The organism is Actinoplanes sp. NPDC049548, from assembly GCF_040676695.1.
Classification (GTDB): domain Bacteria; phylum Actinomycetota; class Actinomycetes; order Mycobacteriales; family Micromonosporaceae; genus Actinoplanes.
In genome coordinates this window covers 57672-114401 of sequence record NZ_JBFAPM010000022.1, presented here as the reverse complement: position 1 = coordinate 114401, position 56730 = coordinate 57672, and the positions used below count along the sequence as shown (strand labels likewise).

General features: G+C 70.6%; 53 protein-coding genes (1 of these 53 cut by a window edge). 22 read left to right on the top strand and 31 right to left on the bottom strand.

Features of this window, described 5'->3' with window-relative positions; translation table 11 throughout:
• Positions 1-230 precede the first annotated feature (230 nt).
• From AB0J80_RS32300 to AB0J80_RS32290, 3 genes are all read left to right on the top strand, one after another.
• Complete coding sequence (locus tag AB0J80_RS32300) at positions 231-884, top strand: response regulator transcription factor (protein ID WP_364712630.1); 654 nt, start codon at positions 231-233, stop codon at positions 882-884.
• A 10-nt stretch (positions 885-894) separates the two neighbouring features.
• The gene (locus AB0J80_RS32295; protein WP_364712627.1) at positions 895-2220 is read left to right on the top strand and encodes a HAMP domain-containing sensor histidine kinase; all 1326 of its coding nucleotides are present in this window, start codon (positions 895-897) and stop codon (positions 2218-2220) included.
• Between the two features lie 291 nt (positions 2221-2511).
• Complete coding sequence (locus AB0J80_RS32290) at positions 2512-3153, top strand: pyridoxamine 5'-phosphate oxidase family protein (RefSeq protein WP_364712625.1); 642 nt, start codon at positions 2512-2514, stop codon at positions 3151-3153.
• Positions 3154-3196: 43 nt separating this feature from the next.
• Here AB0J80_RS32290 and AB0J80_RS32285 read toward each other — a convergent pair whose 3' ends face one another.
• Positions 3197-3394: a hypothetical protein gene (locus AB0J80_RS32285; protein WP_364712622.1), complete on the bottom strand. Its 198-nt coding sequence runs from the start codon at positions 3392-3394 to the stop codon at positions 3197-3199.
• A gap of 599 nt (positions 3395-3993) precedes the next feature.
• Between AB0J80_RS32285 and AB0J80_RS32280 the strand changes: the two genes are divergently transcribed.
• The gene (locus AB0J80_RS32280; protein WP_364712619.1) at positions 3994-6186 is read left to right on the top strand and encodes a fibronectin type III domain-containing protein; all 2193 of its coding nucleotides are present in this window, start codon (positions 3994-3996) and stop codon (positions 6184-6186) included.
• Here AB0J80_RS32280 and AB0J80_RS32275 read toward each other — a convergent pair.
• The 3 genes from AB0J80_RS32275 to AB0J80_RS32265 form a co-directional block, all read right to left on the bottom strand.
• The gene (locus AB0J80_RS32275) at positions 6173-7630 is read right to left on the bottom strand and encodes a HAMP domain-containing sensor histidine kinase (protein WP_364712616.1); all 1458 of its coding nucleotides are present in this window, start codon (positions 7628-7630) and stop codon (positions 6173-6175) included. The genes AB0J80_RS32280 and AB0J80_RS32275 overlap by 14 nt on opposite strands.
• Positions 7627-8349 carry a response regulator transcription factor gene (locus tag AB0J80_RS32270; protein WP_364712639.1) on the bottom strand — a complete coding sequence of 241 codons (723 nt, stop codon included), beginning with the start codon at positions 8347-8349 and terminating at the stop codon, positions 7627-7629. Before AB0J80_RS32270 ends, AB0J80_RS32275 begins: the two co-directional genes overlap by 4 nt.
• Positions 8350-8440: 91 nt before the next feature.
• A complete protein-coding gene (locus AB0J80_RS32265) occupies positions 8441-8812 on the bottom strand; it encodes a hypothetical protein (protein WP_364712613.1) in 372 nt (123 codons plus the stop codon).
• A gap of 820 nt (positions 8813-9632) precedes the next feature.
• Here AB0J80_RS32265 and AB0J80_RS32260 point away from each other — a divergent pair.
• Positions 9633-11873: a discoidin domain-containing protein gene (locus AB0J80_RS32260; protein WP_364712610.1), complete on the top strand. Its 2241-nt coding sequence runs from the start codon at positions 9633-9635 to the stop codon at positions 11871-11873.
• Between the two features lie 86 nt (positions 11874-11959).
• On the opposite strand, the gene AB0J80_RS32255 is transcribed toward AB0J80_RS32260, so the two are convergent.
• The 4 genes from AB0J80_RS32255 to AB0J80_RS32240 all read right to left on the bottom strand — a co-directional run bounded on the left by AB0J80_RS32255 (position 11960) and on the right by AB0J80_RS32240 (position 15311).
• The gene (locus AB0J80_RS32255; RefSeq protein ID WP_364712608.1) at positions 11960-12217 is read right to left on the bottom strand and encodes a hypothetical protein; all 258 of its coding nucleotides are present in this window, start codon (positions 12215-12217) and stop codon (positions 11960-11962) included.
• Positions 12214-12927: a glycerophosphodiester phosphodiesterase gene (locus AB0J80_RS32250; RefSeq protein WP_364712605.1), complete on the bottom strand. Its 714-nt coding sequence runs from the start codon at positions 12925-12927 to the stop codon at positions 12214-12216. Before AB0J80_RS32250 ends, AB0J80_RS32255 begins: the two co-directional genes overlap by 4 nt.
• A 216-nt stretch (positions 12928-13143) precedes the next feature.
• A complete protein-coding gene (locus AB0J80_RS32245) occupies positions 13144-14319 on the bottom strand; it encodes a zinc-dependent alcohol dehydrogenase (protein ID WP_364712602.1) in 1176 nt (391 codons plus the stop codon).
• Positions 14316-15311 (bottom strand): SRPBCC family protein, encoded by a 996-nt coding sequence (locus AB0J80_RS32240; RefSeq protein WP_364712599.1) that lies wholly within the window; start codon positions 15309-15311, stop codon positions 14316-14318. Before AB0J80_RS32240 ends, AB0J80_RS32245 begins: the two co-directional genes overlap by 4 nt.
• A 116-nt stretch (positions 15312-15427) precedes the next feature.
• Here AB0J80_RS32240 and AB0J80_RS32235 point away from each other — a divergent pair, with 116 nt between their 5' ends.
• The 3 genes from AB0J80_RS32235 (at position 15428) to AB0J80_RS32225 (ending at position 17435) form a co-directional block, all read left to right on the top strand.
• Positions 15428-15691 carry a hypothetical protein gene (locus AB0J80_RS32235; RefSeq protein WP_364712596.1) on the top strand — a complete coding sequence of 88 codons (264 nt, stop codon included), beginning with the start codon at positions 15428-15430 and terminating at the stop codon, positions 15689-15691.
• 231 nt (positions 15692-15922) lie between these two features.
• Positions 15923-16417, top strand: a complete 495-nt coding sequence (locus AB0J80_RS32230; protein WP_364712593.1) for a hypothetical protein — start codon at positions 15923-15925, stop codon at positions 16415-16417.
• A 7-nt stretch (positions 16418-16424) separates the two neighbouring features.
• The gene (locus tag AB0J80_RS32225; RefSeq protein ID WP_364712590.1) at positions 16425-17435 is read left to right on the top strand and encodes a hypothetical protein; all 1011 of its coding nucleotides are present in this window, start codon (positions 16425-16427) and stop codon (positions 17433-17435) included.
• Here AB0J80_RS32225 and AB0J80_RS32220 read toward each other — a convergent pair.
• Genes AB0J80_RS32220 through AB0J80_RS32185 form a run of 8 tightly spaced genes read right to left on the bottom strand, consistent with a single transcriptional unit; the run spans position 17371 to position 27098 of the window.
• On the bottom strand, positions 17371-17901 hold the full coding sequence (locus tag AB0J80_RS32220; protein ID WP_364712587.1) for a sigma-70 family RNA polymerase sigma factor: 531 nt from the start codon (positions 17899-17901) through the stop codon (positions 17371-17373). The genes AB0J80_RS32225 and AB0J80_RS32220 overlap by 65 nt on opposite strands.
• Positions 17898-19331 (bottom strand): dynamin family protein, encoded by a 1434-nt coding sequence (locus AB0J80_RS32215; RefSeq protein WP_364712585.1) that lies wholly within the window; start codon positions 19329-19331, stop codon positions 17898-17900. The genes AB0J80_RS32220 and AB0J80_RS32215 overlap by 4 nt, the downstream gene beginning before the upstream one ends.
• Positions 19328-21604 carry an Hsp70 family protein gene (locus tag AB0J80_RS32210; RefSeq protein WP_364712583.1) on the bottom strand — a complete coding sequence of 759 codons (2277 nt, stop codon included), beginning with the start codon at positions 21602-21604 and terminating at the stop codon, positions 19328-19330. Before AB0J80_RS32210 ends, AB0J80_RS32215 begins: the two co-directional genes overlap by 4 nt.
• Positions 21604-21909, bottom strand: a complete 306-nt coding sequence (locus AB0J80_RS32205; protein ID WP_364712580.1) for a hypothetical protein — start codon at positions 21907-21909, stop codon at positions 21604-21606. The genes AB0J80_RS32210 and AB0J80_RS32205 overlap by 1 nt, the downstream gene beginning before the upstream one ends.
• Before the next feature lie 8 nt (positions 21910-21917).
• Positions 21918-22841: a hypothetical protein gene (locus AB0J80_RS32200; protein ID WP_364712577.1), complete on the bottom strand. Its 924-nt coding sequence runs from the start codon at positions 22839-22841 to the stop codon at positions 21918-21920.
• A 29-nt stretch (positions 22842-22870) separates the two neighbouring features.
• The gene (locus AB0J80_RS32195) at positions 22871-24715 is read right to left on the bottom strand and encodes a dynamin family protein (protein ID WP_364712574.1); all 1845 of its coding nucleotides are present in this window, start codon (positions 24713-24715) and stop codon (positions 22871-22873) included.
• 14 nt (positions 24716-24729) lie between these two features.
• Positions 24730-25302, bottom strand: coding sequence for an NADAR family protein (locus AB0J80_RS32190; RefSeq protein ID WP_364712571.1), 573 nt, complete (start codon positions 25300-25302; stop codon positions 24730-24732).
• A gap of 41 nt (positions 25303-25343) precedes the next feature.
• Positions 25344-27098, bottom strand: coding sequence for a hypothetical protein (locus tag AB0J80_RS32185; RefSeq protein WP_364712569.1), 1755 nt, complete (start codon positions 27096-27098; stop codon positions 25344-25346).
• Between the two features lie 22 nt (positions 27099-27120).
• On the opposite strand from AB0J80_RS32185, the gene AB0J80_RS32180 reads away from it, so the two are divergent.
• Positions 27121-27822, top strand: coding sequence for a carbon-nitrogen hydrolase family protein (locus AB0J80_RS32180; protein WP_364712637.1), 702 nt, complete (start codon positions 27121-27123; stop codon positions 27820-27822).
• Positions 27823-27869: 47 nt separating this feature from the next.
• Here AB0J80_RS32180 and AB0J80_RS32175 read toward each other — a convergent pair whose 3' ends face one another.
• The 4 genes from AB0J80_RS32175 to AB0J80_RS32160 form a co-directional block, all read right to left on the bottom strand.
• Positions 27870-29375, bottom strand: a complete 1506-nt coding sequence (locus AB0J80_RS32175) for a sensor domain-containing diguanylate cyclase (protein WP_364712566.1) — start codon at positions 29373-29375, stop codon at positions 27870-27872.
• Between the two features lie 49 nt (positions 29376-29424).
• Positions 29425-30615 carry a cytochrome P450 gene (locus tag AB0J80_RS32170; RefSeq protein WP_364712563.1) on the bottom strand — a complete coding sequence of 397 codons (1191 nt, stop codon included), beginning with the start codon at positions 30613-30615 and terminating at the stop codon, positions 29425-29427.
• A gap of 46 nt (positions 30616-30661) precedes the next feature.
• Positions 30662-31480: a DUF1963 domain-containing protein gene (locus tag AB0J80_RS32165; RefSeq protein WP_364712561.1), complete on the bottom strand. Its 819-nt coding sequence runs from the start codon at positions 31478-31480 to the stop codon at positions 30662-30664.
• A 77-nt stretch (positions 31481-31557) separates the two neighbouring features.
• Positions 31558-32397, bottom strand: coding sequence for an SDR family NAD(P)-dependent oxidoreductase (locus AB0J80_RS32160; protein ID WP_364712558.1), 840 nt, complete (start codon positions 32395-32397; stop codon positions 31558-31560).
• Between the two features lie 168 nt (positions 32398-32565).
• On the opposite strand from AB0J80_RS32160, the gene AB0J80_RS32155 reads away from it, so the two are divergent.
• Positions 32566-34041, top strand: a complete 1476-nt coding sequence (locus AB0J80_RS32155; protein WP_364712555.1) for a sodium:proton antiporter — start codon at positions 32566-32568, stop codon at positions 34039-34041.
• Positions 34042-34056: 15 nt separating this feature from the next.
• On the opposite strand, the gene AB0J80_RS32150 is transcribed toward AB0J80_RS32155, so the two are convergent.
• The gene (locus tag AB0J80_RS32150) at positions 34057-34605 is read right to left on the bottom strand and encodes a TetR family transcriptional regulator (RefSeq protein ID WP_364712552.1); all 549 of its coding nucleotides are present in this window, start codon (positions 34603-34605) and stop codon (positions 34057-34059) included.
• A 144-nt stretch (positions 34606-34749) separates the two neighbouring features.
• Here AB0J80_RS32150 and AB0J80_RS32145 point away from each other — a divergent pair, with 144 nt between their 5' ends.
• Genes AB0J80_RS32145 through AB0J80_RS32135 form a run of 3 tightly spaced genes read left to right on the top strand, consistent with a single transcriptional unit; the run spans position 34750 to position 37170 of the window.
• Positions 34750-35544 carry an SDR family oxidoreductase gene (locus tag AB0J80_RS32145; protein WP_364712549.1) on the top strand — a complete coding sequence of 265 codons (795 nt, stop codon included), beginning with the start codon at positions 34750-34752 and terminating at the stop codon, positions 35542-35544.
• Positions 35545-35551: 7 nt separating this feature from the next.
• Entirely contained in the window at positions 35552-36349 is a 798-nt protein-coding gene (locus tag AB0J80_RS32140) for a helix-turn-helix domain-containing protein (protein WP_364712547.1), read from the top strand.
• Positions 36346-37170, top strand: a complete 825-nt coding sequence (locus AB0J80_RS32135; protein WP_364712544.1) for a GNAT family N-acetyltransferase — start codon at positions 36346-36348, stop codon at positions 37168-37170. The genes AB0J80_RS32140 and AB0J80_RS32135 overlap by 4 nt, the downstream gene beginning before the upstream one ends.
• A gap of 273 nt (positions 37171-37443) precedes the next feature.
• Here the strand turns inward: AB0J80_RS32135 and AB0J80_RS32130 are convergent, their stop codons facing one another.
• The 5 genes from AB0J80_RS32130 to AB0J80_RS32110 all read right to left on the bottom strand — a co-directional run bounded on the left by AB0J80_RS32130 (position 37444) and on the right by AB0J80_RS32110 (position 40956).
• The gene (locus AB0J80_RS32130) at positions 37444-37590 is read right to left on the bottom strand and encodes a hypothetical protein (RefSeq protein WP_364712541.1); all 147 of its coding nucleotides are present in this window, start codon (positions 37588-37590) and stop codon (positions 37444-37446) included.
• A gap of 772 nt (positions 37591-38362) precedes the next feature.
• Positions 38363-38521 carry a hypothetical protein gene (locus AB0J80_RS32125; RefSeq protein ID WP_364712538.1) on the bottom strand — a complete coding sequence of 53 codons (159 nt, stop codon included), beginning with the start codon at positions 38519-38521 and terminating at the stop codon, positions 38363-38365.
• A gap of 62 nt (positions 38522-38583) precedes the next feature.
• Positions 38584-39303: a helix-turn-helix domain-containing protein gene (locus AB0J80_RS32120; protein WP_364712536.1), complete on the bottom strand. Its 720-nt coding sequence runs from the start codon at positions 39301-39303 to the stop codon at positions 38584-38586.
• Complete coding sequence (locus AB0J80_RS32115) at positions 39300-40436, bottom strand: hypothetical protein (RefSeq protein ID WP_364712534.1); 1137 nt, start codon at positions 40434-40436, stop codon at positions 39300-39302. The genes AB0J80_RS32120 and AB0J80_RS32115 overlap by 4 nt, the downstream gene beginning before the upstream one ends.
• Complete coding sequence (locus AB0J80_RS32110) at positions 40423-40956, bottom strand: SigE family RNA polymerase sigma factor (RefSeq protein WP_364712532.1); 534 nt, start codon at positions 40954-40956, stop codon at positions 40423-40425. Before AB0J80_RS32110 ends, AB0J80_RS32115 begins: the two co-directional genes overlap by 14 nt.
• A gap of 378 nt (positions 40957-41334) precedes the next feature.
• Here AB0J80_RS32110 and AB0J80_RS32105 point away from each other — a divergent pair, with 378 nt between their 5' ends.
• The 7 genes from AB0J80_RS32105 (at position 41335) to AB0J80_RS32075 (ending at position 47932) form a co-directional block, all read left to right on the top strand.
• Complete coding sequence (locus AB0J80_RS32105; RefSeq protein WP_364712529.1) at positions 41335-41592, top strand: hypothetical protein; 258 nt, start codon at positions 41335-41337, stop codon at positions 41590-41592.
• Positions 41593-41710: 118 nt separating this feature from the next.
• On the top strand, positions 41711-42934 hold the full coding sequence (locus AB0J80_RS32100; protein WP_364712527.1) for an FAD-dependent oxidoreductase: 1224 nt from the start codon (positions 41711-41713) through the stop codon (positions 42932-42934).
• Positions 42931-44193, top strand: coding sequence for a SidA/IucD/PvdA family monooxygenase (locus AB0J80_RS32095; RefSeq protein WP_364712524.1), 1263 nt, complete (start codon positions 42931-42933; stop codon positions 44191-44193). Before AB0J80_RS32100 ends, AB0J80_RS32095 begins: the two co-directional genes overlap by 4 nt.
• Positions 44190-44516, top strand: a complete 327-nt coding sequence (locus tag AB0J80_RS32090; protein ID WP_364712522.1) for a cupin domain-containing protein — start codon at positions 44190-44192, stop codon at positions 44514-44516. The genes AB0J80_RS32095 and AB0J80_RS32090 overlap by 4 nt, the downstream gene beginning before the upstream one ends.
• Positions 44513-46009, top strand: coding sequence for a class I tRNA ligase family protein (locus AB0J80_RS32085; RefSeq protein WP_364712519.1), 1497 nt, complete (start codon positions 44513-44515; stop codon positions 46007-46009). Before AB0J80_RS32090 ends, AB0J80_RS32085 begins: the two co-directional genes overlap by 4 nt.
• A complete protein-coding gene (locus AB0J80_RS32080) occupies positions 45994-46857 on the top strand; it encodes an LLM class flavin-dependent oxidoreductase (protein ID WP_364712516.1) in 864 nt (287 codons plus the stop codon). Before AB0J80_RS32085 ends, AB0J80_RS32080 begins: the two co-directional genes overlap by 16 nt.
• A 4-nt stretch (positions 46858-46861) precedes the next feature.
• Complete coding sequence (locus AB0J80_RS32075; RefSeq protein WP_364712514.1) at positions 46862-47932, top strand: GNAT family protein; 1071 nt, start codon at positions 46862-46864, stop codon at positions 47930-47932.
• A gap of 4 nt (positions 47933-47936) precedes the next feature.
• On the opposite strand, the gene AB0J80_RS32070 is transcribed toward AB0J80_RS32075, so the two are convergent.
• The 5 genes from AB0J80_RS32070 to AB0J80_RS32050 form a co-directional block, all read right to left on the bottom strand.
• A complete protein-coding gene (locus AB0J80_RS32070) occupies positions 47937-48611 on the bottom strand; it encodes a hypothetical protein (RefSeq protein ID WP_364712511.1) in 675 nt (224 codons plus the stop codon).
• Complete coding sequence (locus AB0J80_RS32065) at positions 48608-49507, bottom strand: SDR family oxidoreductase (protein WP_364712508.1); 900 nt, start codon at positions 49505-49507, stop codon at positions 48608-48610. Before AB0J80_RS32065 ends, AB0J80_RS32070 begins: the two co-directional genes overlap by 4 nt.
• A 27-nt stretch (positions 49508-49534) precedes the next feature.
• On the bottom strand, positions 49535-50272 hold the full coding sequence (locus AB0J80_RS32060) for an SDR family oxidoreductase (RefSeq protein ID WP_364712506.1): 738 nt from the start codon (positions 50270-50272) through the stop codon (positions 49535-49537).
• Positions 50273-50359: 87 nt separating this feature from the next.
• Positions 50360-51172, bottom strand: a complete 813-nt coding sequence (locus AB0J80_RS32055) for an SGNH/GDSL hydrolase family protein (RefSeq protein ID WP_364712504.1) — start codon at positions 51170-51172, stop codon at positions 50360-50362.
• Positions 51173-51314: 142 nt separating this feature from the next.
• Positions 51315-54527, bottom strand: a complete 3213-nt coding sequence (locus tag AB0J80_RS32050) for a S8 family serine peptidase (protein ID WP_364712502.1) — start codon at positions 54525-54527, stop codon at positions 51315-51317.
• Positions 54528-55033: 506 nt separating this feature from the next.
• On the opposite strand from AB0J80_RS32050, the gene AB0J80_RS32045 reads away from it, so the two are divergent.
• Together AB0J80_RS32045 and AB0J80_RS32040 are read left to right on the top strand one after the other, a co-directional pair.
• A complete protein-coding gene (locus tag AB0J80_RS32045; protein WP_364712499.1) occupies positions 55034-55894 on the top strand; it encodes an SGNH/GDSL hydrolase family protein in 861 nt (286 codons plus the stop codon).
• A 124-nt stretch (positions 55895-56018) separates the two neighbouring features.
• On the top strand, positions 56019-56730 hold the 5' portion of the coding sequence (locus tag AB0J80_RS32040) for a homogentisate 1,2-dioxygenase (protein ID WP_364712496.1). The gene runs 422 nt beyond the window's last position; 712 of the gene's 1134 nt are visible here — the first part of the coding sequence; the start codon lies at positions 56019-56021; the stop codon falls past the right edge of the window.

Sequence of the window (56730 nt, the reverse complement as noted above, 5' to 3'; positions counted from 1 at the left end):
GCTGCGAGCCGACAAGAAGACCGTCCAAGAGCCCATTCCGGACGGTTGGACAGCACCTATTCATCGGCACCCGCCGAATCGTCTTCACGACATTTCCCCGGTCGGCGGCCCTCCGGCGCGTGCCGTCCGAACCGGCGAAACCTCACTGAAACCGGTGGTGGTGAAGGCTGTCCAGGAGCGCCAAGCTGGGAGGGGCACTGTCCAACCGGGCGCGTCGAGAGGGAGCGAAGGTGCGCGTACTCGTGGTGGAGGACGACAAGGAGATGGCGCAGACCGTCGCGCTGGGCCTGCGCCGCGCGCGGATGGCCGTCGACGTCGCGCTGGACGGCCGGTCCGGCCTGGACCGCGCCCTCTACAACGACTACGACGTGATCGTTCTCGACCGAGACCTTCCCGGCATGCACGGCGACCAGGTGTGCGCCGAGCTGATGGCGGCCCGCTGCCGGAGCCGGGTGCTCATGCTCACCGCGGCCGCATCCACCGAGGACCTGGTGGACGGGCTCAACCTGGGCGCCGACGACTACCTGCCCAAACCGTTCGACTTCCCGGCCCTGGTGGCACGCATCGGCGCGCTGGCCCGCCGTGCCCATCCGGCCGTGCCGCCCGTGCTGCACCACGGCGACCTGGTCGTCGACACCGCCCGCCGCGCGGTCACCCGGGGCGGCCGGTCGCTGGAGCTGGCGCCCAAGGAGTTCGGCGTACTGGAGGTCCTGCTGGCCGCCGGCGGCCGCGCGGTGTCCGCCGAGGAGCTGCTGGAGCGGGTGTGGGACGAGTCCGCCGACCCGTTCACCAACGCCGTGAAGATCGTCGTCAGCCGCCTGCGGACCAAGCTCGGCGACCCGCCGATCATCGAGACCGTGGCCAAGAGTGGCTACCGGATCTGAGGACGCCGCCATGTCCATCGTCCCCCGCGCCGCGCTCCGCCGGCTCGCCGCCCGGCTGCCCGGCCCGCTCGCGCGCGTCCGCACCCATGGGCGAACCGTGCGGCTGCGCATGACGCTGCTCTACAGCGGGCTCTTCCTGCTCTCCGGCGCCGCGCTGCTGGCCGTCACGTACGTGCTGGTGCTGCACGCGGTCACTCCGACCGGCACCGCCCCGGCGACCGGCGAGGGCACGATCCCGGTGCCGGTCGGCGTCGGCGGCCTGCCCCCCGGGGCGCCGCCGGACGGCGGCGAGGGCACGCGGACGTGGCAGCTGCTGACCGACCAGCTCTCCACCGTGATGCGGTCGCTGCTGGTCAACTCCCTGATCGCGCTCGCTCTCATGGGAGTGATCTCCATCGTGCTCGGCTGGATCGTCGCCGGGCGGATGCTGCGCCCGCTGCGCACCATGACCGGCACGGTCCGCGACATCTCGGCGACCAGCCTGCACCGGCGGCTCGCCCTCGACGGCCCCCAGGACGAGCTCAAGCAGCTCGGCGACACGTTCGACGAGCTGCTCGACCGCCTCGAGTCGGCGTTCCGCGCCCAGCGGCAGTTCGTCGCCAACGCCTCACACGAACTGCGCACGCCGTTGAGCCGGCAGCGCACCATCGGCCAGGTCGCGCTCTACGACCCCGAGGCGAGCGCCGAGTCGCTGCGCGCCGCGCACGAACGCATTCTGGTCGCCGGCGAGGAACAGGAACGGCTCATCGAGGCGCTGCTGATCCTGACTCGCGGGCAGACAGGCATCGAGGTACGCGAGCCGTTCGACCTCGCCCGGCTCACCGCCGAGGTGCTCGAGACCCGCCATGCCGAGGCCGGCCTGCGGGGCGTCACGTTCCGGTCCTCGATCGGCCCCGCCACGGCCGCCGGTCATCGCAAGCTTGCCGAGCGCCTCGTCGTCAACCTGGTCGACAACGCGCTGAAGTACAACCACCCCCATGGCTGGATCGAGGTGGCGACCTGGACCGCCGACGACCGCGGGGTGGTGCGCGTCGCCAACTCCGGCACCGTCGTGCCGCCGGACGCGGTCGAGGAGCTGTTCCAGCCGTTCCGGCGGCTCGGGACCGGCCGCACGGCCGGGCTCGAGGGGTACGGGCTGGGACTGTCCATCGTGCGGGCGATCGCCGACGCCCACGACGCCCGGCTGGACGCGCACGCCCGGCCCGACGGCGGCCTGAGCATCACTGTCGCGTTCCCGTGCCCGGCGACCCCCGCGAGCCGGCCGGGGACGGCAAAGACCGCCAAGGGGGACGTCCGGCTCTCTCCCCCGACGGGACCGGCGCGCGCCTCCCGGTGAAGCACCGGGCGGCGGAGACTCGGCAACCTGTTCGGATTCGCGCCGTTCGCGCAGCGGGTGCCAAAGCTCCGCTACCCCGCCGAATGGCGCGATCTGCCAGACAAGTGAGAAGTGGCAGGCCGCCCGCGGGGATGCCGCCCACGGCCGGGCCGGCTCGGGAAACCTCGGGCATCGCTTACCTGCATGTTCGCGCCGCCTGGAGCGGGTGGCACGCCTCCTGGGAGGGCCCCGATAACAGCGATCATGCAATTTGCAACGCGCTGCATCCGAGTGACTACGGTACGACACTGCGTGGCAGGAACCATCCGCCGGCAGGAAGGCCCCCTCATGAACCGCGGCGAGCGCCGACTGCAGGACATCTTCGACACCCGGCAGCAGGCAGACGCCTTCCAGGCGCGACAGGTCCTGCACCACCTCAACGACAGGATGCGGTCCTTCATCGGACGGCAGAGGATGATGTTCCTCGCCACGGCCGACCTCAGCGGCAGCTGCGACAACTCCTTCCGAGCCGGGCCGCCCGGCTTCGTCCGCGTACTCGACGAGGAACACCTCAGCTGGCCCGAATACCGCGGCAACGGCGTCATGGCGAGCCTCGGCAACATCACCGAGAACCCCCACGTCGCCCTGCTGTTCGTCGACTTCGACGAGGTCATCGGCCTGCACGTCAACGGCACGGCGGAGATCATCCAGGACCCCGGGGACCAGGCGGACACCCCGCCCGGACAACGCGCCCGGGTATGGATCGTCGCCAGGGTGCAGGAGGCCTACATCCACTGCGCGAAACACATCCCACGGCTGGTCGAGATCCCCCGCCAGGGCGGGCGCCGACCCCCGGCCGAGCAACCGAAGAAGAGCGACTACTTCGGCACCGCACCGGTGAGCCCGGCCGGTCCCATGCCGCCTGCCCCCGCCTGCCGGGGGCGCAGCGAATGATGCGGAGGCTCGTCGTCCCGGTGCTCCCGTTCGCGTCGCTCGGCTAGGGAGGGCCGGTCCAGAGCTGTCCGACGCCGGCTCGCGCCGCGCTGCTCCGTCCTGCCAGGTCGAGGACGTCGATCAAAGTTTGGTCCTCGTCCACGGCATGGTGCAGGTGTCCGATCCTGCCCGTGCTGCTGTCGGCGTCCGAGGCGCCGACGAGCCGCCAGATGCCGTCGGCGGCGTCGTGACTGACCAGCAATACGGGCGGTGCGTTCCCTCCAGGAGGGCCGCGTCGGAGGTCTGAGCCGCGCAGGGGCCGCCCCCGTGAGGTCGGCCTCCATCAGGCGGGCGCCGGGCACCACCGCGTTGACCAGTCGGCGCCGGCGAGGTTCGCGTGCCGGAGGTCCGTGCCCCTTGAGGTCGTTGCGGCGGTTCAGCGTGACGCCGGGCAGCCAGGCGCGGGCGCCGTGGCGTGCCTGCCTCAGGTTTTCCTCAGGACGCCCACAGGACGCGTTCCTACGGTGCGCCGGTCGTGACCCGCATCGCTGTCCCGGTACGGCCTGGACACGTCGTCGGACGGGATCACGGCTGGAGGTGAGGGGCGGGAGTGGCAACCGCCCGATCGTCGTGGTGCGTGACGGGCCGGCCTCGGCCCGATCGTTCGCAGCGTCAGACGCTGCTGCCCCGGTGCCGGATCGTCCGCCGAGCGGTGGTCGAGGGCACCTCATCCGTGGAAAGGGACCCCCACCCATGCCTCAACCCGTTTCTCGAGAGCCGCGCGCGGCGGCCACCGATTCGTCCACCAGACCGCTCGGACTGACATCCGGACGCGGTGCGCGGCTGACCGTGGCAGCGGTGATGGCTGCCGCAGTCGGTGTAACCGCCATTCCGGCCGGTGCCGTTGCGGCGGGAGCACCCGTACCCGCGTTCCCCGACAACCTGGTCGTCTTCCCGGACCGTGACTTCATCACCGTCGAGGGCTTCCAGGATCACATCGGCGAGACTGCCACCATCGAGATCACCCGGCCCGGCACCGGCGTCATCGGTTCGGCGGCCGGTGTGGTCGCTGAGGGTGATGTGGCCTTCGAGGTGAACCACCCGGGCGGCTACTGCTGGGGCGCCGGTACCGGGCTGAACGTGACCCCGGACATCCAGCCCGGCGACGTGGCGTCGATCCGGTTCGGCGGCAGCCCGGTGGCGCAGACGGTGGTGCAGGACGCGATGGTCACCGCCGACGCCGTGCAGCAGGGCACCACGGTCACCGTCACGGGGCACATCGGCGCGGGCGTGGACCGGGCCAACATAGAGCAGCGCATCGTCGAGCCGGCGCTGACCGACACCGCCGTGGCCCGCCGCGACGTGCGGGCCCTGCCCGGCCCGCTGACCGCGGCACCGCGGGGCGGCTACCAGTCGAGCGTGGATTTCTCCGGTGACACGTTCACCGCGACGTACATCTTCGACGACCCGGCGGTCGCCCGGATCGCCGCCAACGCCGGCCTCGGTGAGCGGCTGCTGTCCTGGGAGCTCACCGACCCGGACGGCAACCGGCAGGGGCTGACCATCGCCGAGTACGGCGAAGCCGGTGGTCCGGGCATGGGTGGCTGCCCCAACGGGCCGCTGCAGTCGGGTCCGCCCGGCCCGACCGATGTCACCGCGGTGAAGGTCACCGGTGGCGTCAAGCTGAGCTGGAAGCCGTCCGTCGCGATCCCCGGCACCCCGGCCATCACGGGCTACCGGGCGACGGCGGTGGCGCACACCTCGACCGGCGGTGAGCAGGTCGAGGTCGGCCGGCGGATCAGTGGTCAGACCGCCAAGGGCACCACGATCACCGGGCTGTCCGACAGCGAGTCGTACGACATCGAGGTCGTGGCTGTGAGCAGCGTGGGACAGACATTCCCGCCGGTCATGGTGCAGCCGCAGACCGACGTCACGGCGCCCACGGTCAGCGCGTCGTTGTCTGCCGGCAGCTACCCGACCGCGCGGCAGGTGACGCTGAGCGCCAACGAGCCCGGCTCGGAGATCTACTACACGACGGACGGCACCGACCCGGTCATCGCCGACGTCCTGGCCGCGAACGCGATCCACTACACCGGGCCGGTCACCATCGCGGCGACGTCGACCCTCAAGTTCGTGGCGTTCGACCTGGCCGGCAACGTCTCGGTCATCGGCGAGCGCGCGTACACGATCACGAATACTCCGACCCCGGACGCGCCCAGCTTCGGCACACCGGCCGTCGGCAACGGACAGGTGAGCCTGTCGTGGTCCGCAGCGGACCCCTCGATCACCGGCTTCGGCGTCCAGGTCATGGACCAGGCCGGCAACCCGGTCGGCGGCCTGCGGGAGACCACCGGTACGACGCTGACCATCACCGGACTGACACCGGACACCCCCTACTTCTTCACGGTGCAAGCCAAGAACATCAACGGGTACGGCCAGCCGTCCGACCGCCTCGGTCCCCTCACGCCGCAGGGCGCGGTGGTGGCCAACGCCGGCGCCGACCGTACCGGTGCAGCGCGCAACAGCACGGTGACGCTGTCCGGCGCCGGCTCCACGGCGAACGCCACCTACGCCTGGACCCAGCTGGCCACCGGCACCACCAACCCGATCGCCCTCAACGATCCGGACCGGGTCAACCTCACCGGCGCCACCACGCTGAGCCCGCGCTTCACCATGCCGCTCTACCGGTACCCCATGACCAACAACGGGCTGACGTTCCGGCTCACGGTCACCACGGCAGCCGGGTCGAAGAGCGACGACGTCCTGGTCACGCCGGCGGTCGACCGGGTGAGCATCGGTACGGCCAAATGGAAGGCCGGCGACTTCCGCGTCACCGGCACCGGCTCGTTCGTCGGGGCAACCGTGTTGTTCCACGCCGGATCGCTGTCCGGACCGGTGCTGGGCAGCATCGGCGTGACGCCGGCAGCTCCGCCGCTCATCGGTGGCGAGTACGACCTGCGGTTGCGCAACGCGGCGGCACCGGCGACCCGCCCGACCGTCATCTACATCGAATCCGACCAGGGCGGGGTCGCCGGACCCTTCACCGTCTCCTGACCGCACCAGCAGCGCCGGGGGGACTCGCCGACACGGCGGGTCTCCCCGGCCGATGACGAGCTGTCCGGGCTGTCAGCCGCGGGTGGGCACCACCGGTGCGAGGGGCTCGTGAGTACGGCCGCAGCCGGATGCCGGCGTCCAGGCCGGTACCCGGCGCCTGTTCCAAGCTGATCTGCCCGCCACTCGCGCGGATGAGGCGCTCGACGATGGCCAGCCCGAGCCCGGAGCCGTCGTCGGCCGAGCCGGGGGCGCGCCAGAACCGGTCGAAGGCGCGGCGCCGGTCCGCGGGGCTCATGCCCGGCCCCTGGTCGATGACGTGCACCGCCGCCATGCCGTCGCCGTCGAGGCGCCGGTCGATGGTCAGGGTGCTGCCGGGCGGAGCGACGCGCAGGGCGTTGGCGAGCAGGTTGTCCAGAACCTGTTCCAGCGCGCCGTCGACGGCCTGCACCGGGCCGACGGCTGTCCCGCGGACGTCGATGGTGACATCCTGCTCGGCGGCGAACGGCGCCCAGCTCGCGGCACGGTCCTCGATGACAGCGTCGGCGTCGACGGGTACGCGGTCGGCCGCGGTGTTGTCGAGGCGAGCGAGGGCCAGCAGGCCTTGCACCATGCGGGCGAGCCGGTCGGTCTCGGCGACGGCCTCGGCGAGGCTGTCGTGCGCTGCCGGGTCGAGGTCCGGTTCGAGGTTCTCCAGGCGCAGCCGCAAGGCGGTCAGCGGGGTCTTGAGCTGGTGCGAGGCGTCGGCGGCGAAGCTGCGCTGGGCGGTGATGAGCTGCTGCAGCCGTTCGGCGGTGGTGGTGAAGGTGGCGGCCAGCCGGCGCAGCTCCGGCGGGCCCTGGTCGAGCGCGGGCGGGTGGGTCAGCGTGCCGCCGGCCAGGCGGGCCGTCGCACGCTCCAGCTCTCGCACGGGACGCGTCATCCACCGGGCCAGGGCCGCACCGACGCCCCCGGCGACGGCCAGCACGGCGAGCCCGGCGCCGGCGAGCACGAGCCACATCTGCAGGGTCTGCGCGCCCACGCTCGAGGCGGGATAGGTCAGCTGCAACGCCCCGCGGATGGTCTCGCCGGAGGCGGCGGGCACGGTCACCGACAGCCGGTCGCCGTCGGTGGTGAGACCCGAGCGGCGCTCGTTGCGCAGGGCGGCGGTGATGTCGGCCTGCTCCCGGGGCGCGGTGCCGGCCACCAGCCGCCCGCCGGAGTCCACGACCACCGCCTGCCCGCCGGTCTCCCGGGCGTACTGGGCGAGCAGGGGCGCGACCTCGCGGCTGTCACCCTCCTCGATGGCCTCCTCGGAGCGTTCGGCCAGGACGACGGCGTCGCGTTCCATCGCCGCGAGGAACCGGTCGGTGGCACCGCGGGAGTACAGCAGCCCGAGCGGGATCTCCAACGCCAACAGGACGAGCAGGACGAGAGAGACGTAGCTGGCCAGAAGGCGGCGGGTCACCCGCACACCAGCCGGAACCCGACCCGGCGGATCGTCTCGATCACTCCCGGGTCGCCGAGCTTGCGCCGCACCGCGGCGACGTGCACGTCCAGGGTCTTGGTGGGACCGAAGTAGTGCGGGTCCCAGACCTGGTCGAGGATCTGCTGCCGCGAGTAGACCGCACCGGGATCCTCGGCGAGCAGGGCCAGCAGGTCGAACTCCTTCGGCGCCAGCGCCACCTGCCGGCCGTGCACCTGCACCTGGCGGGTGCGCCGGTCCACGGTGAGCGACCCGAGCTCCTGCACCGCCGCGCCCGCCGGAGCCGGCGCGGCGGCGGCCGGTACGGGCTGAGCATGCGCGCGGCGCAGCACGGCCCGGATCCGGGCCACCAGCTCGCGCAGGCTGAACGGCTTGGCGAGATAGTCGTCCGCGCCGAGCTCCAGGCCGACGACCCGGTCCGACTCCCCCGCGCGGGCAGTCAGCATGATCACGGGTACGGGCCCGGCAGCCCGCAGCTCCCGGCACACGTCGATGCCGTCCATGTCCGGCAGGCCGAGGTCCAGCAGCACGAGGTCCGCCGGCGCGGCCGCCAGAGCGTCGGCGCCGGTGCCGACACGCTCCACGGCGAAGCCGTACCGGCTCAGACCCTCGGTCAGGGGGCCGGCGATGCGGCTGTCGTCCTCGACCAGCAGGACCCGAGTGGATGTCCCGTTACGCCCGGCCTGTCCGGCATTCAGCATCGTCGTGCTCATCTCTTTCCGTCGTCGAGGAGCGGGTGGCCGCACCTCCCTGGTACGGGCACGGCCACGGATCGGATCAGCTCCGGGCCGCTCAGTCGCCGTCCTCCGTACCGTCTTCCTTCTTGGTCTTGACGACGTTGAACTTCTTGTCGAGGTACACCTCGATCTCGCCGCCGGCGTCCTGCTCGATCTCCACCGCGTAGAGACCGGGGTTCTCGACGTCGTGCTCGCTCTTCTTCACCGTGCCGGGGAACTCGGCGAGGGCGGCCTTCTCCGCCTTCTCCTTGGTCTCGCCGGTCAAGGGCTCTTCCTTCTCCTCACCGGCGTCTTCCGCGGGCCGGGTGGCGGCGGCCTCCTGCTGGTTGCCCGCGGGCTGGGTGGCCGGGGCGGTGGGGTCGGTGGAGCACGCCGCCAGACCGCCGAGAACGAGCAGGCCGGCGGGGATGATGAGCTTGAGCTTCACGAGGGGCTCTCCTTGGTCACGGACACGTCGGTCGTCCGCCGGGGCCGGACCGGCGACCGAAGGTTCCGGGCCGCCCGGCGAACACCCCGAACGCTATTTCGACGCCCACCAAGGCTCGGTCAGCCGACGGTTAGCGAGCGGCCAAGTTTCGGACAAGAAGCACCCGGTTGCTCGATACCACGCTGAGGTCAGGCCTCGCCGAGCCGGTGGGCGAACCGGGTCAGCGGCCGCTGGCCCCACGTGAGCACATTCTTGCCCCCGACGGCTTCGAACTCGATGTCCCGGACGTCCACGGTCATTGGTCCCCCCCACCATCGGCGCGGCGCAGTCGAACAGGAGCGGGCCACACGCTGACCGCCGGTGTTGCAGGAGCATTGCATCGCTATCGGCGGAGCTGGACCGGAATGGCACGTGCCATCCATTCCCGCCGCATCCACCCGGCAGAGCAAATGGCAAAATTCGTGACTTCTGAGACCGGGCCGGAGGCCCTCTCCGACCGGCGATGCGCCGAGCGACCAGCTGGAATGCTCGGTTCGTCCTTGGTGATCACTATTGCGAAACTTGGCGGATTTACATCGCCTCCTTCAGGACGAACCAGACCTAGTGCGCGGCATAACAATTTCTTGAAAGCTTTCTCGAAAACTTCTACCGATAGCGACGGCGGCAAATCTTCTTGAAGTTTGTTGCCGGAATATTGACGCACCGGCAACAGCGAAGTAACAATCTCGCGAGAGCGCTCTCACCCATGTGCCGCACGGTCCCCCGCCCGGCCGTACGTCTTGTTCACCCACGTACGGCAACCCGTCCGACAGGCAGGAACATGACATCCCCCACCCTCACGTCCCGAGCACCGCAGAAACGCCGACGCCGCGGACGGATCGTGCTGAGCGGCGTCCTGGCCGCAGCTCTCGGCATCACCGTCGCCTCGGTCGCCACCAACGCCAGCGCCGCGGACACCCCGGTGTCGCAGGGCAAGACGGCCACCGCCTCGTCCCTCGAGAGCGCCGCCTTCCCCGCGTCCGCGGCGGTGGACGGTAACACCGGCACCCGGTGGTCCAGCACGTTCGCCGACCCGCAGTGGCTGCAGGTCGACCTGGGCAGCACCCAGTCGATCAACCAGGTCGTGCTGAACTGGGAGGCGGCGTACGCCTCGGCCTTCACCATCCAGACCTCGCCGAACGGCACCACCTGGACGAACATCACCCCCGTCACGACCGGCAAGGTCGGCGTCCAGACGCTGAACGTCACGGGCAGCGGCCGGTACGTGCGGATGAGCGGCACCACGCGGGCCACGCCGTACGGTTACTCGCTCTGGGAATTCCAGGTCTTCGCCGCCGGCACCGACCCGAGCCCCAGCACACCGGCCCTTCCGACCTCCGACACCCCTGACCTGGGCCCGAACGTGCGGGTCTTCGACCCGTCGACGCCGGCGTCGACCATCCAGACGGCGGTGGACCAGGCGTTCAACGCGCAGCTGCGCAGCCCGACCGCCCAGTTCGGGACCCAGCGCCACGTGTTCCTCTTCAAGCCCGGCACCTACGGGCGGATCTGGGCCAACGTCGGCTTCTACACCACGGTCGCCGGTCTCGGGCTCAACCCCGACGACGTGACCATCAACGGCGCGGTCAACGTCGACTCCGGATGGAACTTCGGCGACGAGAAGAACGCGACCCAGAACTTCTGGCGCAGCATGGAGAACCTGTCCATCGTGCCCGAGGGCGGCACCAACCGGTGGGCCGTCTCCCAGGCCGCCCCGATGCGCCGGGTGCACATCCGCGGCAACCTGACCCTGGCGCCGTCGAACCAGGACAACGGGCAGGGCTACTCCAGCGGCGGCTACCTGGCCGACGCCGTGGTCGACGGCACCGTCTCCTCCGGGTCGCAGCAGCAGTGGTACACCCGCGACAGCCGCATCGGACGCTGGGAAGGCGGCGTCTGGAACATGGTCTTCTCCGGCGTCCAGGGCGCCCCGGCCAACGCGTTCCCGAACCCGCCCCACACCACCCTGGCGACCACCCCCGTCACCCGGGAGAAGCCCTACCTGTACGTCGACAGCGCCGGCCGCTACCGCGTCTTCGTGCCCGCCCTGCGGCGGAACTCGGCGGGCGCCAACTGGCCGAACACCGCCGGCACGTCGATCCCCATGCGCGAGTTCTACGTCGCCAAGCCCGGTGACAGCGCCGCGCGCATCAACTCCGCCCTCGCCCAGGGCCTGAACCTGTTCTTCACCCCGGGCACGTACTCCCTCAACGAGACGATCAAGGTCACGCGGGCCAACACCGTGGTGACCGGCATCGGCTTCCCCACCCTGATCCCGAACAACGGCGTCGAGGCCCTCAACATCGCCGACGTCGACGGCGTCAAGGTCAGCGGTCTCACCTTCGATGCCGGCACGACGAACAGCCCGACGTTGATGAGCGTCGGACGGTCCGGCGTCCACACCGACCACGCCGCGAACCCCATCAGCCTGCAGGACGTCTTCTTCCGCGTCGGCAGCAGCGTCCAGGGCAAGGCCACCACCACCCTCGCCGTGCACAGCGACGACACGCTCATCGACCACATCTGGGCCTGGCGGGCCGACCACGGCGGCGCAGCCACCGGCTGGACCGTCAACACCGGCGACACCGGCCTCCTCGTGAACGGCGACGACGTGCTCGCCACCGGCCTCTTCGTCGAGCACTACCAGAAGTACGAGGTGAACTGGAACGGCAACCGCGGACGGACCATCTTCTTCCAGAACGAGATGCCGTACGACGTACCGAACCAGGCGGCCTGGATCGGGCCCCGAGGCAACGGCTACGCCGCCTACAAGGTCGCCGACGCCGTCACCGACCACGAGCTCTGGGGCGGCGGCTCGTACGCCTTCTTCAACGCCAACCCCAGCGTCCGATCGGACCGAGCGTTCGAGGTGCCCGACCGGGCCGGCGTCCGGCTCCACAGCGTCCTCACCGTCTCCCTCGGCGACGTCGGCACCATCGCCAACGTCGTCAACAACACCGGAGGCTCGGTTCCCAACCCCGCGGGCAACACCACCCCCCGCAACGTCGTGGCCTATCCCTGACCCCGACACTCACTGTCTGACCTGAACACGGCGGCCACCGGTGCAACGCGCACCGGTGGCCGCCGCCATTCATGACGTCACAGAACTCAGCGGGCCGTCCGGCGGAGGTAGGCGACCTGGCCGCCTTCGAGAACCTGCAGGAACTCCCAGCCACGGGTCTCCAGCAGCTCCACCGCCGTGAAGACGACATCCGCCCTGGCAAGGAGGCCGGCATGGCCGGCACGGAAGCTGGCCGCGTCCCCACTCGTCAGGAAGATGTAGCGAAAGGGAAAGTTGTCCACGTTGACCCGCCCGGACAGAACATCCTCGGCGAGGAACTCTCGGGACGGCCGGGGAAGCGTCATGCCGGCCCCACCTCCGCGTTGCCGGCATCGGCATCGGCCACGGGTGCCAGGCGAGTCCGCTGCGCCAACCGGCTCACCATCACCATGTTCTTACTGATCACTCCGGTCACGCCCAGCCGTTCGGCGTGCGCGAGCTCGGCTTCGGTCTCGACGGACCAGGCCAGGACCAGGTCGGTGGCGTGACGCAGCTCGGCCACCACAGGAGCGGTCAGCAGCCGCAGCCGGATCGAGACGCCGTCCACCCGTTCGCGGCGGAGCCGGGCGCGCAGCCGCGCCAGCTGCAGGGAGTTCGCGACGGACAAGATCCGTCGCACGTTCATCTCCGGTGGGAACGCCTCGAGCATCGCCCACTCTTTCGTGCACACCGCAACGGGTACGCCAGGACACAGCGTCCGCAGTGTTTCGGCGACGCGAACCGCGACCGTGTGGGACCTGCCCTTGAGGTCGAGCAACAACCGCGGGTCCCCGGCCGCAGCGGCGAGGATCTCGCCGAGCTCGGGAACAACGACATCGCGCCGCCGCATGATGCCGCTCGACCTCTCCCAGTACAGGTGGGGTCCGAGCGCGCGACTGTGCCGCATCTCGAGGGCGTCGCGGTACAGATGCACGTCCGCCTCGACGAGATCGGCCCCGGCCGTGAGCGCGGCCCGCAAGCCGGCCACGGTGTTGCCGGCCCGGTGGGCGACGGCGAGCATCCGCTGATGAGCCATCCCCGTAGGCTATCCGTGATCAGGTGCCCGTCGCCTCGGCCCAGACGTAGCTCGGGTCACATGACCGCACGATCTCAGCCCCGCATGTCCGCAGCTCGACCCGGCGGCGACCAGCCACCATCCCGGCCGCGATGCACGCGGCCGGGACAGTGACGCCCGGCGGATCTGCAGCGCCGCCCGGTGAACGGCGGCGCACCGCACGACCGCGGTTGCTCGTCAGGGCTTGAGGATGATCTTCTCGCAGTTGTCCTGCTTGTTCTTGAAGATGTCGAAGCCGTGCGGGGCCTCGTCGAGCGGCATCCGGTGCGTGATGATGCGGGTGGGGTCGATCTCGCCGCGTTCGATGCGTTCGAGCAGCGGCCGCATGTACCGCTGGACGTGACACTGGCCGGTGCGCAGGGTCAGCGACCGGTTCATCCAGGCACCGGCCGGGAACTTGTCGAGGAACCCGCCGTACACGCCGATGACCGAGACCACGCCGCCGCTGCGGCACGACATGATCGCCTGGCGCAGGGCGTGGGGGCGTTCGGTCTCCGACCGGACGGCCTGCTTGATCCGGTCGTACGCGTGAATGTGCGCGGCGCCGTGGCTGGCCTCCATACCGACCGCGTCGATGCACTTGTCCGGACCCCGTCCGCCGGTGAGCTCCAGCAGCCGGGACCGGACGTCGGCCTCCTCGAAGTTGATCGTCGTGTAGCCGGCCTGCTCCGCCATCTGCAGCCGGTACGGCTCCTTGTCGATGGCGATGACCTTCGCGGCGCCGAGCACCCGGGCGCTGTCCATGGCGAACTGCCCGACCGGGCCGGCACCCCAGACTGCGACGACGTCGGAGGGCTGGATGTCGCACATCTCGGCGCCCATGTAGCCGGTGGGCAGGATGTCGGACAGGAACAGCACCTGCTCGTCGGTCAGGTCGGACTCGATCCTCAACGGGTTCACGTCGGCGAACGGCACCCGCGCGTACTGGGCCTGGCCGCCCGCGAAACCGCCGGTCAGATGCGAATAGCCGTAGATCCCGGCGACCGGGTGGCCGAACATCTTCTCCGCGATCCCGGCATTGGGGTTGGAGTTCTCGCAACAGGAGTACAGCTCGTTCGCGCAGGCGGCGCAGGCTCCGCACGCGATCGGGAACGGCACGACCACCCGGTCACCGACTCGCAGCTTGTCCGCGGACACCCCGGAGCCGACCTCGATCACCTCACCCATGAACTCGTGACCCATGATGTCGCCGTCCTGCATCGTGGGCACATACCCGTCGACCAGGTGCAGGTCCGAGCCGCAGATCGCCGTCGAGGTGATCCGTACGATGGCATCGCGCTTGTTCAAGATCTTCGGGTCCGGCACGTCGCGGACCTCGACCTTGTTGCGGCCCGCCCAGGTGTTCGCCCTCACTCGTCCGCTCCCTTCGCCAGCTCGGCGTCCGACAGCGGCTGCGCCGGACGCTGCGGGAACTCCTTGCGAGCCCGCTTGCCCCACGGGGCGCCGTCGGAGCGGACCACCTCGCCGGTCTCCAGCACCTGCTTGAGCCGGCGCAGATCGTCGTCAAGCTGCTGATGCGGCTCCTCACCGAAGTACTTCGCGACCGCCTTGCCGACCGCGCCGCCCGGGATGTCGTACGTCAGTTCGACGTGCACCTCGGTGCTCACGCCGTCCGGGGCGGGCACGAACCGCACCGTGCCGGCGTTCGGCACGTCGGCGTGCCCGGTCGAGCGCCACGCGATCTTCTCGCCGGCCACCTCGTCGATGATCTCCGCGTCCCACTGGACGTCCTTGCCGAACGGGGCGCCGGCGGTCCAGTGGCTCGTACGGTCACCGGTGGTGCGGACCTGCTCGAGATGCGCCATGAACGTCGGCAGGTTCTCCAGATCTCGCCAGAACGCGTACACCTCCGGCGCAGCTTTGCGGATCGTCGTCGTCGCTGTCAGCTCCACGAATCCTCCTTTACGTGTCCCCCGCACCGCCGGTGCGGAGCCGATCTCCTTCACCCGACTGGCCTGCACGGCGCACAGCAGGTCCACCACCGTGATCCCGGCGACGACCCCGGTCACCCCGACGAGCCGCCGCCGGCGGGGTCCGCCACGGTGCGCGATCGCCATCCCGAGCGACGTCAGGTCCATCGCGTCGCCCGCCACCCGGGTCCATGCCCACACGCTCTTGCGCCGGCTCGTCAGGAGCCCGGCCGCGTGTACCAGCTCGCGCGCCCCGACGAGTGGCACCACCGCCCGGGAGGTCGCGGAGTCGTCCACGCCGCTGATCCGGCGCACGGTGTCGGGCGCCGCCAGCTGTGCCACGCCGAGACCGAGGCTCATCCAGCCGAGCCGGCGAGCTCGCCGCGTCAGCTCATGCTGCTCGGCCTTTCTTGTCTCTCGGGTCGCCAGTGTCACGGATGACCTCCGTGTTCGATCGGTCCGGGCGAGCCTCCCAGTTCACGGCGAACCGAGGCACGGTGGGTTTTGGCGCGGGTACCCGCCGGGACGCCACCTAACCCGCTGTTGGAACGTTGCATGGAAATTGCACCTGGCCGGTCGGCTTCACCGACTACCTGACCCTCGCCTGGCTGATCAGCTCGCTGGCCACCGTCGGCGGCGCGATCGGCTCCGGGCTGGAGGACGAGGACACGGTACGGGCGGCCGCCTACGGCTATCATCCCCAACCCGCCGGCTGGCGGGACGAGAAGGACGCCCAGCGGCACCCCGGGGAGCGCGGCCGGCAGACAAGCGTGGGACTCCCCCGCAAGCCACCCGGCCCGTCCGGGCCGACGTAGGAGGTGCCGGGGACGTCCTGGATGGCGGCGTAGAGCACCGACAGCGCCCCGCGTTCGGGGGCGTTGGTGAGGAACCTGAAGCGGTTGATGACGTTCGACCGGGAGTGGGCGGCCAGGGCGGTTCGGGCGATGCCCGAGGAAGGACACGCATATCCACTGAATGCCAGGGCGTCCGGGAACAAACGCGGGCCGGACCGCCTCAGACCGGCAACGATGACGAAGGAGGCAACGATGATCGAGTACCTGGACAGCGACGGCGACGGCTACTCCGAGGCCGTGGCGGCCGATCGGGACGCGGACGGCCGGATCGACATGGTGTCGGCCGACGCCGACCTTGACGGCGTGATCGACGGCGTGGGTCTGGACCAGGACGGCAACGGTGTCCTGGACGTCGTCCTCGCCGACCGCGACGAGAACGGGGTCTTCGAGGCGGCGGGCGTGGACACCGATCAGAACGGCCTGATCGACCGAAGCGTTTTCGACGACACGGGCGACGGTGTCTTCGACCGGGTGGTCGTCGACGCCGACGAGAACGGCCTCGACGACGCGGCCCAGGCGCCGGCCGGCGCGGTGGTCGGTGGCCGGCCGAGCTTCGACGGCCCGGCGGGGTTGATCATCGAGATCGCCGAGCAGAGCGGCCAGGTCACCGGCGGCACCCCGGACAGCGACGGCGACTCCTTCGCCGACAACCGGGACGCGGCGCCGAACGACCCGCGTCGGGCGTGAGGCGCTCATGACCTCGGACTGGCCGCCCCCGCCCACCTTTCACGACGGCCCACCGCCGCCACCCACCGACGCCGCGCGTGAGCTGGATCCGGCCGCCGTCCGGCCGTGGCCGGGCCTGCTCACGGCCGACCTCGATGCCGGGTGGGTGGTCAGCTCCATCCGGCGGATGCGCGGACCCCTGCGCGTCTCCGGCTGGGGCGGTCTCCTCGACGAGGAGCCGTTCGCCTTGCTGCGGGCCGTCGTGCCGGACCGAGCGCTGGATCCGGCCGAGAACCCGAACAGGCCGGTCGCCGAACGGCTGCGGTTGCGGTTTCGTCACCAGCTGCCGTTCGGCAGCGCTCCCCTCGCCGAGAGCGAACCATGCCGCATCGGTACGCTGCCGGGAGACTGCGACACGTTCTCCGTCGGGAACGGCGGGCCGCCGCGTGCCTTCATCGCCGGCGCGGACACCGGCGAGGTGGACGTGTCGGGCTCACCGCTCGGCGTGGTGGTGCTGGGCAGCGGGCCACCGGACCGCTACGACACCGTGGCCGGGACCGGCTGGACGCTCGCCACGACGCCCGGACCGGCCGGGAAGCCGCACTCCTGGATACGGGTCGACGGCTGGTGGTGGCAGGAGACGCTGCAGCTCGACGCCGGCGACCGCATCGCCACCGCCTCCGTGGAGCACCTGTGGCAGGGCGGCCTCGACGAGTGGACGGACGAGGTGTTCGCCCGCGCGCCTTTCCTGCGCGGCAAGCGGTCGCTGGGCGAACGCGAGGTGCGGGTCGACGGGCTGACCCGGGCTCGGATGTACCGCTTCGACTGGCAGCCGTCGGGCCGGGGCCGCATGCTCACCAACGTGGTGGTGGGCGTCCGCGACGACGTCGGATTCCAGCTCGTGATGGAGCTGCCGTTCCGCGACGACGCGGCACTCGGCACCACGCTCGACGAGCTCGTGCCGTCGTTGCGGGTCAGCTCCGCTCCGGACGCAACAGCTCCCCCATCGCCGCCCGCGCCCGGTACAGCCGGCTCTTGACGGTCTGTACGCCGACACCCTGGTGAGCGGCGATCTCCTCGTAGCTCAGATCGCCGTACTCGCGCAGTACCAGAGCGGTGCGGAACGGCTCCGGAACCTGCGCCAGCGCCGACTGCACCCGGTCGCGTTCGGCATGGCCGTCGGCATGGTCGTCGACGACCACCAGGTAGTCGTGTGCGTCGGGATTCCACGGGGTGTCCCGGCGGCGCCGCACGATGCCGAGTGCCGCGTTCGCGGCGATCCGGTACAGCCAGGTGCTGAACCGGGCTTCCTCCCGGAAGCTGCCGATGTGCTGCCAGGCGGCCATCAACGCGTCCTGGAGGGCGTCCTCGGCGTCGGCATGGTTGCCGGTCAGCCGCAGGCAGATCGCCCACACCCTGGTGCGGCATTCGCCGGCCAGCGCCGCGAAGGCGACGCTGTCGCCCGCCCGGGCCCGGGCGACGAGGGCCGCATCCTCCGCGCTCATGGCCGCGCCCGGCGCGCGATCAACTGGTACGAGCGCGCAAGTACCCGTCCTGCCTCGACCTCGGCCGGCATCAGGGCGAACGCGGACTGCGACTGCGCGGCGGCGGCTTGCCGGCGTGCCGTATCGGCGATCTCGTCGGCGCTCGCCTCGTCCGGCAGCCCGAGCCGAGCGGTGTCGGTGGTGTCCGCACTGACCTGTTCCAGCGAGGCGCGCAGCGGCGATCCGGGCGCCTCGGCGACCAGCAGGCGAAGGGCGCGCAGTTCGCGTACGGGGTGCAACGCCGGATCGAGCCGGGCCTGCTCGATCAGGGCGAGCGCCGCGTCGGCGCCGGCGCGCTGGGACGCTCGGCTCAGTACGGTCAGCGCCCGCATCGCCTTCAACGCGTGGGCGCGGCTGAGCAGGCTGCGGCGCAGAAGCTCCTCGACGCGGGCGATACCGGAGACGGACTCCAGCCATCCCACCAGGTGGTGTGCCCCGGCGCCGGCCCGCTCGCGGCCCCGGTGCACGCCGTAGTTGCCCAGCACCGGGTACAGCCGCTCGAGCGCGGGCGCGTCGACGTCGTCGGGCAGCGGCAGCCGGTGCCGTAGTCGCAGTCGCTGTTCCGGTACGTCCGCTGCGGCGGCGAGAACACGGGCGTCCTGCTCGCGGATGCGGCCGGTGCGGGCGGTCTCGGCGAGCAGGCCCGAGACGGCGACGACCGCCGACACGTCAGGGGCGCGGGCGGTGGCCAACCGGGCCGCCTGACCGTCCGCGGCCACGAACGGATCCACGTCGACGCCGTCGAACAGGTCGGCCTGCGACAGCACACCGACCGCGTTGACGGCGCTGGCGCCCAGCTCGCCGGTGGCGGCGCGGAACTGCTGCAGGAAGGCGATCTCGTCCTGCCGTTCCGCCTCGCGGAAGACGAACAGCACCGCGTCGGCCTGCCCGGCGTCCGAGGATCCGCCGGCCGGGTCACCGGCGCCGAGCACCGCCTGCCGGGTGGCGGCCTCGTTGTCGGCGGTCAGCGTGGCGAGCCCTGGCGTGTCGATGACGGTGTGCTCGCGCAATGCTCCCGCCTGCAGGTGGACCACGATGCGCGCGACGTCCGCGTCCGGCAGTCCGAGCTGCTCCGGCAGCCGGCCGTCGACCAACGGCAGGTCCCGCCGGGTGCCGTCGCGCAGCTCGACCTCGGCGCGTTCCGGGGCACCGTACCGGTACCAGGTGACCACCCGGGTGCACTCGCCGGCCGCGGTGGGCGCGATCCTGCGCCCTACGAGGGCGTTGACCAGCGTGGACTTGCCGGCCTTGACCCGGCCGACCACCGCCAGGCGCAGCGGTTCGGCCAGCCCGCCCCGGACGGCGGCCGCGGCTTCACGACCGGCGTCGTCGAGCAGGGGTGCGACCTGATCGCACAGGAGGGCCACACGGGCGGGAACCGGGTGCGTCACCGCCGCCCCAGGTGGGCTCGGACGCGGTTGGCCAGGTCCGTCAGCTGACCGCCGCGCAGGTGCACCTCTCCGCCGGGCGGCGGGCAGGTGGCCCCGGGCCGGGAAACGGTGCTGACCACGACCCGGCGGTGCACGTTGCCCCAGGAGACCCGGATGGCCACGCCGGTCACCACGTCGGCGGTGAGGATGATCGGGGATCCGTTCCATCCGGGCGTTCCGGTGATCGTGGCCAGCATCAGGCCCGGGAACGGGATCACCACCGCGGGCGGCCGGTCGCCCTGCGCGGGATAGAACAGCAGCTCGCTCTTGTACCCGGTCAGGCCCACCCCCATCACCTCCACCGGGCAGCGCCGTACCGCCGGCAGGTCGCCCAGGTGGTGCAGTACCTGGGCCGCCAGGTCAGGCATGGGGCGGCTGACGGCTTCCAGGCCCATGCCGGGCGATCCGCCGGCGTAGAGCTCGGCGAGGTCGCGGAGGTAGGGCTGCTGCTGCGCGCTGGGGTGCTGCGGGCGCGGCAGGTTGCGGTCGCGCGGCGCGGCGGCCGACGGCCTGACGGTGGTGGGCGACAGGGCGACCAGGTCGGGTTCCGGGGGGTCGGCGCTGTGATAACCGTCCGGGTAGTGCGCCTCGGTCGGCGCCCACCGCTGCCACTTCGGGGTGTCGAAGATCTGCCGTCTTTCCTGCGGCGTCGCCGTGCACCAGGTGCGCAGCATGCGGGTGGCCCACATGCCGCCGGGGCTGTGTTCCTCGTCCCAGGTGCGCCGGGCGGCAGCGGTGCGGAACGCTCCGGTCCAGGCCGCCGAGTCGCCGAGGAACACCCGGACCGGCAGGGGTACGCCCTTCACCGGCTCGTTCGGGACCTCCAGGACCGTGTTCGCCCGGCGCAGCCGGCTTAGCAGCGCCGGCTCGGCGGTGACCCGTTCCACGAGGTCCGGCACGCACATCAGCGCGACGAGGGTCAGCACGTCGTCGATGACCGCCGGGCCGTCCGTCGTGGCGGCCAGGGCGGCGGCCAACGCCGGGTTGGCGGTCAGGACGCGCTGCGCGGCCGCACTGAGACCGTCCGGGCCGTCCGGCGCGTCCGGCACTGCCTCGCTCGCGGCCTTTCTCGCCGGCAGTTCCGCCCGCGGCGCCGGCTCCGGCGCCCGCTGCGGCACTGGCTGCGGCACTGGCTGCGGCACTGGCTGCGGCGCCGGTGCGAGCACGGCATGGTGGGCGCCCAGCGCGACCACGAGCTTCGGATCGCCGAGCGTGGCGAACGGCCGGCCCAGCAGCGCGACCAGTTCCCGCTGCACAGCCCGCAGGTACGACGAGCCACCGGTCAGGTACAGCGCATGCAGGTCGGCGGCGGCCAGCCCGGCCTGAGCCAGTGTCTGCGTCGTCAGGTCGACGGCCCGCCGGACGTGCGGGGCGATCAGCTCGTCGAACTCGGTGGCGGTGATCGTCACCATCTCTTCGGTGTCGCCGACCACGACCGGGATGCTGGCGTGCTCGTGCTCGCTCAGCTCGTGCTTCGCCTCCCGCACGTCGTTGCGGAACGCCTGCACCGCACGGGCGTTGGCCGGGTCGCCCAGAGCTCGGACCAAATCACCGCGGTCGCGCTCCTCGAGCCTGCGCAGCACCGCCGTCAGCAGCACGTGGTCGAAGACGTCGCCGCCGAGCGGGTCGGCGCCGGCCGAGGCGAGCACGTGCAACGCGGTCGCATTCTTGGCCCCGCGCAGCAGGGCGACATCGCAGGTGCCACCGCCGAAGTCGAAGACCGCGACGGTACGGTCGGCCGGCAGCGGCGTGGTGTGCGCGTAGTAGGCGACCGCTGCGACGGGCTCCGACACCAGCCGCACGGCTTCCGCGGCGAAGCCGGCTTCGACGGCCGCCGCCCGGAGCACCTCGCGGCGAGGCTCAGCCCAGTCCTGCGGATGCGTCAGCAGGACGGCGTCCGGCCGGTCGTCGCCGCCGACGCGGCTCGCGCGGGCGGCCACCGCTCGCAGCACCGCGGCGACCAGGGTCACCACCGGCACCTCCCGGCCGCCCAGCAGCACCGAGTCCTGGCCGATCAGCCGCTTCGGGGAGCGTTCGAAGCCGTCCGGGTGGAGCCGGGCGGACCGCACCGCCTTGCTGCCCACCCAGACGTCGTCCGGCGTGACGAGGACCGCGGACGGCATCTGCTCGGCTTGATCGGACAGCCGGATCGCCACCGGGTCCCCGCCGTGGCGACGGTACGCGGCGGCGGTGTTGGAGGTGCCGAAGTCGATCGACAGGGTCCAGCCGGGCATCAAGACATCTCCGGTTCGGGCCCCGATGACCAAGGCTCCTCGGGCGGTGCGTGATCGTGTGCGTCATCGTGGTGGTCCGGAACGACCTCGGTCAACTGTCCGTGCGGGTGGGACCACCCGTCCGTGTCGTCGTCGATCAGGTCTGTCTCGTCGCTGGCCCATTCCGCCCCGCTGTCGTATTCGGGCAGCAGGCCCGCGGCGTCGATCGGGGGCGCCTGCGGATCCAGCGCCCGTGCGAGCACCGCCGCCCAGACCTCCGGCGGGGGTGCCGGCGGCTCGCCGAGCACCCCCTGCACGGGATCCATGGCATCCGTCACCGGCGGCGCGCCAGCACCGCGCCGCCCGCCAACAGCACCGGCAGAACAACGTACGGTCGTTGCACCAGCCATGACACGACGGCCTCGACCTGCCCGGAGGGTTCACCGGGCAGCTCCGCAGCGGTGGCCACGCCGACCGGGATGTCGCCGACGATCGGCTCGGCCGGCGCCGCTCCCCCGTCCGTGCCGGGCACCTCGCCTGGCGGGTAGTCGCACACCAGCGCCGCGTTACCGCCGTCGGCCCACGCGTCGGCCAGCACGTCCAGCGGAACCTCCAGCATGTTGCCGTCCGGGGTACCCGGGTCGGACAGGATCGCCACGCCCCGGGCCGTGTCGATGCCGGTCAGGACCACCGCGTGATCTGCCGCGGCCTCATCCTCACGGCCGTACCAGATCTCGTCGCTGTCGACGGCCAGCATCACCCGCCGGCCCTCGGCCAGATATCCGGCCAGCGTGTCGACACCGATGCCGATCTCGATGTCGGCGGGGACCCCCGCGTCCTCCAGGAGCGCCTGGGCGCCGTCGATACCCATGCTGGGCGTGCCGTCCGGCCCGACCGTGAACAGGTGCAGCGCGTTGGCCCTGGCCACGAACGCCGACTCGTCGGGTACGGGTATGCCGCTGTACTCGGCGAAGATCTGCGCGATGCTCGACGGCACGCAGTATCCGTTCGCCGACTGTTCGAACCAGTGCTCGGCGTCACCGACCGGGTCGCCGACGAGCTGACCATCGGACACCAGGGCGGCCCCGGCGCTCGCCGATGCGTCCTCGGGGAACGGGAGGAGGCCGGCCGGCTCGGGCAACTCGAACCCGTCGTGCGGCCCCGGCCCCGGCGCCGGTTCGTCGACCGGCGACTCGGAGGCGGGGTCCTCGTGGAGGAAGGGCCGCAGGGCGTCCGTCCAGTCGTCGTGGTCCGTCATGGCGTCTCCCGAGGTGGCGTGGTGGGTCGTCACGAGTCGGATGCGGCGGCATCGGGGAATGTTCCCGGCGCCGTCATCCCGGCGAGCTGGCGCTCGGCAAGGTCCCGCTGCGCTGCCACGGCCGCCAGCTCGCGGTCGACCGCCGCCACCCGTTCGGCCCGCCGGCCGGCGGACATCCGGTTCGTACGCTCGGCGGCCAGGATGACGGCCTCGACCCGCTTGATCTCGGCCATCAGGTGTTCCTGGACGGCGATCACGAGTTCGGGACGGCATTCGCGGATGGCGGCGTCGACCGCCCCGACCAGCTCGGCGCGCAACGCCGTGACCGACTCGGTGAGCGCGGCGTCCAGTCGTTGCCGGCCGATGCGCAACCGACGGGCGCCGAGGTTCACCAGGAACCAGGCTCCGCCGAACACCAGCCCGAGCGGTCCGAGCGTCGTGCCGGCCAGGCCGAGCCGGCCGGCCAGACCCGCGCCCATCAGCGCCGAGCTCGCCAGCGCGGGATCCACCGCCCCGCGGCCCAGATCCGGGCGCCGGCGTACCGGGGACGGGGCCAGCCCCTCCAGCTCGGCAGCCGCCGGCCGCAGCACCTCGACGGCGGCGTCCACGCTGCCGAACAGTTCCGCCGCCATCGTCACGAGACCGTCCTGCAGCTGTCCGGCGACGTGCGCCGCCACCAGGCGCAGCTCGCTCTCCAGCTCACCGAGCAGCTGGGTGGCGCCCGCCTCGGTGGTGCCCGTCCATTCCCGGCTGATCCGCAGCCGCCACCGGTCGCGTACGTCGTCGAGCAGGCGTCCGATGTCGCCGACCGCGCCCTGGCGCAGCCGGCCCAGGTCCCGTTCCAGGTCCAGCCGCCACCGGCGGTCGCGGGCCCGCAGCTGGTCGAGCGTCTCCCGTTCGATGCGCACCGGGTCACCGTCGGCGGCGGCGGCCAGGCCCCGGCGTTGACCGTCGAGGTGGGCGGCCAGCCGGTCCAGGCCGGAGACGGCGGTGCGTAGCACGTTCGCCAGGCCCACGGTGCGGCCGTCGGCGATGCGCTCGCGCACCGTCGCCGCCAGGGCCGCGACGTTCGACTCCTGCTCCAGCAGTGTTCGGATCTCCTGGTCGTCGGCTGCCGCGGCCTCGCCGGCCAGCGTCGCCGAAACCGTGAGCATCGGCGCGTCGGCGAACCGCGGGGCGTGCAGGCGCAGGAGGGCGCGGTTCTCCGCCATGACCTGTCGTCCTCCGTCGGGATAGCGGTCCGCCTTGGTGACCGCGAAGACGACCGCCTCGACGCCTTCGGCCGCCTCCGTCAGGAACCGCAGCTCCGGCGCCGTCAGGACCTGCCCCGCATCGGTGACCACGAGCAGCACGCCCGCACGAGCGGCCAGCCACCGGGCCAGCCGCGTGTGTGCCGACTCGAGGCCACCGAACCCCGGCGTGTCCACGAGAGTGACCCCGGGCAGCCAGCGACTGGCCGCCGCCACCTCCACACACCCGGGCGACTCGTCGCCGTCCGGCATCTCCTCGGCACCCGTGCTCAGGGCGGCCCACGCCTCCTGCCGCGACACCCGGCGCCGTCCCCCCTGGCCGGTCAGCGCCCAGCCGTCGTCCGGCAGCTCGATCGACGGCGGCACGACACGCAGGAATGCCGCCGTCAGCACGGCCACGTCGACCGGCGACACGTCGCGTCCGGTCAGGGCGTTCACCAGGGAGCTCTTCCCGCGTTTGACCTCACCGACGACCACGACGGCGGGCTGCCCGGACGCGGCCTCGCGCAGGCCGTCCCGCACCCGGTCGGCGTACTCGTCCAAGCCGTGCCGTTTGAGCAGGTCACCCGTGCCGAAGATGGCGCGGTGCTGCTCCCGGGTGATCGTGAGCCGGGATGACGGCATGCCCACCTTCCCTGTTATGAACCGTCGCCATGCAGCCGGTCCCGGACCTCCATCAGCGCGAATCCTAGGAGATTCTGACCTCGCCAACGGCCCGGAACAGCGATGTCGGGATGGTCGGCGGCCAGTCCGGCGCCCCAGACCAGGTCGACCGGGCTCGCTTCGACCAGGACGCGATCGCCGGTGCCGAGCAGGAAGTTCCGCAGCGCCGGATGTGCGCCGAACTTGGCGAGATTGCCCTCCACGACCACCGGGAAGCGGGTGGCAGTCCACGTCCGCTCGATGAACCCCCGCACCTGCCTGCCGAGGGCCTGGGCCGTCGCGGGATCCCTCGCCGCCAGGACTCGGCGCGCCGTGTCCGAATCGGCGAACAGCGTCGCCTTGCGCCACATCATGAAGTGCTCGGCGCTGGGAAACGTCGTGCCGTCGACGGTAAACGGGGCCGGCCAGAACTGGCTCAGGCATCCTGCCCCCACCCCGCCGTCGGGCTCGGGCCGAGGTCGCCAGAACGGCAGGAACCCGAGCGCACCGTCGGTGCTTTCCGCGACCCGGGCCCACAGCCGGTCCCGCTGCTTGCTCAGCGCGTCCACTGCCATGGGGCACCTTCCGATCGAGAGGACCGCCAGGGAGGTTAGCGCAGATCTGTGGTCACGATCGGGATTGCGGGCCGGAGGGCCGGAAGCTCCGTCCGGGTCCCGGTCAGCGTGGCGCCGACGGCTGCCAGAGCCCGGATACGACGGCTGCGGTCAGCCACCCCCTGGGCAGCGCAGAATGCGAGCCGCAACGGGCGGTCACGCGCCGGCGCCGGCAGGGCCGCGGCCAGACGCGCGAGAGCGATCGCCCGCTCGTGCGGCTCAGCGATCGCCTCGGCGACGTCGAGTGCCCCGCCGAGGTGCGGATCCCGAGCCCGGAGCGGTAGGTGGACCAGGAATGCGGCGACAGCCGCAACCCGCGTCGCGGGGTCGTCGATGGTGGCGGTGAACGCGACCACCCGTGAGCGTCCGTCAGCGTCGAGCCGGGGGAACAGGTCTCCCAGCACTGGCGTACGCCAGAGGGCATCCGGGATTCCCAGCGCGTGCTCCAGGGCCCGAACCGCCTGCGCCGTGCTCAACCGGGGCAGGACGGCAGCGATCAGCCAGGCCCGGTGGTGGCTCTCGTACGGCAGTGAGGCGGCATCGACGACCGCGTCCACCTGGGCGGCGGTGAGGTCTTCGGCGAGAGCGGCGAGGACGAGCGCCGACGGGTGGTCCAGCACGCCACGGGTGCGGACCACCCGGGCAAGGAGGTCCGCCGCCGCCCGGCACCGCTGCGCGGGCGACAGCCACGGCTCAAGAGCCGGCAGCCCTTCGCCGCCGAGGTAGTCGAACCGCCGGTCGCTCAGCAGATCGAGTGCCCGGTCCAGCTGCGCGGAGTCGAGGTACGGTGCGCAGCAGCGCAGCAGCCCAGCCGTACGCGTGTCGCCGCCTGCGACCAGGGTGAGCACCGTGTCGTGCTGGTCCCGGTCGAGCAGCGGGGCGAGCACTTCCACCACGACCTCGCGGAGCTCCGACTCGCGCAGACTTTCGTGCAGCGCGTCCCGCACGACAGCAGCACACTCATCCGCCTGCAGATGCGGCGCCAGCCCGCCAAGGGCACGGGCCCGGTAGATGCCCGCACCGATGTCGCGGGCGAGAGCCAGAGCGGTGCCCACCCGGTCCGCCGGCAGCAGAGGCGCCAGCTCCGCCAGCGCGAATGCCCGCACAGCCTCCTCCGGGATCGTCGGCAGGAACGCCAGCACCTCGTCGAGGTCGTCCGGTGCAAGGTGGGCCACCGCTGCCCGAAGCGTCTGGTAGTGCATGCGAGGCACCTGCTTGGTCGCCAAGGCACGAAGCGTGGCTACCAGCTGGTGCGCCGGCAGGTAAGGCGCGGCCCAGGCGATCAGGTCGTGAGCCTCGGCCGGCACCTTGACGGCGCGCTGCAAGGCGGCCGCCACAGCGTTGTCGCGCTCCGCGTCCGGTAACCGGTCGACGAGGCAGCCGAGGGCCGCCAACCGCGCAGCCGCGCCCTTGGTCGTCGCGACGACCGCGGCGGCCTCGGCCGCCTGCCCCCGGTCCAGGTGCGGTGCCAGGACCCGGGCCAGGTCCACCCGGGTACGGCGATCAGCACGCGAAAGAGCCGTCAGGAGGCCGGTCACCTGTTCCGGGTCCAGCATCGGCAGGAACCGCCCCACCGCCTCGACCCAGTCCCGGTCGGGCCGTTGCGCGGCGAACACCCGCATGAACTCGTCGACGGTCAAGGGTGTCTCGAGGTCAGCGTCGGTGTGGTCGGCCACGACCGGATCATGCCGCACCACCGTCGCCCGGAACAGCCGCACCAGCGACAATGCTCGGGACCCGTGGATGATCATCGAGTGGAAGGACGGACAACGGATGCCGAGGGCGAGGCAGGCTTTGAGCATCGCGGTGGCGCAGCCGAGCTGCGTGGCTCACGGCGTGGCGGCCAACGCTGCCGCCCATGCACAGGCCGTTCGGGCGGCGGACGCCCGCGTCGTCGTGTTCCCCGAGATGTCATTGACCGGATACGAGCTGGACGCCGCCCCCATCGCCCCCGATGACGCGCGGCTGGCTCCGATCATCGCTGCCTGCGCCGATACGGGAACGCTCGCCCTGGTGGGCGCGCCCGTTCCAGGCCCCGGCATAGGCGTACTCGCGGTGGACGCCCGAGGGGCACGTGTGGTCTACGCGAAGACGTACCTGCATGGCGACGAAGCCGACCACTTCGTGCCTGGCGAGCCCGCAGTGATCGAAGTGGACGGCTGGCGGCTCGGGCTCGCCGTCTGTCGCGACACGGGAGTTCCCGACCATGCGGCCAGGACCGCCGCCCTGGGCATGGATGGATATGTCGCCGGAGTCGTTCACGCCGACCACGAGGCCGGACTTCACGGCGATCGCGCCCGCCGAGTCGCCGCCGACCACGGCGTGTGGGTGGCCACGGCGGCCTTCGCGGGTCCCACCGGTGGTGGCTTCGACCGTACTTCCGGGCGTTCAGGTATCTGGTCCGCAGCAGGCAAGCTCCTCGCCGAGGCAAGTGCCGCCCCCGACGACCTCGCACGGGCCGTTTTCCCCTCGTGACGTCCAGCGACACGGCCGCCTTCGACCTGTCGGGGTAAGCGGAGGGGTCAGGCCGGGACCGCACGGCGGTAGCCGCCGCCCGACGGCTTCGTCTCGCGCTTCGCCGTGTACATCGCAATGTCGGCAGCCTCGAGGAGCTCATCGAAGTCGGACGCGTCGCTGGGATAGACCGATATCCCGATGCTGCCCCCGATGGTCACCGAGCTGCTTCCGAGACGGAACGGCTTTCGGAGCTGTTCGCATATCCGTGCGGCAACGCGCTCGGCCTTGACGGAATCCGTGAGCAGGACGGCGAACTCGTCGCCGCCCAGACGGGCGACCATGTCATGACGGCGCACGGACGCCACGAGACGCTTCGCCACCTGCTGCAGCAGGCTGTCACCGGCCTGATGGCCCTGCGTGTCGTTGACTTCCTTGAAGCCGTTGAGGTCGATGAGCAGCAGAGCCGCGTGGCTGCCGGTGTCCGTGGCTTCCTGCAGCACGTTCCCGGCCCCCTCTCCCAGGCCCGCGCGGTTCTTCAGTCCTGTCAGGGCGTCGTGGTTCGCGCGGTACTTCAGGATTTCCTCGTTGGCCTGGCGGGCCTCTGCGTTGACCAGAATGAGAGCACCCGACACCGAAAGCTTCCCCGCTACGACGAGGAAGCGGCTCGTCCATTCCCGCGCCGACCGCGTATCGCCGCACAGGACCCAACCGATGGGGCGTGTACCCGAAACCAGAGGCACTGCCGCGTACGCCCGCAGGTTCAGGGCGTGAAAAAGAGGTTCATGGTCCGCTGCGCCGTCGTGAACATCGCCGACGAAGAGCGTACGAGACGTCATCGTCCGCCAGACCGAGCCGGTCGTGGCGAGATCCTGCTCAAGGTCGGCCAACAGTTCCTCAGCAGCGCTCTCGGCGATCCCCACCGTCTCCACGAAGCGAATCCGTTGGTCCAGGTCGACAAGGCACAGAACGGCGCGGTCGGTGTCGAACGCCTCCGCTGCCGATTCCACCACCACGCGTGCCGCATCCTGAAGGCTGGGCGCCGTCACCCCGTTCTGGAGCAGTCTGCGCATCGCCGCCGAATCGCGCTCGGCCCGTTTCATCTGCCGATGTGGTGCCATCTCCAACAGGGTGGCGAAGTGCAGCGCCAGCGCGGCGATCTGGCGCGGCCGCAGAACGACGGGGTTCGTCCCGGAGAGCAGCAGCACCCCCACGATGTGGCCCCCGAGTCGGAGCGGGATCGCCAGCCGATCCCCTTCGCGCATCGACCCGCCAGGGCCGCGCAGTGCCCTGCCGGCACAGGCCACGTCGTCGTCGCTGGAGTCACCGGCCTGCGCAACCGGCTTGAGCGTGCCGGTCTCGCGGTCGAACTCGCACAACGTGGCCCCAGAGAGGCCGGCGGCCGCGCTCAGGTGCCGCGCCACCAACTCCAGCGCTTGAGACTCCGTCAGTGATTCCGTCGACAGCGCCATGACGAGATCGGCAAGCAGCGAATCGAGTGTTTCGCCGTCGACGTCGCCCTCGGCGGCCACGTCAAAAGTCGTATCTTTTTCCGCGTCGTGAGCGATGCTCATACACCTAGGGTCGGCAGAGGGCCCGCTGTCCTGAGGCGGGTGACCGGGGTCAGCCCCAGGTGACCGCCAGCTCCTGCAGGCCGTTGATCGGACTGTTGCGGAACTGCAGCTCCGCGTCCGGGTTCACGAGTCGCAGGTTCGGCAGCTTCTTGAGCAGGGCCGGGAAGACCACGGCAAGTTCCAGTCGGGCGAGCGCCTGGCCGACACACAGGTGGATGCCGTGGCCGAAGGCCAGGTGCGGGTTGGGCGATCGCGTGACATCGAAGACGTCCGCGTCGGGAAGCGCGTCGGTGTCGCGGTTCGCCGAGGGGTACGAGACCACGGCCATCGCTCCCGCCGAGACCGTCCGGCCGCCGACCGTGATGTCCTCGGTGAGCAGGCGCGGCGATCCAGTGCTCGCGACGGACGTGAACCGCAGGATCTCCTCGACCGCGGTGTCCAGCACGGCGGGGTCGTCGCGTACCAGGGCCAGCTGGTCCGGGTGCCGTATGAGCAGCAATGTGCCCAGGCTGATGGTGTGTGCGGTGGTCTCGTGCCCGGCTATCAGCAGGATGGTGCCGATGCCCTGCAGCTCTTCGTCGGTGAGGTTCTCGTCGTGGTCGCGGATCAGCGCGCCGAGGATGCCGGGACCCGGATCGTTGCGGTGGCGGGCGATCAGGTCGGCCATGTAGCCGAACATCTCGCGGCTGTTCTGCTGTTGCTGCTCGGGGCCCGCCGTGGTGTCGGTGAAGACGGCGCTCCGACGCTCAAAGTCCGCCCGGTCCGCGTAGGGAACGCCGAGCAGCTCGCAGATCACCTGCGAAGCCACCGGCAAGGCGAAGGCACTGACCAGGTCGACCGGCGGTCCGGCGGCCGGCAGGTCGTTCAGGAGGCCTGCCACGATCGCCTCGACGCGGGGCCGCAGGGCGGCCATCCGCTTGGCCGACAACTCACGCGTCAGCATCCGGCGGATCCGGGTGTGGTCGGGCGGGTCGAGGGCCGGCAGCCACCCCGGCTGCGTCATGGCCGACTCGCCGCGGTCCAGGGAGACGCGGGTGTGCCGACTGCTCAGCAGCGCGCACACGTCCGCGTGACGCGTGACCATCCACATCGTCCCTAGGGGCTGGTCCTGGAACTGCCACCGGATCCCGGTGACCGGCTCCTTCTCGCGGAGCCGGGCGAAGGCCGGCGCCGGATCGATCGGATCGGCCGGGTCGCGCGACCACGGCGACACCGAAGCGACCGGGTCCTCGTCCGTCATCTTTATCTCCTTCTTTGAGCTGCTCGGTAGTAGTGAGTAAGAAGCGCTAGCCGGTGAACTCGGAGAACGACCGAGCGGACTCGAACCGGCGTGCGGCGATGTCCCGCCGGCTGATCATGAACCGGGCGAAGTCCATCCGCTGGTCGCTGCGGTCGGCGTACCCCTCGGCTTCCGCGCCGGTGAGAACACCGAACTGCGCCAGTGGCACCCATTCACGCAGGATCCGGTCCTCGGCCTCGGCGAAGCTCTCACCGGTACGGGCAGATTCCTCCGACGCGAGCGCGGACTCCGGCTCGCTGTGCGCGGACACCGCGAACCCACCCACGACAACGTCGACGTCGGTGTCCTGGTCGCCGGGATCGGCCTCCCACCGCCGCGTGGTCAGCTCGACCAACGCGCTCGCATGGGGATTCTCCTGCAGGAAGTCCTGTAGGTCCTCGTCAAGGAAGTCCCATTCCTCCTCGTCCTCGGACAGCCCCGGCCGATAGCCGCCCATGTCCAGCCGGAGCGACACGTGAAGATCGTGACGCGGGTGTACCGGACCGTCCGTGCGAGCCGCCCCCGCAGCCGTGCCCTGCGGAAGGTGGACGACTTGAGTAGCTTCCTCTTCCACCCCGCCGTCCCGCAGATCGAACCAGCCGTAGTCCATGAAGAACTGCAACAGCCCCGTCTCCGGCCACGGGAAATCCAGCCAGCCCGTCGGAACGGCCGCGCAGTCGACGGTCGCCAGGAGCGGCAGCAGTCGATCCGGGTGACCGGTCACCGCCGGCCACGCTTTTCCCGGCGGCAGCACCGGCGCTCCGCCGAGCCACCCGCCGACCGGACCCCGCGTGTCGCGACGACACAGCCGGACCGCCGGCCGCACGAAGGCCAACCACTGATCGACATCGGATGACGGGATCCCCGCAAGGGCGGCGTCCGCACGAAGAGCGTCACTTCGGTTCACCACAGCGGAGCGGCGTTCTGCCAGTCGGAGATCCGGCGCTGGTACACCTCTCGGATGAAGTCGACGCCGCCCGTACCGAAGATGACCCGCAACGGTGGCTCCGCCGCGTCGACCACCCGGAGAAGTGCCTGCGCGGCAGCCGCCGGATCCTCCGGAGGCGGACCGGCATGGCCGGCTGCCTTCTCGCGCAGCGGGTCGTAGGCCGGCAGCCGCTCCGCGCTGTCCGTGGCACCGGCCCAGCCCGTCGCGAAGGCGGTCGGCTCGATGATCGTCACGTGGATGCCGAACCCCGCGACTTCCTGTGCGAGGGACTCGCTGACCGCCTCGAGCGCCCATTTCGAGGCGACGTAGGCGCTGGCCATCGGCAGCGCCACGAGGCCACCCATCGAGGTGATCTGGATGATGTGGCCGTGCTGCTGGCGGCGCAGGGTCGGCAGAACCGCCTGAGTCACGGACAGCGCCCCGAAGAGGTTGACGTCCATGGCGGCGCGATAGGCCGACTCCGTGAGCTCCTCGACCGCGCCCATGGTGCCGTGACCGGCATTGTTGACGACGATGTCCAGACCGCCGAAGCGGTCGACGGCTGCCGCGACCGCGGTGCGCACCGATCTGTCGTCGGTCACGTCCAACGGCAGCGTGAGCAGCTGTCCGTCGGGGACGTCGAGGTCGCTCAGCGCGGACAGGTCGCGGGCGGTGGCCACCACGCGGTCACCCCGACGAAGAGCTGCCTCTGCGAAGGCCCGGCCGAGCCCTCTCGACGCACCGGTCACGAACCAGGTCCGTCCGGCGTCGCCGTCTTTTTCGGGTCGAGCAGGGTTCCGGGAAGCTGGGTCCATGTGTCGATCATGGGACAACACCGCCGGCGGATGACCGCATCTGTCCGCTGAGCGGACACTTCCCCGCGGCGCCTTGACAGCATCTGCTGAGGTCGATGTGCTGATCTTGCCGAGACCGTCGGTCACGATCCCCGCCGAGAGATATGGATGCCGCCCGCAGTGATCAACATGAACGGTGCTGAGGTTCTGCTGGTCGCCGGGCTGGGCATCGCGGTGTCAGCAGCCGCCAAGCGCCGCGGTCTCGAGCCGGGCCTTGTCATCGTCGTGCTGGCCGCGGCCGCGTCGTTCCTCCCCGGGCTGCCCCGGCTGGAGCTGGAAAGTGAGCTGATTCTGGCGCTCGTGGTGCCGCCGTTGCTCTATTCGGCCGCTCGCGGCGCCGGGATCAGCGGGCTGGGCACCAACCTGCGGCCGATCCTGACGCTGGGGGTCGCCCTGGTCGTGCTGACCACCGCAGCGCTCGGGTTCATCTCATCCTGGCTGCTGCCGTCGCTGGGCTTGGCTGCCGCGTTCGTCCTGGGGGCGGTGCTCGCCCCGCCGGACACCATCACCACCGTTTCGCACGGAGGCGAGCTCGGCCTGCCGAAGCGGGTCACCTCGATCCTCACCGGCGAGAGTCTGCTCAACGACGCGACCGCGTTGACGCTTTTCACGATCGCGGTCGGGGCGGTCAGCGGCGAGAGCACCACCTGGGCGGGCGGGATCGGGCGGTTCGCCTACACCGCCGTCGCGGGCCTGCTGACCGGGGCGGTCCTCGGCATCGGCGCCCTCTGGCTACGCAAACGGCTGCACCACCCCACGCTCGAGACAGCGCTGATCCTGCTGCTGCCGTTCACCGCGTTCCTGGCCGCCGAGGAGATCCACGCCTCCGGGATCCTGGCCGTCGTGTCCGCGTCGTTCGGTGTCACGGCCAACCTGACCTTCGACCCCAAGCATCAGTACTCCGGCGCCCATCTGACGCGTATCCAGGAGGACCAGGTGTGGCCGGTGCTCGACTTCCTGCTGGAGACGTTCGTCTTCGCGTACATCGGTCTGCAGTTGAAGTTCGTCCTGGAAGATCTTGAGTTCGGGCTCGGTCGCACGCTGCTGGCGGCCGGGGTGCTGCTCGTGGCGGCGATCCTGATCAGGTTGGTCGCGGTGTTCCTGCTGTTCGGACGCTGGTCGTTGCAGTGGACGATGATGCGCCGCAAGCTCGACCGCGACCCGGCGTTGAGAACCCGCTTCGAACAGCAGATCCAGCGGCGCCGTGGGCGGCCGTTCGTGCCGCTGTCCGGCAAGGAGACCCTGCTGGTCTCGTGGACGGGGATGCGCGGGATTCTCACGCTGGCGGCGGCCGCGGCAGTGCCGCACGACGTGCCCGGGCGGGACGCGATCCAGGTCATCGCGCTGATCGTCACGCTGGGCACCCTGCTCATCCAGGGGACGACGCTGAGCGCGCTGACCCGGTGGTTGCAGATCGACCTGAGCGGCGAGGAGGCGGAGTCCGCTCAGATGCGCCGGGTCGGCGAGCAGATCCTCGCGGATGCCGACGGGTTCGAAGCACAGCGCAGCGCCTTGGGTAAAGCGTTCGTGGAACGCCGGCTGGATGAGACGACCGCCCGCCATCTCATCGCCGACGTGGACCTGCGGCAGGCAGCGGAGAGCTGACGGCTCGCGGGAACCTCAGCCGGCGAGGGCGAACAGACCTTCGCGGAACGCGTCGGTGTCGACTTCCACGCCGGACGCCACCCGCATCTGGAGCCCGCTGACCGCGCAGAGGATGAGCTCGGCACGGTGGGTGGCTGCCGGACTCGGATCGCCGGAGGCCTGGTCGATCGAGCGTGCCAGCCACCGGCATACCCGGACGTGACGCTCAGCGATCAATGTCTGCAGGCGCGCCGACGACGTCGCCCTCGCCCACACATGGCTGCTGATCTGGCCACGCCGCTGGTCGGTCGCGGCCGCCATCAAGGCGTTCATCGCCTCGTCGAGGGGCAGTGGGTCACCTTCGTCGGGATCGAACCGGGTGCCGAGCGCGCCTTCGCTCACCGCCATCACGACCGCGTCCTTGTTGGCGAAGTAGCGGTACACCGTCCCGGTGGCGACGCCGGAGGCTTCCACGATGTCGGCCATCGACGTGTCCGAGAATCCACGCTCCGCGAACAGCGCCGCGGCGGCGTCGAGGATCGTCTGCCGGCGATCGCGGGCGCGCTCTTCGGTCAGCTTGGCCATGGTGGTGCTGCACTCCCTTGATCGAGTTCCGGGCGTGGAACCCGCCCATGGTCTCACCCCTCGGGCGAGTCCCGTGTTCGGCACTCGGGGGCACATCTTTCTTCCCTCGCGCGCTTCCCAAGATCCGCTAAGCTCGCCCAGTCTATGAATGAACGCTCATTCCGCAAGGAGATCGCAGTGATATCCCTCGACCTAGCAGGCGGCAGACCTCGTACGGCGCTGGTCACCGGAGCGACCAGCGGAATCGGGCGCGCGACCGCGCTGGCGCTGGCGAAGGCGGGCTTGTCGGTCATCGTCCACGGCCGTGACGCCGGGCGCGGGCAGCAGGTCTGCGCCGAGATCGAAGCCGCCGGAGGCACGGCGGCCGTGCTGCTCGCCGACCTGTACGAGGTCGATCAGGTCCGGCAGCTGGCCGCGCGCGCCGCAGCCGTCACCGGCGGGGTCGACGTGCTCGTCAACAACGCCTTCGAGCCGGGTGTCTACGCCGCGAGCGCGGACACCTCGGTCGAGGACTTCGAACGCCGCATCGCGATCAACGTCCGGGCCCCGTTCCTGCTCACCACGGCGCTGGTACCGGCCATGGCCGCCCGCGGCGAAGGAGCCGTCGTCAACGTGTCGATGGCCGCCGCCGGCAAGGGCATCCCCGGGATCGCGCTGACCTCGGCGACCAAGGCCGCGCTCGAGGCGCTCACCCGGTCCTGGGCCGCCGAGTACGGGCCACAGGGCGTACGGGTCAACACCGTCAGCCCCGGCGTCGTCCTCACCCCGGCCAACGCGCACCTGCTCGACCAAATGCACGCCTTCGCCGCGGCCACCCCGGCGCAACGCCCCGCCGACGTGACCGAGGTCGCCTCCGTGATCGCGTTCCTGGCGTCGCCGCAAGCGTCCTTCGTCATCGGGGCCAACGTCGCGGTCGACGGCGGGATGCTCGCCGTCTGAAGACCCCATGACAGGTGGAAAGCACATGACACCAGCGAGTCCCCCCGAATCCGCCACCACCGCGAGCGGTCGCGGAGTCATAGACGGAGCATTCCGGCTGCTGGAGCTGCTCCCCCAAGCAACCGGAGACCATCAGCTCTCCGAACTGTCGAGGCTGTCCGGCATACCCCGCGCCTCGGTCTACCGGCTCATGTCCCAGCTCCACGAAGCAGGCGCCGTGCAGCTTGTGGACCGGCGCTACGTCGTCGGACCGTCGATGATCACCATCGCCCGGCACGCCGAACCCGCGAACGGTCTCCGCAGCCATGCCTTGCCCTACATGTACGCCCTCCGCGAGCGCACCGGGGCCAACGTGTCACTGGTCGGTCCCAGCTCCGCCGGCGCCGTCGTCCTCGAAGTCCTCCCCGGACGTGACACGCTGCCGGTCCACATCTATCCCGGCCGGGTCGTACCGGACCTCGCCGCCGCAGCATTGGTACTCGGCGCGGCGAACGTTCCCGAGCGCCTCGACCCGGTGCGCCGATCGGCGGTCGACCAGGAACATACCGTCCCCGGCCTGCACTGCTTCGCGACTGCCATCGTCCTTCCCGACGGCAACAAGGCCGCACTGCAGATCGCCATGAACAGACCGATCGAAAGCCACGACGTTCTGCGCCTGACGCAGGAGGCCGGTCGCCGCATAGGCGCCACCATGCGCACATCCCCCGGAGGGGGCAAAGGCCGCACGGGTACGGCCACACGCGCGTCCATCCGCTCAGCGGACACCTATGGTCATCGCCCGGCCACCCAGGGACTGAGCACATGACCCCCGACGATCACCTGGTCTCCGTGGCCGAAACCATCGAGGCGGAGTCGCTGCTCGCGTACGTGAACGGGGCTCCCGACCACATACGCCACCAGCTGGGTTCGGCCGGTGCTCGCATTGCCGGCGGTGTTGCGGTTGGCATGCGCAGCGACCGCTCCGGGTTCTGGACCAGAACGGTCGGGCTCGGGGTGACGACACCCGTGACAGCGGCAGTGCTGGACGAGGTTGTCGCCTTCTACCGCTCCGAAGGCATCCAGCAGGCATCCCTTCAGATCGCGCCGTCGCTGCTGCCCCCGGACTGGGACGAACTCGCGGCACGGCACGGCCTTCTCGCGGGTCGCACCTGGGTGAAGCTCGGCGCGCAGGTCGAGGAGATCGGGCCCGCTTCGACCGAGCTGCTGGTAGGGCCGCTGCCCAAGGCGGACTTCGCCCCCTGGGCCACGGTCATCCTGCACAGCTTCGGCATGCCGACCGCCGGCATGACCGAGATGATGTGCGCCGCCGCCTCGCAGCCGGCGTACCTGCCGTTCGGCGCGTGGTACGGAGACGCCATCGTCGGTGGCGGAAACCTGTTCGTCCATGGGCGAGACGGCCTGCTGAGCGGCGCCGGCATCGACCCGGCGTACCGCGGGCGAGGAGCGCAGTCAGCCCTGATCTCGGCCCGGGCGCGAGCCGCCCGTCAGGCCGGATGTCGCCGGCTGTTCGCGGAGACCGGCATGCCGGCCGGCGGCGCGACGAACCCCTCGCTCAACAATCTCCGCCGACTCGGCCTGCAGGACCTGTATCTCCGACAGAACTGGGCTTGGCGGGACTCGCACTGATCAGGCCTACTCGTCGACCTCGCCCTTACAGGTCACCTTCTGGCCGGGCAACCCTGTCACCTTCGCGACCTCCTTGCCCTTGACGATGATGCGGCACGTGAGCGCCCCCTTGGGCGGCGTCGCGAGTCACCGTACGCGGCGCCGAGTCCGGTTGAGGGACGGTGACGACGGGCCGGAGGCTCACCCCGGGATCGCCCGTGAGCTCGTACCGGGTCTCCAGCGGACCGGGGATTCGGGTCGGTCACGACCATGACGACGCGCGAACGCAGCGTCTCAGGGGACGACGCGCAAGCTCGAGAAGCCTCTGATGAAGTAGTGCGGTTGCAGTCGGGGTCGGCCGACCACGCGGGCGTCAGGCCATGTCCGCAGCAACGTCCGCACGACCACTTGGGCTTCGGTACGGCCGAGAGCGGCGCCCACGCACGCGTGGATTCCGCGTCCGAAGGCAAGGTGGGCCGTCGGGACCCTGCGGTCCAGCGCGAGGACGTCCGCCTCGCGGAAGGCACCGGCATCGCGGTTTGTGCCATCCCGGCAACGCGCTGAGGATCGTTCAAGAGCCGGGCAAGCGTACTGACGATCAGTTGAGCCGTCGTCTCATGGCCGGCGAAGATCAGGCCCGAGAAGAGCGACAACAAGTCCACGTCCGACAACGGGTGCTCGGCCGCTGCCTGGGTGGCCAGGACCCGGCTGATCAGATCGTCCGCCGGCACGCTTCGACGTGCCTCGACCAGATCCGCCATCGCGTCGTGCAGGCGTACGGCGGACTCCGCGAGCCGAAGCTGGTCCGTGAGGCCCAGCCCTTCCCTCTCGGCGCCGTGCAGTCGTCCCCAGTTCTGGGACCAGTGGAAGAAGTCCGATCGCTGCGCAACCGGGACACCGATCAGGTCGAAGATCACGTCAAGGGTGACCGGGAGGGCGATCTGGGTCAGCACATCGACGGATGCCTCAGCGGAGAGCTCTTCCAGCACCGCGGCCGTTCTTCGTTCTATCGCCGGTATCAGCTCGCGCACCTTCCTGCGGCTGAACGCCGCCACCAGGACGCTCTTCATACGCACGTGCTCGGGCTCGTCCCAGCCGATCAGGGTGGCGCCCTCGGCCACCCGGCCCGCGAGCAGCTCGTGCACCTCCGGTCTCGGCGGACTGCCCAGAACTCCCACCGAGCTGTAGGTGCTCGGGTCGTCGAGCGCCTCGCTCACCAGATCCGGGTCACGATCCAGGCCTGGAGGCGGCTGCTGTAGAAGACGGGCGACTGGGCACGCGCGCGGGCCAAGATGTCACCCATCGCTTCCTGACCGGCAATGGTGAACGGGTCGAAGGCCACATCCCAGGCCTCGTTCATGACGTCTTCCATGTCTCGGTCGTCGGGCAGGAGCGCGGGGCGATGACCGCATCTGTCCGATGAACGGACGTGTTCTAGACGAGCACGGGATGGTGGCGTCGCCCTGCACAGCGGTCGGTGGCGCGGCCGTCGGCTTCGCTCCCTCCGGCGGGCCTTCCCACGGCGGCGCCGATGCGGTGCCCGGCCTCCCGCGTGAAGCGCAGGAAGTCGTGGGACTCGATCGGCCGGCTCATGGCGATCTGCAGCGCGGCCTTGCTCTCGTCGGGAAGGACGATGGCAGTCGCGAAGCAGTGCAGGCCGGGGACGGTATGTTCCCGGTCGACCGCCGATCGGCGCACCGGGTCGAGGCGCTCGGGAGCGTCCGACAGGCCGAGCACCAAAGCGGCGGCGGCGAGGTCCGGCAGGACGGCACCGGGATAGATGTGGACCGGCAGGGTGTCGCGCCCGGGGAGGACTTCGAGGACGACGGCGCCGGCGGAGCTGGGACCGACCAGTGACACGTTGGCCCCGGTGCGCTCGCGGAGGGCGTACATGTAGGGCAGAGCGCGGCTGCGGAGACCGTTCGCGGGTTCGGCGTGCCGGGCGATGGTGATCATTGCGGGGCTGATCACGTAACGGCGGTCGATGAGCTCGACGGCGCCTGCCTCGTGGAGCTGGGACATGAGCCGGTAGACCGACGCTCGAGGGATGCCCGACAGTCTCGACAGTTCGGAGAGTTGACGGTCTCCGGTCGCCTGGGGAAGCAGCTCCAGCAGTCGGAAGGCTCCGTCTATGACCCTGCGGCCGCTGTTCACTTCAGGGCCTCCGCCGCGGGAATCCAGGTAGCCTCGTCGTTCACGTCCGCCACGGTCACCGACTGCGCGATCTTCCTCAGCTCGGCCGTCGTCAGATGCATCCCCGTGTTCTGGGCGCTGACCTGAACCTGCACCTTGCCGTCGGCGCTCCACAGGTTGCACAAGGCGCTGGAGCAGGTGGTCTTGCCGGCCTGTGCCCTCTGGTTCGCGCTCCGGCTCGGGGCGACCGAAATGTCGAAGCTGCCCTTGATCAGGCCGTACGGCGCCCCCAGTCCGGTCGTGGCGGGCGCCGGCTCGGCGAAGGTCGCGCCGCCGTAAGCACCCCCACGGGCGTCGGCGATGCCGTCGCGCCCGGGCAGGACGTGCGTGCCGGTCTCCACCGGCCGGTAGCCGCTCGGCACGTAACCCACCTTGAACGGGAGGAGGGCCGGCCGGGGCGGGCTCGGTTTCAGTCCCGTCACCAGCGCCGCCAGATCGGCGAAGGAGGGGTCGGCGGCATCAGGGGACAGCGACGTCACGACCGCCCAGGCGTTGTCCGTGTACTCCCAGGCGAGCTCCTTGTTGCCCGGGTCGATCGGGCGCGCCGGGTTGAGGCCGACCGGCAGAGTGGCCTGTACCGCCTTGTGGCCGGCCACGGTCAGCGGCCTCCCGTTCTTGATGGTGGAGGGATCGAACGCCCCCGGCCGGTACACGGTGAGGTAGGCGAAGAGGTTGGGATCCCCGTCCGGCGCGTCGGGCGTCGAGGGCTTGTCGTTGGTGGTCCGGCCCTTCGCGTAGACCGATGCCATCTGGTACGCGGTCGACGTCACGCTCGGGTCCTGGACCTGGAACTTGCCGGCGTCGAATGCCTCGAAGGTGAAGGAGAACGGCTCCGCAGTACGCCACGTGACCGCCGCAGCTTTCGACGTCACGGCGACACTGGGGAGAGGCGCCGCGCCTTGCCGGCCGGTCTGGGACGGCAGCAGGAAGACACCGCCCACGGCGACCGCGACCAGGGCGGCCGCGCCAGCCGAAGCGATGCCTGCGCGCCGGCGACGCTCGACCCGCCGCCCGGCCGCGACGATGTCGTCGGCAGTGAGGGTCAGAGGAGGCTCGTCGGCCGTCACAGCCTCCACGAAGTCACGCAGCTCCAATGTTCCACTCCTCGATCGCGCCGCCGGTCAGGGTCACCCGGTCCACGGCCAGCACCTCGCGGAGCTTGTCGAGCCCTCGCGAGGTCTGGCTCTTCGCGGTGCCCACGGTGCAGCCGAGCACCCCGGCGGTGTCCTCCAGGCTCAGACCCAGGTAGTGCCGGAGGACCACGGCGGCTCGCTGGCGGGCGGGCACCGCGTCGAGCGCGGCCCGCAGATGCAGTCGCTCCTCCATCACGCTGGCGGCATCCGCCTGCGAGACGTCGGGCAGGGCCCCACCGGCCGCGCGTTCCCGGCGCCACGGGCGGCGCTTCTCGTCGATCGCCGCCCGGTACACCATCGTCTTGGCGTACAGGTCAGGCCGCTCCAGCTTGCGCCAGCGTGGGTAGAGCTTGACCAGCGCGTTGGCCACGGCGTCTTCCGCCGCGTGCCAATCCCCGCAGGTCATGTACGCGAGCTTGCGCAGCGACGCCATCTGAGACGTCACGAACTCCCGGAACGCCGCCTCGTCTTCGGCTCTCAACTGGGTTGCCTCCCTCAGGACGGAGGTAGAACGGTGGCGCCCGCATCAAAGGTTGCACCGGATGGTCAACTTTTTTTCTTCGAGACCCGATCCGGTACGCCGGGCAGGTGCGCGCATGCACGGACGGCCCTTCTTTCGTCCTCAACACACTTCAGTGGCACCTCGGCACCTCGGCCTCACCTACGGTGACGCCATGATCCTCCGAGAGTTTCTCAGGGACCCGTCGACCATCGGAGCGGTTGCAGCGACCTCACGTCGGGTCGCGCGCCATGTAGCCGACGTTCTGCACCTCGGTGACGCAGATCTGGTCGTGGAGTTGGGCTCCGGCACGGCAGCGCCGAAGACCTTCCCCGCTTCGTCCCCGGCCCCGTGGATGCCGTGGTCAGTGCCCTCCCATGGACGCTGATGGCGCCCGAGAAGCAGACGGCGACGCTCGACGCGGTGACGAAGGTCCTCTCGCCCAGCGGCCGGTTCGCGACGATCGCGTACCGGCAGTCCTCCGGAACGGCACCCGGGCGCAGGTTCGTGGCGGCATTGCGGCAGCGGTTCGCCCTGGTGGAGCGGAGCCCGATCATCTGGGCGAACATCCCGCCCGCGGTGATTCACCACGCGGCTCAGCCGCTGCGCCAGAGCTGAGGAAGGTTCGGGCGCTTGCCCCAAGCATCCGGGCAAGTCCGTGCTCGAGGGGTTCGCCATTGCTTCGGACCTTTCCTACTCTCCGTCCGATAGATCGTGATGACGGTGAAAGGTGAGCATGACCGCCTCCTCCTTGTGGCAGGGCGCCAGGCCACGCAGCCCGGACTTCCCGGGACCGTTGTCCGCCTCAGCCGACGTCGTGGTGGTCGGCGGAGGCCTTCTCGGCGCCTGCAGCGCCTACTGGCTGAGTCGCCGCGGCAGATCGGTCCTGGTGCTCGAGCGCGACGACGTCGCCGCGGGAGCCACTGGGCGCAATGCCGGCTTCGTGGTCCCCACCACGGCGCTGCCCTATGCCGAGGCGGTACGCGCCTACGGTCCGGCCGTGGCGCGAGCAGTCCGGCGACTCGCGGTCGAGGGCACCCGCCTGCTCACCCGCATCGTCGAGGACGAGGGCATCTGCTGCGCCTTCCGGGCACGCGACTGCGTCACCCTGGCGCTGACTGCGGATCAGGTCCGTCGCGGCACCGAGGAGGTGGACCTGTCGCTCGCGGACGGGTTCGAGACGGCGTGGCTGGACCGGGGCGACCTGGCCCCTTTCATCGCCACACCGCTCGATGAACGGATCGCCGGCGGGACCGTGGTGTCGGGGGCGTCGACCGACTCGGTCGCGCTGGCCGACGGAGTCATGTCGGCCGCCCGCCGCCTCGGCGCCGTCGTTCACACCGGCGTGCGGGTGGAGTCGGTCCGTGCGGCGTCGCCGGGCGTACACCTCGCCACGAGCCTCGGCCCGGTACGCGCGGACGCCGCCGTTGTCGCCGTCAACGCCTGGCACGGCGAGTTGGTGCCGTCGCTCAAGCACCTGATCAAGGCCGTCCAGGGGCAGGCGATCGCGACGTCCCCGATGCCGGCGCTGTTCCGGGCCGGCATCGCGGCGCCGACACCGGAGGGCGAAGCGTACTGGCAGCAGACTCCCAGCGGCTCGGTCATTCTCGGTGGCTGCCGTACGGTGACCGCTGCGCCGGCCGATCCCCTCGGCCAGGCACCGCAGCCCGCGGTGCACCGGGCCCTGCTCGACGTCCTGCCGGACCTCTTTCCCGAGCTGAAGGCCGTCGACAGCACCCATTCGTGGGCGGGCGCGATGGCCTTCACCCCGGATCGCCTGCCCATAGCCGACCGGGTCGACGAGTCGGTCTGGGCAGTCGGTGGCTTCAACGGCCACGGTATGCCGTACGGCGCGATCGTCGCTGATCTGGTCGCCGAATGGGTGTGCGCCGGCATCGCTGGGCCGCCCCTGAGCCCGTTGTCCCTCGGCCGGCCGACCCTGGAGAGTGCGACGTGGTGAGTTTCGACCTGATCGGGGTCGGCGCGGGACCGGCGAACCTCAGCCTTGCCGCGCTGCTCGTCGCGGAGGAGACGATCCGGCTGCGGCTGTTCGAGCAGCGACCGTCGGTGAGCTGGCATCCCGGCCTCCTGCTGCCCGGCGCCGGGCTGCAGGTCTCGCATCTCAAGGATCTGGTGACGCCGGTCCTGCCCACCAGCCCCCATTCCTTCCTCGCTTTTCTGGTGCAGCACAAGCAGTTCTACCGCTACCTCGCAGCAGGCTACGAGCGGCCGACCCGCGCCGAGTTCGACCGGTACCTGCGCTGGGTGGCGAGCCGCCTGCCGTCCATCGAGTACAGGTCGCGCGTGGAGGCCGTCGACCACGACGGTTCCGGGTTCGTCGTCACGACCGGGGGTCGGGAACACCGCGCCGGATCTGTCGTTCTCGGGTCCGGACCGGTGCCGCACGTACCGGACTTCGCCCAGCCCTTACTCAGCGACACGGTGTTCCACGCCAGCGAGTACGGGTACCGCCGGCCGCACCCGCACCAGCGGGTGGCCGTGGTCGGTGGCGGTCAGAGCAGTGCCGAGGTGTTCCTCGACCTGCTCGACCACGACCACCGGGATCCCGTTCTGATCACCCGCCGGTCGAACCTGCTGCCGCTGGACGACTCGCCGTTCACCAACGAGCTCTTCACACCCCACTACGCGATGACATTCCACGGTCTCGACGACTCGGCCCGTCATCGTCTGCTCGCCGAACAGGTGTTGGCCAGTGACGGCGTCTCCATCGAGCTCCTGCGCGAGATCTACCGCAGGATGTACCAGCTGCAGTACACGTCCGAGACCTCCGCGCGTCCGGTCGTGCGACCGCAGCAGGAGCTCACCGGCCTGCGCCATGGAAGACGGGGATGGTCGCTCGCGCTTCGCCACACCCGCACCGGGGAGATGCGTGAGGAGACGGCGGACGTCGTAGTGCTGGCCACTGGCTATCGCCACGACCTGCCGCGGTATCTCGACCCGCTGCGGGACCGTATCCGGATGGAGGCCGGAAGCCCCGTCGTGCGCCGCGACTTCTCCCTGGACTGGGACGGTCCGGAGGGATCCGCCATCTACCTGCAGAACGCGGCCCGGCACAGCCACGGCATAGCCGACCCGAACCTGAGCCTCCTCGCGTGGCGATCCGCGGTCATCGCCAACAGTGTGCTCGGCAAAGAGCTGTACGACGTCACCGACGGCCCGTCCACCGTCATCTGGGAAGAAGGGAAGACCCGCACGTGAGCGAACCCCTCCTCGCCTCCACCAGCGATCCCGAGGCGCCCGACGGGATCGGCTGGCACGAGTTCGTCGTACCCGGCGCACCCTTCGCGGTCGCACGGCTGACCGTGGAGCCGGGCCACGCCACGCCGATCGACTCCCATGCGGTCACGGAGCTCTGGATGGTGGCTCAGGGCCGCGGCGAGTTGCGCTACGACGGCAGGGACGGGATCCGGATCGGGGCGGGCGACGCGGTCCGCTTCGTGCCACCGCGTACGCATCAGTTGATCAACGACGGACCGGAGACGGTGGTCGTGCACTCGGTGTACTGGCAGGAGCGGCCGTGAACCATGTGCTGCTGCCCATCGCGCCGACGGCCAACGGCCGGCTCCACCTGGGTCACATCGGCGGTCCGATGCTCAAGATGGATGTGCTCGCCCGGCACTACCGGCGTCTGGGTGAACGAGTCGCGCTGATCGGCTCGACCGACCCGTACGACTCGCACATCCTGCTGCGAGGGCGCGAGACCGGCGCGACGCCGGACGACGTGGTCCGCTACTGGCATCCTTTGATCGAACGCGACCTGCATGCGGTCGGGATCGTCCCCGACCGGTTCATGAACCTCCTCGACGAGCCGTGGCGCCGTCGCAATCACGACGCCTGCGCCCGGATCATCCGGGACCTGCGGGCCAACGGCCTGGTCGCCGTGCGAAGAGAACGCTTCCCCTTCTGTACGGCCACCGCCGCGTTCGTCACCGGCGGCTTCGTCCGCGGCCGGTGCCCCCAATGCGCCGAACCGGTCAGCGGCTACTTCTGCGAGGAATGCGGCCTGCACTTCCGTCCCGAACAAGTCATCGACACCCGATGCGGCTTCGACGATTGCACGCCCGAGGAACGTGAGATCCCCTGCCTGTACGCGCGGCTGCCCGATCCCGGCGCCGTCATCCGCCGCATCGCCGACATGGGTGTGCCCGACCAGTACGGTCGGGTCGTCCGCGACTATCTGCGTCGGCAGGGGCCGGAGCTCCGGCTCACCCACCCCGGCACCTGGGGTGTCCCGGTGGCGGTCGAGGGCAGCCCGGTACCGCAGGTCGCCTTCACGTACGTGGTGTGCGGACTGGCGTTCCTCACTCTCTCCGCCCAGATCGGTGCCGAGGAGCTGGGCCTGGCCCCGGACACCGCCGTGCACACGGTCGCGAGCTTCGGGTTCGACAACTCCCTGCCCTTCCTACTCGGCGGGCTGGGACTTGCCATGGCGCTACGCGACCTCCGGCCCACCGACCACATGCTGCTCAATCGGTTCATGACACTGGACGGGAGCAAGTTCTCCACCAGTCGCAATCACGCGATCTGGGCGGCCGACCTCGCCGCCGAGACCGGAGGCGACGCGATTCGCGCCTACCTTGCCGACCGCAGCCCCGCGCGATCGATCACGGACTTCTCCCGGGCCGGCTTCGCCGATCACCGCGACAAGGTGCTGCGCGGGCGCTGGCGTGAGGCCCTCCGGTACGCGTGGACCAAGGACCGCGCCCCCGGATCGACAGCGCCGTCCGCGTTGATGTCCCGACTCGACGAGCTGCTGTCCGCGCAGGATCGTGCGCTCGCCCCGGCGAACGACGACCTACCGGCGGTGGTGTCGGCCGTGAACGCGTGGGTCGACGACGGGGCGCCGTCCGACGGTGCGGCCTGGTGGCTGCGCGGGCTGGCCCTGCTGGCAGCACCCGTCACGCCGGACTTCGCCGGTCGGCTCTGGCAGTCCCTGGGACTGGCCGGCGAACCGCTCGTTCACTCGTCCGGGATTCCGGCGGTTCCGCGGGAGGCACCATGCGCTATGCCGTGAACGTACCGATCTTCGACGGCTACGCCGACCCCGGCGTGGTCGCCGCCCTCGCCGCAGCGGCCGAGAAAGCCGGCTGGGACGGCATCTTCGTCGCCGATCACCTGCAGACCGACCTCGGCATCGTCCTGCCCATCGGCGACGCCTGGATCACGCTTGCCGCGGTCGCGGCGCACACCGAGCGGATCCGGATCGGCCCCATGGTCACTCCCCTGGCCCGGCGCCGCCCGTGGAAGGTCGCCAAGGAGACGGTCGCCCTGGACATCCTCTCCGGCGGCCGGCTGGTCCTCGGTGTCGGCCTGGGCTATCCGCCGGACGCGGACTTCGAACGGTTCGGCGAGAACGGCGATGCGACCGTACGCGCGGAGAAGCTCGATGAAGCGCTGCACATCATCGATGGTCTGTGGAGTGGCACGGAGTTCGCTCACGAAGGAGCGCATCACCGGTTGCTGCCCACGACCTTCCAGCCACGGCCGGTGCAGCAGCCCCGCATCCCCATCTGGGTCGCCGGAATCTGGCCTCGGCCACGCCCGTTCCGCCGGGCCGCGCGCTGGGACGGGGTCGTGCCGATGGGCGAGGGCCTCTTCTACACCGAGATGATGAAGCCGGCGGAGGTCCGCGCGGTAGCCGACTTCGTCGCCCGGCACCGGCATACGGACGACCCGTTCGATCTCGTGCACTGGGGGGTCACCCCGCAAGGCGGGGCCGGCACGCTGATGGACGACTACGCCGACGCCGGTGCGACCTGGTGGATGGAGACGCTCGACCCGTGGTCGAACGGCTGGACGGGATCGGGGCCGTGGCCGCTGAACCGGATGAACGAGCGCGTGCTGCGCGGGCCGAGAGGGTGAAGGCATGAACAACCAGACACTGCGCACGCTGGCCGACGGCTACCACGACCGCACGACGCGCAGCCTCGGTGCCCGGTCGCTGCGAGGGCACCTCGTCAAGCTGTACGCCGTCGAGGCGCGCGGGCGCACGGTCGGCGCCGAGCAGGAGCAGGCGGCGCTCGAGCTGGCAGCGCGGCACCTGGAAGACCACCGTGACTCGACCGGGCTCGCCGTCGTGATCCTGCACGCCGGCGAGGACGGCGACTACCTGATCGTCCAGTCCTGGGTCGCCGACTACATGACCCGGCAGACGATTCTCGTCGGGCCGCCCTCGGCGCCCGAGGAGATGCGCCCTGCCCCGGCCGGGGCGGGACCCTGCGTCTGGGAGCTCGGGATCCTGGCCCGTGAGCGCGACGCGTACGTCGACGCGGTGCTTGTCGGCACCGGACCGATCGAGGAGTGTATCCGCGCCTGGGCCTGGGACCAGCCTCGGCCATCGCCATGGCGCGAAGCCGCCCCCATGTACGGCGAACGGGTCATTCTCGAACCGCTCGACCTGTCGCACGCACCGGGTCTCCTGGCCGCCACCGCTGACGACGAGGTGTGGCGGCACCTGCATCTGAACCGGCCCGCCGACGTGTCGGAGATGACGGCGATCATCGCCGGCGCCCTGAGCGAGCACGATGGCGGAGAACGGGTCCCCTGGGTCGTCCGCGACGTCGGAACCGGCACCGTCGTCGGCACCACCTCGTACTACGACCTGAGCGAGGGCCGCGAATCGCTGGCCATCGGGCACACCGTCCTCGGCCGGCCCTGGTGGCGCACCGGCATCAACGCCGAGGCCAAGCTGCTCCTGCTCGCGCGCGCCTTCGAGGAACTGGCGGCAGAACGGGTGGAGTGGCATGTCGACACCGCCAACGAGCGTTCGCAGCGGGCGGTCGAGCGCCTCGGCGCCACCCGCGAGGGCGTCATCCGCCACCATCACCGCCGCCAGTCCGGCGGTGCCCGCCGGGACATGGTCCTGTACGGCATGACTGCCGACGAATGGCCGGCGGCCCGCGCGCGCCTGAGCGGCACGGCGGGCCTCACCGCTTGAGGAGTCACCTCACCGTCGTCGGCTCGTGCACGAACAGGATGGTGCAGCCGGTTCGGCTGAATGTCTGGTGCTGGATGGGGAAGGGGTAGTCCACGAAGTCACCCTTCACCCTGTGCGCCGTCTGCCGCGTCCCGTCCGGGAAGACCATCTCATCGTCGGCCTCCCCCTCCAGGAAGAGGAAGCGATGCGCCGTCGCGTGCGGGTGCCGCGGCGCCGACGATCCCGGCTCGATGTAGGAGACTCCGACGATCCGCTCATCGAAGTCCTCGCCGAAGGCGACATCCAGCAGGAGCCGGAACCACAACCCGGGACTCGACTGCGTCCAGCCGTCCGGGCTGAAGACGTCGGCCGTCGCCGAGCCGAGGCGGTGGCCGCGCAACACCAGGACCAGGGCCGCCTGGTCGGGTGCGGTGACGCGGCCCGGGCTGTCAGGCAAGGACACGTATGCGCCCGTAAGGTGCCGCTCGCCCGTACCCGAGACGGTGATCTCGCCTTCGAGCACCAGGATCCGGCCGTCGCCTGGTCCGATCACCTCGGTCTCGGCGCCCCGGTCGAGCCGCAGCAGGGTGAAGGAACCTCCGTCGCCCGACGTCACCAGCTCCTTGAGCCACGCACCCTTCTCCTGGGCGGGTGTCCAGTGTGCCGGGCCGAAGGTGGCGCTCTGGCGGGACGGCGTCACGACGCCGGCTTTGCAGGCGTGAGCAGCTCTTCGTAGCCGATAGTCCGGTAGAAGTCGCGGCGGATGCGGTCACCGATGCGGAAGACCTCTTCGGCGCCGTCCTGAGCGGGGTCGATGTAGACCCGGTACGGACGGCTACCCCTGGGCAGGTCGACCACTCGGGTGATCTGCCGGGCGACCTCGCCCGGGTCGGCGTCCGGTGGCGCCAGGGCCGCCTGGCGCTGCAGCAGGTCGTCCATCACGCCGGCGTACACCTCGTCGTACTCCTGAACCACGGTGGTGTCCTGCGGCCGCCCGGCGTGGGCGTAATGGTTGGTGCCGGTGGTGAACGAACCCGGCACGATGATCGAGGTTTCGATGCCGAACCGGGCGACCTCGGCGGCGATGCTGACGGCGAGCGAGTCCTCGGCCGCCTTCGCCGCGAAGTACGGCCCCAGGTACGGCGGAGTTGCGCCCCGGGCGCTGCTGGAGCCCACCCAGACCAGGAGCCCGTCGCGTTGCCGGCGCAGGTGTGGGAGCACCGCACGGTTCACGCGCTGAGTGGAGAGCACGTTGGTGTCGTAGACGCTCGCCAGCTGTTCGACGGTGAAAGCTTCCACCGGTCCCAGGGTCATGTGCCCCGCGTTGTGCACGACGACGTCGATACGGCCGGTCTCCGAGATGATCCGGTCGACGGCGGCATCCACCGAGGTCTGGTCCGAGACGTCCATCTCGATGGCGTGCTCCCGCACCTGCCGGCTCCCCGCATGCTCCGCGAGGTCGGCCGCGGCCTGAGCGTTGCGGCCCCCGACATCACGCATGCCGGCGTAGACGGTATGGCCGGCCGCCGCCAGTGCGCGGACGGTCATGGCGCCGAACCCGCTCGATGCGCCGGTGACGACTACGGTCTTGCTCATTGAGATTCCCTCCCCCAGGTGTGGCGTTCAGCTGACGCCGCCGTTGACGTAGACGATCTGGCCGTTGACCCAGCGCGCCGGGCCGGCGAGGAAGGCGACGGCCTCGGCGACGTCCTCAGGCCGGCCGAGACGTTCGAGCGGGGCCATCGACGCGAGGTGGTCGATGGTCGGCTGGTCCTTGCCGTCCAGGAACAGCGGCGTGGCGGTCGGGCCGGGCGCCACGGCGTTGACGGTGATGTCGCGGCCGCGCAGCTCCTTCGCCAGGATCAGTGTCATCGCGTCCACCGCGCCCTTCGTGGCCGCGTACGCGGTGTAGGTGGGCAGTGCCAGCTTCACCACGGTCGATGAGAAGTTGATGATCGCCCCACCGGGCCGTACCCGGCGGGCCGCCTCCCGGCTGACGACGAAGGTGCCGCGCACATTGGTGCGCTGCATGCGGTCGAAGTCGGCCAGGTCCAGCTCGGCGAGCGGGGCCAGCAGCATGACACCGGCGGTGTTGACTACTACGTCGACGCCGCCGAGCCGCTGCTCCGCCTCGTCGAACAACGCCTGCACCTGCTCGGGCTCGGCGATGTCGGCCGGAGCCGGGATCGCCGAGCCGCCGGCCGCGGTGACGGCCTGCACGACCTCGTCCGCCCGACCGGCGTTGTTCGCGTAATGCACGACGACGCTCATCCCGTCGGCCGCGAGACGCTCCACGACCGCACGGCCGATCCCCCCGGTTGCGCCGGTGACGACTGCAACCCGCGGCGATGTTCCCGTCATGGTTCTCTCCCATCCTCGTCGCTCCAGTGTCGTCACGTGCACGCGTGGACAGCGGCGATGTGTCCGCTCACCGGACACTTCCGCCGGTCAGCGGAGGTCGGTCTCGACCTGGAGCATGAACGTGTAGACGACGCTGTGGCCGTAGCGGTTCGGGTGGAAGATCTCGGTGATGTGCCCGGCGTCGACGCCGTTGATCCACGGTTCGCTGCTGCAGGCTTCGTGGCCGGCGAACGGCAGTCGCATGTCGACGAACGTCAGGCCGGCCTGCTCAGCGGCCGTCTTGATGCCCTCTGCCAGATGGTCGGCGTTGAAGTTGAGCTGGTTGCGCCGGAACTCGTTCGGGGTGATCGCACCGCAGCCGCCGGTGCCGGAGTCGATGATGCGCGGGTAGCCGAGCACGATGATGCGCGCGCGAGGAGCCCGGTTCTTGACGTCTGCGTAGAGCGAGGCGAGTTCGCCGGGCAAGCCGTTGCGGGCGTAATAGGCGCCGAGATCGGTGGCGAACCGGCAGTCCTCGTCGGTGCCGGTGAGGCAAGCGGTCGCGGTGTTGGTGAAACCGTCGTCGTTGCCGCCGATGGTGATCGTGACGAGCGTGGTGTCCGCGCTGAGGGCGCTCAGCTGGTGGGCCCGCACATCGGCGATCGTGGCCCCGTTGCAGGTCATGTCGATCAGGGTGGAATCGGGGTGGTTCTTGGCCCAGGTACGCGGATAGCTGTCCGGGCTCCGCCGGCAGTCGCCGCTCGAAGGGTCGTACGGGAAGGCGCCGACACCGGCGGCGTACGAGTCACCGAGCGCGACGTACTTGCCGGGGGTGACTGCCGCCTGGGCGGGAACGGAGAGGGCGAATACCGTGGCGGCACCGGCCACGGCAGCAACAAGGGATCGGACAGCATTGTGCATGCCGCCATGATGCCCAGCCGATCATGGTCTGTTCGCCGTCGCGCGCTGACATTGCCTTCAAATGCAGGCTGATCGGGCAACGTCGATCGCCGCGCTCGCCGGCCACACCGGGCCCGCCCGTCACGGGCCCGGTAGGCCTCGGCTACTCCACCTTGCCTATGGCGACGGTGCCCCGCTCGAGCTGGGCACCCTGGTCGGTCACCAACGTCACCTCGCCGTACAGTGTCCGTCCGTCCTCGGGTTCCGACGAGGCAAGGACCGAGGCACTCAGCGGGATCGCGGCGCCGCTGTCCACCGTGAGCGGCCCTGGTTCGGGCTTCGTCCGGCCCAGTGCCGGGGTCAGGAACACCTCGCGATAGTCGTACTGCGTGCTCCCGGAGGGGACGGTGAAACCGTCGACCACCACGGTGTAGGTCCCGGCCTCGGGTTTCGGGATGGAGACCGACTCCTCCGCGTCGGCGTCGGCCGACTCGGCCACCTTCACATCGCCGCGGTAGACCGCCAGGTCGAGGTCCGACCCCCTATCACTCACGCCGCCGATCGCCACGTCGAGCCGCTCGGCGCCGGCCGGGACCTCCACCGTGTGCTGCTGCCGGTCACCCGCGTCGACGGTCGGCCGCTTCGTGAGCGCACTGCCGAGCGGGGCACCGACGGCCTTCAGCCGCAGCGGACCGAAGTCGTTCTTGACGGTCCAGGTGACCGGCGCGGCCGAGCCGGTCGCGACGCCGGCCACCTCCACCATCGCCGGTTCCACCGTGACGCCCTGCACCTTGGCGGTGAGCGTGAACGGGTTGCTCAGCACCGGTGAGGTCGGCCGGGACTCGACCGCGAGCTCCCAGATGCCCGGCATCGGGTTCGCATACGACCGTGCCCCGGATGCACAGGTGGCCTCGTCGGAGAGGTTGGTGTAACAGTCGGAGCGGGTGTAGTTCTCCACCGGGACGCCCCACGGGGTGAACGCCCGCCAGCGGGTCTGCGATCCCTTCGTCACGCCCGACAGGTTGATCTGCAGGGCGTCTGCGCCCTCCGGCACGGTCACGTAGTACGACACCGTGGAGGCGCGCGGCACCGAGCCCGAGAAGGTTCTCGTGAAGGACGGTTTCGCCGGCTCGGCACCGACGACGACCGTGGCGAGCACCTCGAAGTCGACGGCCGAGGTGTCCGGGTCGTCGACTTTCAGGATGGCCGCGTTCAGCCCGGCTTCGGGGGTGACCACGACAGGGACGGTGACCGGCCGGTTCAGCGGCAACGACACCTCTGCCGGCCCGCGGAACGCACTCCTGTCCCCGACCGTCGCCAGCGTATGACGGATCGCTTGCTCGGGGCCTGACGTGCGGGTGAGCGTCAGGTCGTACGTCGTGGACCGCCCGGCGGTGAGACCGCCGTGACCGCTCGCGCACCGGTTCACGATGCCCACGCCCCTCCCGGGAGTCGGCAGATCGTCGGAGAACGAGGAGCAGACCAGCGCGGCGGAGGTGTACGTCCGGGTCTGCACACCCCGGGAGAGCAGGGACCAGGCGCCCGGCACGTCCATCAGCCCGTTGCCCTGACCGGCGACCGACACACCTTCGATGGGGTCGGCCGACGAGTAGAGCGCCCGGCGCAGACCGGGGGCGGTGACCTCGCGATGGGTGGCGCGCCCGGCCGACAGCAGCAGGGCGGCACCGCCGGTGGCCTGCGGGGACGCCATGGACGTGCCGTTCGCCATTGCGTACCCGTTGGGCAGGGCGTATCCCGCCTCGGGCACCGCAGGTTCCTGGTGCCAAGTGGGGGTGGTGGAGATGGCCGACCCGGGCGCCGCCAGATTGGGTTTCAGGCCGCCGTCCTCCCGGGGGCCGAGCGGCGAGAAGGTGAACAAGGCGTTGTCTTTCGCCACGACGGTGCCGTAGTTGGCGCGCCAGGTGTCCTTGCTGATGCTCGCCCCGACGCTCACCACATCCGTGGCGATCGACGGGTCGCCGACCGTGTTCACGCCCGGACCGAAGTTGCCTGCCGACACGAAGAGCTGAACGCCGTACTTGTCGATCAGTTGCTGGAAGAGGCGGGCCCGCGCGCTGTTACCGTCGTTGCGCGGGGGCAGCCCGCCGATCGAGAGGTTCACGACGTCCACGTCGCGGTTCTCGACCAGGTCGATCAGGCCGGTGGCGACCGCGGAGTCGCTGCACACCCCGCCCCACGAGCAGACGCGCGCGGAGACCAGCTTCGCGCCCGGCGCCTGGCCGTCGAAGTCGGTGTTGCCGAACATGTCGTTCCCGGCGGCGATGCCGGCGACGTGCGTACCGTGGAAGTCGACCGGGAGGCCGATGTTGACGAAGTCGACCGGGTTGGCGTGGCCCAACGCCGAAGCGTCGACGTCCTCGCGGTATTCCACGACGAACGGCATCCGCTCGACGACAGGGGTGCCCGGCTTGTCCGTGCCGAAGTGCCCCACGTCGTGCTTCTCCCGGTACGGACGCAGCACGGCGTCATCGGTGAAGTCGTGGTTCTGGTTCACGTCCACCCGGATGTCATGCGTGGCCGGGTCGTACAGGACACCCCAGACGTCCGTCGTATCACCGTCGCGGTTGACGTCGCCCTGCGCGTCGTCGTTCCGCGTGATCGCCTCGGTGAAACGATCCACCTCCCAAGTGCCGGCCGGCGCGGTCCAGGTGGCGTCGGCATAGGAGAAGTTCGGGCCGCTCACTCGGGTCACCATGGCGCGCCACGAGGGGTCGGCGTCGACCACCGGGTCGGTCGTCGTCACCCAGTCCGCGATTTTGCGGTCGCCCGTGGTGGTCCTCTGCAATGCCGGGTGGTCGAGGTCCACGCCGGAGTCCATGATGCCGATGGTGACGCCTCGGCCGTCCCACGTCGGGTGCTTCCGTTTGAACGCCACCGATCCGGTCTCGCCGGTCGGCAGGTAGGGGTTGGCAGCCGGCGTCTTCGCGCCCGGACCGGCGGCATCAGCAGCGTGCCGTGCCCCTTGGACGCGAGTCCGGTTCCGCTCCGGCTGGGGCAGGATCACCCGCTGGTCCAGGTCGATCGCAACGACGCCGGAAAGCTTCGCCGCCTTCTCCACGGCTTCGGTCGGTACGCGGGCCAGCACGAAGCCGACTCGGTCGAAGCGGCGGGCCACCGTGCCGCCGAGCCGGTCGATCTGGTCGGCGACGGTCGGCGCCTTACCTTCGTCGGTGGCGATGAGCAGCGTGACGGCCGGGGCGCCCCGGCTCACCGCCTGCGCCAGCAGCTCCGCGTCCTGCGCATCCAGTTCCCGGATCGGAGCGGTCTTCAGGCCGGCCGGCCGCGGTGCAGGCGTACCGCTTGTCGCGGCGCCGGCCCGGGCTGCCACGACAAGCATCGCCGCGCACGCCACCATGGCCGTTCCTTGCAGAACCGTGCGAGTCCGCCGACGGTGACGAGAATTCTGTTTCACATCGATCCTCGGAATAGGCAACAAATGGGGACGGCTGTCATTCGTTCAGACACTGGTTGTTGAAGGCCCGGTTGGCGTCGTCGCGGGACGCCAGATTGTCCGCGACGCTGCCGGGCGCATTCCCCGCGGTTTCGATGTACGGGAATGCACGCTTATCGACGTAACGAAAGTGGGCCGTGCCCGGCTGGGGCTGCCGCCCACTGCCGCGGAATCCATGAATCGATCATTCGACACGTCCACCGATCGCCGGCCGCATCTGTCCGCTGAGCGGACAGCCTGGTCAGGGCCTTGCGCCAGGGCGAGTTCAACCGTTTCCCCATCGGTCACTTCGCCGGTGACGGACGTGCAAATTTGGGTCCTGTTCGGATGCGCCTCCCGCAGGAGAGGCGAAGATCGGCGCTTCTGTCCGGCTCGGCCGGTTCCCTGTTCCACCACCCGAGGAGAAGCCTGTGATACCGATCCATGTCGATGACGCCCCGAGCCGACGGCGCGCCTTCGGCCGGCGACGCTGGATGGCCGGCTCGGCGGTCGTCACCGTCGCGCTCACCGCGATCGCCTGGACGAGTGCGACGGCACAGGCGTCCGAGGCACGCGACTACGTCGCCCTCGGAGACTCGTACGCCGCCGGCGTCGGGGCCGGCAACTACCGCGACCTGACCTGTCGGCAGAGCATCGACGGCTCGTACCCGGCTCGGTGGGTGGCGGCGAGAACCCGGCAGCCCGGTGACAGCGTCGTCGACCGCTCGTGCAACGGCGCGACCATCGCCTCCGTCGCCGGCAGCCAGCTGTCCGACCTCGGCAGCGACACCGGCTGGGTCACCATCACGATCGGCGGCAACGACGTGGGCTTCGTTCCGACGCTGCAGCAGTGCGTGCTCGGCGACGATGCCGCCTGCCATCGGGCGGTACAGGCCAGCATGGCGAGGATGACGACCACGCTGCCCACCGCGCTGGACGGGCTGTTCGGCCAGATCCGGAGCAAGGCCCCGCAGGCGAGAGTGGTTGTCGTCGGCTATCCCCTGCTCGTCGCGCCGGCCGGTGAGGGGCACGGCTGCGGGACGCTGACCGACGGCAAACGCGCCACTCTGAACGCCGCGGCCGCGACGCTGGCGGACGTCACGCGCAACTCCACCGTGAGCCGGGCCGGATTCTCCTACCTCGACGGCCGCACGGTCTTCGCGGGGCACGAGGCTTGTTCCGCCTCCCCGTGGATACACGGGATCCGTGGTGACCTGACGGAGTCGTTCCATCCGACCCCGGCCGGGCACCAGGCGTACGCCGACGCGCTCAAGGCTGTCACCGGTCCCTGACCTCCCTGGGGGGTGGGGGCCGCACGCCCTGTCCGCTGAGCGGACAAAAGGTGGCCTACAGGTCCGGCGGGCGGGGAGCATCACCGGTGCTCCCGAAGCCCTCACCCCGAAGGACGGACATCCCATGTACGCCAAGCACTCGCAGGGAACGGTGAACCGGCAGGCGCATCTGCGGTGGCCCGAGGGGACCTACGAGGAACATCACGGCCGCGAGGGCTTCGCCGGTGACTGCTCACAGCTCTACCACCGGCATCCGACTACCGCGTACACCCGGGTGGAAGGCCCGATCCGGCCCCGCGGCATCCGGCTGAACGAGCTCCCGGCGGAGGACGTCGAAGACGTGCGCTCGACGCCCACCCTGCTGATGGAGAACGAGGACGTGCGGATCTCGGTGAGCAAGCGCTCCACCCCGCCGCCCTACTACACGCGCAACACCGACGGCGACGTCACCGTCCTGGTGCAACACGGCAGCGGGCGGCTGGTCTGCGACTACGGGATCCTGGACTACGGTCCGCTGGAGTACCTGGTGATCCCCAAGGGGACGAACTACAAGCTGATCCCGCAGGACGGCGAGACGCTGGCGTACCTCATCGAGACGACGTCGTCGATCCGCATTCCGGAGCGCGGGCTGCTGGGCCAGTTCCTGCCGTTCGACACCGGCGTATTGGACATCCCGCAGCTTCCGTCGCAGGCGCCGGCCGACGAACCGGGAGAGTGGGAGATCGTCGTCAAACGGGCCGGCGAGCTCTCCTCGATCTTCTACCCGTTCGACCCGATCGACGTGGCCGGCTGGCAGGGCTCCGTCGCACCGTTCCGGCTCCGCCTTCGCGACATCC

Excerpts from the sequence above, each read along its gene's own strand:
- AB0J80_RS32295 (WP_364712627.1), top strand. The coding sequence starts at position 895 with ATGTCCATCGTCCCCCGCGCCGCGCTCCGCCGGCTCGCCGCCCGGCTG.
- AB0J80_RS32280 (WP_364712619.1), top strand. The coding sequence starts at position 3,994 with ATGGCTGCCGCAGTCGGTGTAACCGCCATTCCGGCCGGTGCCGTTGCG.
- AB0J80_RS32270 (WP_364712639.1), bottom strand. The coding sequence starts at position 8,349 with ATGCTGAATGCCGGACAGGCCGGGCGTAACGGGACATCCACTCGGGTC.
- AB0J80_RS32260 (WP_364712610.1), top strand. The coding sequence starts at position 9,633 with ATGACATCCCCCACCCTCACGTCCCGAGCACCGCAGAAACGCCGACGC.
- AB0J80_RS32255 (WP_364712608.1), bottom strand. The coding sequence starts at position 12,217 with ATGACGCTTCCCCGGCCGTCCCGAGAGTTCCTCGCCGAGGATGTTCTG.
- AB0J80_RS32250 (WP_364712605.1), bottom strand. The coding sequence starts at position 12,927 with ATGGCTCATCAGCGGATGCTCGCCGTCGCCCACCGGGCCGGCAACACC.
- AB0J80_RS32230 (WP_364712593.1), top strand. The coding sequence starts at position 15,923 with ATGATCGAGTACCTGGACAGCGACGGCGACGGCTACTCCGAGGCCGTG.
- AB0J80_RS32225 (WP_364712590.1), top strand. The coding sequence starts at position 16,425 with ATGACCTCGGACTGGCCGCCCCCGCCCACCTTTCACGACGGCCCACCG.
- AB0J80_RS32220 (WP_364712587.1), bottom strand. The coding sequence starts at position 17,901 with ATGAGCGCGGAGGATGCGGCCCTCGTCGCCCGGGCCCGGGCGGGCGAC.
- AB0J80_RS32210 (WP_364712583.1), bottom strand. The coding sequence starts at position 21,604 with ATGCCCGGCTGGACCCTGTCGATCGACTTCGGCACCTCCAACACCGCC.
- AB0J80_RS32205 (WP_364712580.1), bottom strand. The coding sequence starts at position 21,909 with ATGGATCCCGTGCAGGGGGTGCTCGGCGAGCCGCCGGCACCCCCGCCG.
- AB0J80_RS32200 (WP_364712577.1), bottom strand. The coding sequence starts at position 22,841 with ATGACGGACCACGACGACTGGACGGACGCCCTGCGGCCCTTCCTCCAC.
- AB0J80_RS32195 (WP_364712574.1), bottom strand. The coding sequence starts at position 24,715 with ATGCCGTCATCCCGGCTCACGATCACCCGGGAGCAGCACCGCGCCATC.
- AB0J80_RS32185 (WP_364712569.1), bottom strand. The coding sequence starts at position 27,098 with ATGATCATCCACGGGTCCCGAGCATTGTCGCTGGTGCGGCTGTTCCGG.
- AB0J80_RS32180 (WP_364712637.1), top strand. The coding sequence starts at position 27,121 with ATGCCGAGGGCGAGGCAGGCTTTGAGCATCGCGGTGGCGCAGCCGAGC.
- AB0J80_RS32175 (WP_364712566.1), bottom strand. The coding sequence starts at position 29,375 with ATGAGCATCGCTCACGACGCGGAAAAAGATACGACTTTTGACGTGGCC.
- AB0J80_RS32170 (WP_364712563.1), bottom strand. The coding sequence starts at position 30,615 with ATGACGGACGAGGACCCGGTCGCTTCGGTGTCGCCGTGGTCGCGCGAC.
- AB0J80_RS32160 (WP_364712558.1), bottom strand. The coding sequence starts at position 32,397 with ATGGACCCAGCTTCCCGGAACCCTGCTCGACCCGAAAAAGACGGCGAC.
- AB0J80_RS32155 (WP_364712555.1), top strand. The coding sequence starts at position 32,566 with ATGAACGGTGCTGAGGTTCTGCTGGTCGCCGGGCTGGGCATCGCGGTG.
- AB0J80_RS32150 (WP_364712552.1), bottom strand. The coding sequence starts at position 34,605 with ATGGCCAAGCTGACCGAAGAGCGCGCCCGCGATCGCCGGCAGACGATC.
- AB0J80_RS32145 (WP_364712549.1), top strand. The coding sequence starts at position 34,750 with ATGAATGAACGCTCATTCCGCAAGGAGATCGCAGTGATATCCCTCGAC.
- AB0J80_RS32140 (WP_364712547.1), top strand. The coding sequence starts at position 35,552 with ATGACAGGTGGAAAGCACATGACACCAGCGAGTCCCCCCGAATCCGCC.
- AB0J80_RS32135 (WP_364712544.1), top strand. The coding sequence starts at position 36,346 with ATGACCCCCGACGATCACCTGGTCTCCGTGGCCGAAACCATCGAGGCG.
- AB0J80_RS32125 (WP_364712538.1), bottom strand. The coding sequence starts at position 38,521 with ATGGAAGACGTCATGAACGAGGCCTGGGATGTGGCCTTCGACCCGTTC.
- AB0J80_RS32100 (WP_364712527.1), top strand. The coding sequence starts at position 41,711 with ATGACCGCCTCCTCCTTGTGGCAGGGCGCCAGGCCACGCAGCCCGGAC.
- AB0J80_RS32080 (WP_364712516.1), top strand. The coding sequence starts at position 45,994 with ATGCGCTATGCCGTGAACGTACCGATCTTCGACGGCTACGCCGACCCC.
- AB0J80_RS32075 (WP_364712514.1), top strand. The coding sequence starts at position 46,862 with ATGAACAACCAGACACTGCGCACGCTGGCCGACGGCTACCACGACCGC.
- AB0J80_RS32065 (WP_364712508.1), bottom strand. The coding sequence starts at position 49,507 with ATGAGCAAGACCGTAGTCGTCACCGGCGCATCGAGCGGGTTCGGCGCC.
- AB0J80_RS32060 (WP_364712506.1), bottom strand. The coding sequence starts at position 50,272 with ATGACGGGAACATCGCCGCGGGTTGCAGTCGTCACCGGCGCAACCGGG.
- AB0J80_RS32055 (WP_364712504.1), bottom strand. The coding sequence starts at position 51,172 with ATGCACAATGCTGTCCGATCCCTTGTTGCTGCCGTGGCCGGTGCCGCC.
- AB0J80_RS32050 (WP_364712502.1), bottom strand. The coding sequence starts at position 54,527 with ATGGTGGCGTGCGCGGCGATGCTTGTCGTGGCAGCCCGGGCCGGCGCC.